The organism is Microvirga sp., from assembly GCF_014699075.1.
Classification (GTDB): Bacteria; Pseudomonadota; Alphaproteobacteria; order Rhizobiales; family Beijerinckiaceae; genus Microvirga.
In genome coordinates this window covers 56,103-113,773 of sequence record NZ_JACXAB010000004.1, presented here as the reverse complement: position 1 = coordinate 113,773, position 57,671 = coordinate 56,103, and the positions used below count along the sequence as shown (strand labels likewise).

Annotated in this window: 49 protein-coding genes and 2 pseudogenes (2 of these 51 cut by a window edge); 30 read left to right on the top strand and 21 right to left on the bottom strand. The window is 62.9% G+C overall.

Translation table 11 applies throughout. The features are described from left to right. The 4 genes and pseudogenes from IC232_RS33060 to IC232_RS08205 all read left to right on the top strand — a co-directional run. On the top strand, positions 1 to 1,805 hold the 3' portion of the coding sequence (locus IC232_RS33060; RefSeq protein ID WP_190844446.1) for a Mu transposase C-terminal domain-containing protein. 373 nt of this gene lie to the left of the window's left edge; 1,805 of the gene's 2,178 nt are visible here — the last part of the coding sequence; the start codon falls outside the window, past its left edge; the stop codon is at positions 1,803 to 1,805. Between the two features lie 17 nt (positions 1,806 to 1,822). Continuing rightward, on the top strand, positions 1,823 to 2,938 hold the full coding sequence (locus tag IC232_RS08210) for an AAA family ATPase (RefSeq protein WP_190844445.1): 1,116 nt from the start codon (positions 1,823 to 1,825) through the stop codon (positions 2,936 to 2,938). After that, positions 2,935 to 3,333 (top strand): annotated as a pseudogene (locus tag IC232_RS33230) (TniQ family protein); the annotation flags it as partial. The gene IC232_RS08210 and the pseudogene IC232_RS33230, both read left to right, overlap by 4 nt. Before the next feature lie 102 nt (positions 3,334 to 3,435). Continuing rightward, positions 3,436 to 4,575 (top strand): hypothetical protein, encoded by a 1,140-nt coding sequence (locus IC232_RS08205; RefSeq protein WP_246812104.1) that lies wholly within the window; start codon positions 3,436 to 3,438, stop codon positions 4,573 to 4,575. 40 nt (positions 4,576 to 4,615) lie between these two features. On the opposite strand, the pseudogene IC232_RS08200 reads toward IC232_RS08205, so the two are convergent. The 7 genes and pseudogenes from IC232_RS08200 to IC232_RS08170 all read right to left on the bottom strand — a co-directional run. After that, positions 4,616 to 4,813: pseudogene (locus IC232_RS08200) on the bottom strand (transposase); the annotation flags it as partial. Between the two features lie 794 nt (positions 4,814 to 5,607). Beyond that, positions 5,608 to 6,012 carry a DUF6527 family protein gene (locus tag IC232_RS08195; RefSeq protein ID WP_190844443.1) on the bottom strand — a complete coding sequence of 135 codons (405 nt, stop codon included), beginning with the start codon at positions 6,010 to 6,012 and terminating at the stop codon, positions 5,608 to 5,610. After that, complete coding sequence (locus tag IC232_RS08190) at positions 6,009 to 7,184, bottom strand: ThiF family adenylyltransferase (RefSeq protein ID WP_190844442.1); 1,176 nt, start codon at positions 7,182 to 7,184, stop codon at positions 6,009 to 6,011. The genes IC232_RS08195 and IC232_RS08190 overlap by 4 nt, the downstream gene beginning before the upstream one ends. Before the next feature lie 858 nt (positions 7,185 to 8,042). Continuing rightward, positions 8,043 to 8,396 carry a transposase gene (locus IC232_RS33225; protein WP_409564899.1) on the bottom strand — a complete coding sequence of 118 codons (354 nt, stop codon included), beginning with the start codon at positions 8,394 to 8,396 and terminating at the stop codon, positions 8,043 to 8,045. Positions 8,397 to 8,484: 88 nt separating this feature from the next. Beyond that, positions 8,485 to 9,786, bottom strand: coding sequence for a hypothetical protein (locus IC232_RS08180; RefSeq protein ID WP_190844441.1), 1,302 nt, complete (start codon positions 9,784 to 9,786; stop codon positions 8,485 to 8,487). 11 nt (positions 9,787 to 9,797) lie between these two features. After that, positions 9,798 to 9,974: a hypothetical protein gene (locus tag IC232_RS08175; protein WP_190844440.1), complete on the bottom strand. Its 177-nt coding sequence runs from the start codon at positions 9,972 to 9,974 to the stop codon at positions 9,798 to 9,800. A gap of 359 nt (positions 9,975 to 10,333) precedes the next feature. Beyond that, positions 10,334 to 12,193, bottom strand: coding sequence for a S1C family serine protease (locus IC232_RS08170; protein WP_190844439.1), 1,860 nt, complete (start codon positions 12,191 to 12,193; stop codon positions 10,334 to 10,336). Positions 12,194 to 12,625: 432 nt separating this feature from the next. On the opposite strand from IC232_RS08170, the gene IC232_RS08165 reads away from it, so the two are divergent. Then, on the top strand, positions 12,626 to 12,868 hold the full coding sequence (locus IC232_RS08165) for a hypothetical protein (protein ID WP_190844438.1): 243 nt from the start codon (positions 12,626 to 12,628) through the stop codon (positions 12,866 to 12,868). A gap of 122 nt (positions 12,869 to 12,990) precedes the next feature. After that, entirely contained in the window at positions 12,991 to 13,302 is a 312-nt protein-coding gene (locus IC232_RS08160; RefSeq protein WP_190844437.1) for a hypothetical protein, read from the top strand. Positions 13,303 to 13,308: 6 nt separating this feature from the next. On the opposite strand, the gene IC232_RS08155 is transcribed toward IC232_RS08160, so the two are convergent. The 4 genes from IC232_RS08155 to IC232_RS08140 form a co-directional block, all read right to left on the bottom strand. Further along, entirely contained in the window at positions 13,309 to 16,206 is a 2,898-nt protein-coding gene (locus IC232_RS08155; RefSeq protein ID WP_246812122.1) for a PAS domain S-box protein, read from the bottom strand. Between the two features lie 49 nt (positions 16,207 to 16,255). Then, entirely contained in the window at positions 16,256 to 16,435 is a 180-nt protein-coding gene (locus IC232_RS08150) for a type II toxin-antitoxin system ParD family antitoxin (protein ID WP_190844435.1), read from the bottom strand. A 121-nt stretch (positions 16,436 to 16,556) separates the two neighbouring features. Further along, positions 16,557 to 17,600, bottom strand: coding sequence for a sensor histidine kinase (locus IC232_RS08145; RefSeq protein ID WP_190844434.1), 1,044 nt, complete (start codon positions 17,598 to 17,600; stop codon positions 16,557 to 16,559). Continuing rightward, on the bottom strand, positions 17,584 to 19,101 hold the full coding sequence (locus IC232_RS08140) for an ATPase domain-containing protein (protein WP_190844433.1): 1,518 nt from the start codon (positions 19,099 to 19,101) through the stop codon (positions 17,584 to 17,586). The genes IC232_RS08145 and IC232_RS08140 overlap by 17 nt, the downstream gene beginning before the upstream one ends. Positions 19,102 to 19,401: 300 nt before the next feature. Between IC232_RS08140 and IC232_RS08135 the strand changes: the two genes are divergently transcribed. The 16 genes from IC232_RS08135 (at position 19,402) to IC232_RS08060 (ending at position 34,409) form a co-directional block, all read left to right on the top strand. Then, entirely contained in the window at positions 19,402 to 20,157 is a 756-nt protein-coding gene (locus tag IC232_RS08135; RefSeq protein WP_312895127.1) for a Crp/Fnr family transcriptional regulator, read from the top strand. 970 nt (positions 20,158 to 21,127) lie between these two features. Then, positions 21,128 to 22,978 (top strand): mechanosensitive ion channel family protein, encoded by a 1,851-nt coding sequence (locus tag IC232_RS08130; RefSeq protein ID WP_190844431.1) that lies wholly within the window; start codon positions 21,128 to 21,130, stop codon positions 22,976 to 22,978. Beyond that, positions 22,975 to 24,234 carry an alpha/beta hydrolase gene (locus IC232_RS08125; RefSeq protein ID WP_409564886.1) on the top strand — a complete coding sequence of 420 codons (1,260 nt, stop codon included), beginning with the start codon at positions 22,975 to 22,977 and terminating at the stop codon, positions 24,232 to 24,234. The genes IC232_RS08130 and IC232_RS08125 overlap by 4 nt, the downstream gene beginning before the upstream one ends. Positions 24,235 to 24,457: 223 nt before the next feature. Continuing rightward, complete coding sequence (locus tag IC232_RS08120; RefSeq protein WP_190844430.1) at positions 24,458 to 24,736, top strand: hypothetical protein; 279 nt, start codon at positions 24,458 to 24,460, stop codon at positions 24,734 to 24,736. A 150-nt stretch (positions 24,737 to 24,886) separates the two neighbouring features. After that, positions 24,887 to 25,351: a hypothetical protein gene (locus tag IC232_RS08115; RefSeq protein WP_190844429.1), complete on the top strand. Its 465-nt coding sequence runs from the start codon at positions 24,887 to 24,889 to the stop codon at positions 25,349 to 25,351. Between the two features lie 16 nt (positions 25,352 to 25,367). Further along, positions 25,368 to 26,120 carry an aquaporin Z gene (gene aqpZ, locus IC232_RS08110; RefSeq protein ID WP_190844428.1) on the top strand — a complete coding sequence of 251 codons (753 nt, stop codon included), beginning with the start codon at positions 25,368 to 25,370 and terminating at the stop codon, positions 26,118 to 26,120. Between the two features lie 11 nt (positions 26,121 to 26,131). Further along, positions 26,132 to 27,112, top strand: a complete 981-nt coding sequence (locus tag IC232_RS08105; RefSeq protein ID WP_190844427.1) for a formylglycine-generating enzyme family protein — start codon at positions 26,132 to 26,134, stop codon at positions 27,110 to 27,112. Continuing rightward, complete coding sequence (locus IC232_RS08100) at positions 27,109 to 27,612, top strand: hypothetical protein (protein WP_190844426.1); 504 nt, start codon at positions 27,109 to 27,111, stop codon at positions 27,610 to 27,612. The genes IC232_RS08105 and IC232_RS08100 overlap by 4 nt, the downstream gene beginning before the upstream one ends. A gap of 6 nt (positions 27,613 to 27,618) precedes the next feature. Further along, the gene (locus IC232_RS08095) at positions 27,619 to 28,095 is read left to right on the top strand and encodes a YidH family protein (RefSeq protein ID WP_246812103.1); all 477 of its coding nucleotides are present in this window, start codon (positions 27,619 to 27,621) and stop codon (positions 28,093 to 28,095) included. A gap of 51 nt (positions 28,096 to 28,146) precedes the next feature. Next, a complete protein-coding gene (locus IC232_RS08090) occupies positions 28,147 to 29,709 on the top strand; it encodes an arylsulfatase (protein ID WP_190844425.1) in 1,563 nt (520 codons plus the stop codon). Positions 29,710 to 29,882: 173 nt separating this feature from the next. Continuing rightward, a complete protein-coding gene (locus IC232_RS08085) occupies positions 29,883 to 30,263 on the top strand; it encodes a DUF1622 domain-containing protein (RefSeq protein WP_190844424.1) in 381 nt (126 codons plus the stop codon). A 1-nt stretch (position 30,264) separates the two neighbouring features. After that, on the top strand, positions 30,265 to 31,299 hold the full coding sequence (locus IC232_RS08080) for an HAD family hydrolase (RefSeq protein ID WP_190844423.1): 1,035 nt from the start codon (positions 30,265 to 30,267) through the stop codon (positions 31,297 to 31,299). Continuing rightward, positions 31,296 to 32,705, top strand: coding sequence for a DUF1254 domain-containing protein (locus tag IC232_RS08075; RefSeq protein ID WP_190844422.1), 1,410 nt, complete (start codon positions 31,296 to 31,298; stop codon positions 32,703 to 32,705). The genes IC232_RS08080 and IC232_RS08075 overlap by 4 nt, the downstream gene beginning before the upstream one ends. A gap of 17 nt (positions 32,706 to 32,722) precedes the next feature. Continuing rightward, positions 32,723 to 33,085, top strand: coding sequence for a DUF3302 domain-containing protein (locus IC232_RS33055; protein ID WP_312895126.1), 363 nt, complete (start codon positions 32,723 to 32,725; stop codon positions 33,083 to 33,085). Between the two features lies 1 nt (position 33,086). Beyond that, the gene (locus tag IC232_RS08065) at positions 33,087 to 33,257 is read left to right on the top strand and encodes a hypothetical protein (protein ID WP_190844421.1); all 171 of its coding nucleotides are present in this window, start codon (positions 33,087 to 33,089) and stop codon (positions 33,255 to 33,257) included. A 15-nt stretch (positions 33,258 to 33,272) separates the two neighbouring features. Further along, positions 33,273 to 34,409 (top strand): HlyD family secretion protein, encoded by a 1,137-nt coding sequence (locus IC232_RS08060; RefSeq protein ID WP_190844420.1) that lies wholly within the window; start codon positions 33,273 to 33,275, stop codon positions 34,407 to 34,409. Positions 34,410 to 34,424: 15 nt separating this feature from the next. Here IC232_RS08060 and IC232_RS08055 read toward each other — a convergent pair whose 3' ends face one another. The 3 genes from IC232_RS08055 to IC232_RS08045 all read right to left on the bottom strand — a co-directional run bounded on the left by IC232_RS08055 (position 34,425) and on the right by IC232_RS08045 (position 38,717). Continuing rightward, positions 34,425 to 35,444, bottom strand: a complete 1,020-nt coding sequence (locus IC232_RS08055; protein ID WP_246812102.1) for a transporter — start codon at positions 35,442 to 35,444, stop codon at positions 34,425 to 34,427. Between the two features lie 126 nt (positions 35,445 to 35,570). Further along, positions 35,571 to 36,203: a response regulator transcription factor gene (locus IC232_RS08050; RefSeq protein WP_190844419.1), complete on the bottom strand. Its 633-nt coding sequence runs from the start codon at positions 36,201 to 36,203 to the stop codon at positions 35,571 to 35,573. A gap of 81 nt (positions 36,204 to 36,284) precedes the next feature. Beyond that, positions 36,285 to 38,717, bottom strand: a complete 2,433-nt coding sequence (locus IC232_RS08045) for a PAS domain-containing protein (protein ID WP_190844418.1) — start codon at positions 38,715 to 38,717, stop codon at positions 36,285 to 36,287. A 338-nt stretch (positions 38,718 to 39,055) separates the two neighbouring features. Here IC232_RS08045 and IC232_RS08040 point away from each other — a divergent pair, with 338 nt between their 5' ends. After that, a complete protein-coding gene (locus IC232_RS08040) occupies positions 39,056 to 40,441 on the top strand; it encodes a transposase (RefSeq protein ID WP_190844417.1) in 1,386 nt (461 codons plus the stop codon). A gap of 766 nt (positions 40,442 to 41,207) precedes the next feature. On the opposite strand, the gene IC232_RS08035 is transcribed toward IC232_RS08040, so the two are convergent. Continuing rightward, positions 41,208 to 41,537 (bottom strand): sensor histidine kinase, encoded by a 330-nt coding sequence (locus tag IC232_RS08035; protein WP_190844416.1) that lies wholly within the window; start codon positions 41,535 to 41,537, stop codon positions 41,208 to 41,210. 562 nt (positions 41,538 to 42,099) lie between these two features. Here IC232_RS08035 and IC232_RS08030 point away from each other — a divergent pair. The 5 genes from IC232_RS08030 (at position 42,100) to IC232_RS08010 (ending at position 47,905) form a co-directional block, all read left to right on the top strand. Continuing rightward, a complete protein-coding gene (locus IC232_RS08030; RefSeq protein WP_190844415.1) occupies positions 42,100 to 44,166 on the top strand; it encodes an alkyl/aryl-sulfatase in 2,067 nt (688 codons plus the stop codon). A gap of 476 nt (positions 44,167 to 44,642) precedes the next feature. After that, positions 44,643 to 45,542: a hypothetical protein gene (locus IC232_RS08025; RefSeq protein WP_190844414.1), complete on the top strand. Its 900-nt coding sequence runs from the start codon at positions 44,643 to 44,645 to the stop codon at positions 45,540 to 45,542. Positions 45,543 to 45,558: 16 nt separating this feature from the next. Then, complete coding sequence (locus tag IC232_RS32280) at positions 45,559 to 46,128, top strand: hypothetical protein (RefSeq protein WP_246812101.1); 570 nt, start codon at positions 45,559 to 45,561, stop codon at positions 46,126 to 46,128. A 34-nt stretch (positions 46,129 to 46,162) separates the two neighbouring features. Next, positions 46,163 to 46,819 (top strand): L,D-transpeptidase, encoded by a 657-nt coding sequence (locus IC232_RS08015; RefSeq protein ID WP_190844413.1) that lies wholly within the window; start codon positions 46,163 to 46,165, stop codon positions 46,817 to 46,819. Between the two features lie 48 nt (positions 46,820 to 46,867). After that, positions 46,868 to 47,905: an amino acid ABC transporter substrate-binding protein gene (locus tag IC232_RS08010; RefSeq protein WP_190844412.1), complete on the top strand. Its 1,038-nt coding sequence runs from the start codon at positions 46,868 to 46,870 to the stop codon at positions 47,903 to 47,905. A 315-nt stretch (positions 47,906 to 48,220) separates the two neighbouring features. Here the strand turns inward: IC232_RS08010 and IC232_RS08005 are convergent, their stop codons facing one another. The 6 genes from IC232_RS08005 to IC232_RS07980 all read right to left on the bottom strand — a co-directional run bounded on the left by IC232_RS08005 (position 48,221) and on the right by IC232_RS07980 (position 55,020). Continuing rightward, positions 48,221 to 50,017, bottom strand: coding sequence for an adenylate/guanylate cyclase domain-containing protein (locus tag IC232_RS08005; RefSeq protein WP_190844411.1), 1,797 nt, complete (start codon positions 50,015 to 50,017; stop codon positions 48,221 to 48,223). A 139-nt stretch (positions 50,018 to 50,156) separates the two neighbouring features. Continuing rightward, on the bottom strand, positions 50,157 to 51,392 hold the full coding sequence (locus IC232_RS08000; protein WP_190844410.1) for an HlyD family secretion protein: 1,236 nt from the start codon (positions 51,390 to 51,392) through the stop codon (positions 50,157 to 50,159). Then, the gene (locus IC232_RS07995) at positions 51,385 to 51,855 is read right to left on the bottom strand and encodes a hypothetical protein (protein WP_190844409.1); all 471 of its coding nucleotides are present in this window, start codon (positions 51,853 to 51,855) and stop codon (positions 51,385 to 51,387) included. The genes IC232_RS08000 and IC232_RS07995 overlap by 8 nt, the downstream gene beginning before the upstream one ends. 152 nt (positions 51,856 to 52,007) lie before the next feature. Then, entirely contained in the window at positions 52,008 to 52,196 is a 189-nt protein-coding gene (locus IC232_RS07990; protein ID WP_190844408.1) for a hypothetical protein, read from the bottom strand. 312 nt (positions 52,197 to 52,508) lie between these two features. After that, positions 52,509 to 53,141: a response regulator gene (locus IC232_RS07985; protein WP_190844407.1), complete on the bottom strand. Its 633-nt coding sequence runs from the start codon at positions 53,139 to 53,141 to the stop codon at positions 52,509 to 52,511. A 133-nt stretch (positions 53,142 to 53,274) separates the two neighbouring features. Next, positions 53,275 to 55,020: a histidine kinase gene (locus tag IC232_RS07980; RefSeq protein WP_190844406.1), complete on the bottom strand. Its 1,746-nt coding sequence runs from the start codon at positions 55,018 to 55,020 to the stop codon at positions 53,275 to 53,277. Positions 55,021 to 55,369: 349 nt separating this feature from the next. Here IC232_RS07980 and IC232_RS07975 point away from each other — a divergent pair, with 349 nt between their 5' ends. Beyond that, positions 55,370 to 56,293 (top strand): formylglycine-generating enzyme family protein, encoded by a 924-nt coding sequence (locus IC232_RS07975; RefSeq protein ID WP_190844695.1) that lies wholly within the window; start codon positions 55,370 to 55,372, stop codon positions 56,291 to 56,293. Beyond that, a protein-coding gene (locus IC232_RS07970; RefSeq protein WP_190844405.1) for an arylsulfatase crosses the window boundary here: on the top strand, positions 56,290 to 57,671 show its 5' portion. Its footprint extends 328 nt past the window's final position; only the first 1,382 of its 1,710 coding nucleotides appear in the window; the start codon lies at positions 56,290 to 56,292; its stop codon lies off the right edge, out of view. Before IC232_RS07975 ends, IC232_RS07970 begins: the two co-directional genes overlap by 4 nt.

Below are 57,671 nucleotides of genomic sequence, written 5' to 3'. Positions count from 1 at the left end.
AAGGAGATCCAGGTAACCTGATTGATTGTCCCAGCTTTCGCCAAGGTCGGTCCTGGTACTTGAGGTGGCTGGCCGCTGGATTCGATATCAGAGCTCTCGTTTCCGATACACCTGCCAGGGGAAACCGAGCGGAGCGATACGAGCCTTGGGTAATTGAGGAGATCAACAATGCGATTGATGAAGTCTACGCTACACGGCTGAAGGGTAGTGTTCGGCAAACCCTACTTCGAGCACGGTCCCGCATTCGTTGCCGTGCGAACGCTGAACATCGACAGCTACCGAGGAAAGCTAAGAACGTCATCGGGCGCAAGATTGTCGAGAACACACTGGCTAAGCGCGAAGAGTGGGAACTACTCGTAAAACGGGAAGGAAGGCATGAGGCCGATCGGTTATTGCGCTTAAAAGGCGCAGGTCCTCCAGGCGATTACCCTTTGGCCGAGGTTGAGGCCGATCACACGCAACTTGACGTCATTGTAGCGGAGAATGGAGTTGTTCTCGGGAAACCGTATTTTACTGTCCTTATTGATCGCTACTCGCGGATGATCATCGGCTTCACGATCTCATTCGCCGCTCCTTCATGGGTTTCAGTAATGGAGGCACTTCGCCATGCCGTCTTGCCGAAAGAGCAGGAACTTCGGAAGTGGGCTGAGTACGGACAGGCACCCTTTGTGTTTGACTGGCCGTGTTTCGGAGCGCCCGATTGCCTTGCTATTGATCAAGGGCCGGAATTTCTCTCTGCATCGATGACAGCTACAGCAAGCTGCTTGAACATGAGGATCCTGCAACTGCCAAGGGCTAGCGGAGACAAAAAGGGAAAAGTTGAGAGCAATTTCAAACGTATAAACAAGGAGCTCTTCCATTTGTTGGATGGCACAACGCTATCCAACCCTCAAATGCGCAAGCGATACGATTCACAGAAGGAAGCGAAATTTTCAATTAGTGATGTTCGCTATCTGACTACTCGTTGGGTTGTTGATCACCACAACAGGGAGAAGCACCCTGGCACTGGAGAAATACCTGCGGAACGGTGGCGCGAAGGGATGGACGAAGTTGGTGAGAAACCTGCGCCGCCGTCGGAACTCATCGCACCTCTAGTCGGTAAAGTTGTTCCCCGTAAACTTCGCGACGACGGAGTACGCTACAATAAACTCCGCTGGAACTCCAATGCGTTCCGAGCATTGCGGAACCGAATCGGCTTCTCATGTGATGTTCTCATTCGAATTGACCCGCTTGATCTGGGGACGGCCTACATTCTCGACCCCGACGACCACACGTGGGTCGAAGGTCAGCTAATGGCGGAGAGTTCAATCGAGTTGCTAACGTTGCGCCAATACGAGCACCTTAGAAAAATCCTTGATGATGCTCAGGTTGTCGATGACGATTACGAGTTGAAACTAGCCCAGGGATTGCAACGGATATGGGATTTTGTAGACAGTGTCCGGAAAAGACATGGTGTTGTTCCGAAGCACATTGCCGCCTTTATAACGGAAGGGTCGCGTCCCGTTGAGCATATCCACAGCGATCGGATCGACCCGGACGCGAGTTCCTTGCCAATCAGCTCGCATGAGATTGATGCCCCTTCTACTTCACCGCCTCCGGATCCGAATGGTCCCTACCGCGATGTCATAATACATCCGACTAATCCTTACCCGCCGCGTGACGGTGATGGCTATTATCCCGGCGAGATCCGCCCCGGTCGGTCCGACAGCGAGAACACAGGCAATAAGCCAACACACACGGATAGGAACACCGGTTCGCCTACTGAAGTTCCAGCGACATATCCCGGACGTCATCGAAACCACTAAGCGATGTGAGGTGCGCCATGACTTCGAAGCTTGAAAATGGCAATACTGAAAACGGAACGGATTGGAGCAGTAGCAATTCAAATGATCGCCTCTCGAATATTGGGCGCTTCATAGCTATGACGCCCTCGCTCACTAAGTCGATGGAATTTATCCGAAGTATCATGAGTGGCTACCGTACTGCGCCCGAGGGTGAAATAGCGTTCTTAGTCGGAGAGACACGAGCTGGTAAAACAACAGCCGTGAACGAGATTATCGAGGAAGTTGCGGACAAATTGGATGGCAAAGTTGTTGCGCAAAATCTCGGAGATTGCCGCGAGACTGAGGCGATCGTCTCGGTGATCGTAGAAACACCTATCGGACTCGAACGCCCAATTGTGAAGATTTATGTGCCGAAAGGCCCCCCTACTTTTAATCTCCTCCTTAATGATGTTCTCGTAGCTTTCAATGTTCGTCTTCCGCGAACAGCTACGTTCGTCGAGCGCCAGCTTGCGCTGGGCCGCCAGTTATATGGACAGGCGACACGCCTCATTGTATTCGACGATACTCATCACATCTGCGAACAGGGCAAGACAGCTGCCGCTTACGACGCAGCTGATGTTTTTAAAGTGTTGGCAAAAACTGGTCGTGTGCAGGTGTTGTGTGTCGGACTTGAACATACAACCGAGATCAAAGATGCCAACAGTCAGGTGGAATGGCTGGGCGGCGAAGTGTACCATGTTCGACCACTTGAGATTACATCGGATCCGCTGGCCGCACTCGGTCGCTTTTGTACCACGTTGAACAAAGAGTTACCCTTCGACAAAGGTTCATCCCTAGATACGCCAAATGTCTTCGTTCCATTGGGAATTTTTTGCGACGGATTTGAAGGTAGAATTGCAATTGTCGTTCGATTAACTACCCGCTATGCGATCGAGAAAGGCTACCAGAGCCTTACTGTCGAGGTGTTCGCAGAATATTTGCGCGATAGATTGAATGTTTCAGATGCTGAAAATCCGTTTTTGATGTCCTGCGTAGACAGTGAAGAGGTGCGTACAAATCTTGTTCTTGCTCGGAGAAACCGGATAGACAAAGCCGAGAAGCGGCAGTCAAAAGGTCTTGAAACTCGCAGAGCATTTGGAGCGCGTGGCAAATGAAACACTTCAGCAGTTCAATGTGGATGCCACCACGCTGGACTCCCGATTTGTATTCCGACGAGCCTCCACATGGCCTTTTGTTGAGGCTCTCTGACATAAATGGGGTCGCGCGTATGGCTATGATGCGAACGATGACGGGAGTCTCGTGTCGACGCGTTCGTTTCGGACAGGAACTCCCGGCACTCGCTGACATCGCTCACTGCGATCTTGAACTTCTTGAGCAGGCTGCTTACCGTCGCATGCGCGGAGAAGCCATTTTGATCCGCGGTCATGAACTGAGACTGAACCGTGATGTACTCATAGCTTCACGCCGCGTCTGCCCAGAATGCTTAGCCGTGTCACTTCATCATAGATTTTGGTGGGATTTGACCTTCCTCGAAGCGTGTCCATGGCACGGGCGGCGGCTCGTTTCCCTGTGTAGCTGCGGCGGGAAACTGTCTTGGGAAGATGGGTTACTTACGAAATGCCGCGTCTGCACAGATGGATCGGTTTTCACTGTGTCACGAGAAACCGCCTCACCGGAGATTCTCGCGCTGGATCGGTGGATCGTCGCTCAGTTCGGGCTTTTACAAGGCGTTGGGACCCCACCTGAATTGCAGAATCTTCCGCTGACTCAAGCCATCGACATGATCGAGCGTATCGCTGCACTTGACCTGCATGGATATGCCGATCGTTGGGTGGAGATCGATGACCTAAGTATTGAGCGGGCGGCCGCACGCGCCCATGGATTTAGAGTGATCCTGGAGCATCGGATTGGAGATGCACTCGATAGAACTTACGAGGGCTTCCTCTCGACAGGCGGTCCAAGGCCGGCAAGCATGTTAACTGCTTATGGATGGTTCTACCGGTGGCTATCTTGGCGTGGTGGGGAGAACTTCTCTCCTGCCCTTGCGCAGATTGTATTGGACAATGCTCTACAAAAGTTTCAGGTGCCGAGAGACGTGTTTCCCAAACTACCCAGGAAACGCCCTAGCGTAACGCTGACGGAGGCGGCAAGAGAATGCCGGATGAGACCTGGAACACTCCGAAAGATTCTGAAACTGCAGGATGGAATTCGCCCGGAAAAGCGCAAAGGTAGTCCGGTCAAGGTCAACAATGAAACGTTAGCTGCGATTGTAGCGGATCTTGAGTCTTCGATAAGACTTGAGGGGTTACCTCAGGTCTTGGGTGTTGGAATCGCCATGGTGAGAAAGCTTATCAGGGCGAGAATTTTGCCGATATGGGTGCCAGGGGGCGTAATGGGGGAGAAGAGCCTTTATTTGTTACGACGGACGGACGTCGAGGAATGGCTGGAGAGATTGGCTGGCGTTTCTGGTACTGTTTCGCGGATTGATAAGGAGCAAATCTCAATCGCTGACGCACCCAAGGCGCTCCACGTGAAAGTTGTTGCGCTCGTAACCGCCTTGATGGAACAGAGGATCCAGTGCAGTGGACGTCTTGCTGAAGCACCTGGTTTGGCTGGTATCCTCGTCCGAGTTGCCGATGTTCGGCCGCTTGCCTCGTCGAGTGCTAGAAAAAACCCCTACGGTAAAAGAGGGCCATACAAGAAACGCCTTAAGCAGACCTCTACTTCTAATGAAATCAGAAGAAGCACAGCAGTACCAGAATCAACCAAAAACGATCTCCCACAGCGCTAGGAGATAATACTAACATCCAATCCATAACTGGCCCCACTCCGGTGAGCGCCCCCTGAACAGCAAGCTTGCGCCAGCGGAAGAGCTGGTTGGGCGCCACCCCATGCCGGAGGGCGACCAGACTGACTGTGGCGTCGGATTCGTAGGTCTCCTGGACGATGGACAGCTTCTCGGAGGCCGTCCAGCGGCGACGGCGTTGCGGTACGTCAAGAACCTCTAACTTCGAGCAAGAACCAGTCATAGACCTAACTCTACTCCTATCTCCTAGCGAGGTGGGAGATCGTGTTCGGTCTATTCGGGGGCTACTTCAGAACTACGAGTTGAAAGTCCTCGGTACACGCATCGCACGGGAACACCCCTAGAGATTGTGCGCTGGCACTGGCCCAAGCTCCGATTCCATGTAGCTCAAAAGCATGCTGTATGTCGTACGGCAGCGATTTGAGCTACAGGTTCGCCTCTGCGACTATTAATTAGACGACATTCTCCCTCGATATGGGAGCTTAGACATTCTGCATAGCTCGCTAATTTCTTCGGGCAAAGGGCGAATATGGGCGCCACATCAGCTAGCTAATGAGGGCGCTCACAATCACCTATAGCGCGCCTCAAATGATGCCAAAGCCCGCCTCACCTCTTGAGGCGGGCTTCTTCGCGATTAATCCGGAACGTTACCTTCATCCTTGCGGCTTGCATTGGAAACGTCACAACCAACGAACAGCATTGCAAGAGCCGGGTGGCACCTCTTCATGCCAGCTGGTGTTCGAAGCCGACCATGCCGCAATGCCTCAGATGCGCCGGGAACGGCTATTCGGGCGCGTGTTCTGGAATGACGGCAATGGGGCCGTGAGCTGACTGACGGCTTTGACTCGTCGACTGAGGAAAGCGGACAAGTATGTTCAACTCCCTGGAGAGCCTACTTTCTATTGCGAGTTGACATCTATCGTTTCGATCTGCGGTGAGATAGGCATAGAAGATATCCGACCGCAGTCGGTTGAATATCGACGGTGAAGAAAATTCTTAATGTGAGCCCTCTGACGCCTATACTAGCCCAACCCAGCGTTGGAACGTTTTCCACAGCCGAACCCACCACCGCGAATTGCGGGCAGCCTCGCGGTAATGCGCTTCCCGCCTGCGATGATCTGACTTCAGTGCTGCGACTGTCTGCGCAGCGCTCATGGCGGGTGCCCAATCGACCTGCCCTTCTGTGATCAGATAGTGGGAGCGGCACGGCAGTTGTCCGCTGCCGATCGAAGGGCGGATGGTCGGCCGTCCGTTCCGCTCGGTCAGGGTCCATCCGGCCGGGCCGAGGGAAACTGGCACCTTGCTGCCGCAGCCACACGCGCAAAGGTGCACCGCGACCTTGTACTCGTCGGACGCGTAGACGACGCCGGGTTCCAATGCCTGCGGGACATAATGGACCTTCTCGAGGCGGAAATCACTCATTCGGTCGGTTCCACGAACAGCTTGAGCAGCGCGGTATTCATCAGCAGATGATACGCTGGCTGCGCCTGTGCGTAAAATCCGCAATGCTGCTTGAAGCGCAGCATGGCGAGGCTCGCATTGAGTGCGTTCAGCTCCGCGATTTGGATGTTGGTGCGGTACTCGTCACCGGGTGGATCGGTGAGAGGGATCAGCATCTTGCTGCGGACCTTCTCTGCTTCGCCGGGCAGCAGCACATTGGTGCGGACCATGCCAGCGAGGGCGCCGTTGATACGGACAAGCCCCATACCGACATCTACGAAGGGTATGCTCAGACGGATAAGCAGGTCGAAGATGTCAGCGCGCGCGCTGCCGCTGTCGATGCAGACGAAGGCGAAGGTCACTCCGGCGAAATCAGCGTCGCAGGTGCCATCGATCGCCTTGGCCTCGAGCTTAAGGCCCTTGCGAAATGTTTCGTAGCGCCTCTGGTAGACCTCGGCCTTCGGCTTGCCGAGCTCGTCCTGCAGCAACTGTCCCGGGGAACGGAAGGCGTTGTGGACGTGGAACGGCTTCGGGTCAAAGCCTCGGATCCCGTCGACGTTCGTCTTGACGAGGTAATCCAAGACATAGGCGCCGGTGCCCCCTAGTCCGATGACGGCGACGTCCTGGCCATTGAATTTTGCCGACAGGTCTCCGATCAGTGCACGACTGGTCAGCGTATCGCGGAAATGGAAGACGCTCTCCGGGCCGGCATCGTCGTCGACGTTGAAGGTGAAAGGGTTCGCTTCCGAAAAACGGTGGCGCGCAGGCCCGGACAGGATCGTTAGGTAGTGTTCAATCTTAACGAAGAAATCCGGAAGGCCGTGCGGCGGCTTGTTGGAGAAGGACCGCTCGACGACGACGTCGGTTTTCGCCAGCGGGACGCTCGCCGTGCCGCTGCCCAAAGACGGGATGGGCTTGCCATTCAGGCCATAGGGCACGCCACCCGCAAAGAACACCTGGTGGTCATTCGGCGCGACGCGGGTGCCATCGATATCCTTCATGGTGGTGACGATCGCGCCCCACCGCAGGTCGCCCGCGGCATCTAGGTAGGGGATGTCGCGGACCACGAGGTAGTTGCTGTCGAGCCGGAGCGCGTAGCCCCGGTCGAGCAACTTCTGGATGTCAGGATTACGACTCGCTAGTTGGAATAACATGGAAGTCGATGCCCTCCTTGGCCTTCACCGAGCCGCCGGGGGCTAGGGTGCCCTCTTTTGGCCTCTCGCCACGGGTGTAGGTCACTGTGGCCCACACGATATAATTGCCCAAAGCAGCTATATCTCGGCCCGATTTGCTTAACAGGTCGGCCCTGTACTCAAATAGGATGCACTGCTCCGCTGTGCCCGACTGACGCAACTGCTCGGCCCGATCGAAAAATCGGGCCGATTTCCAATGACATGGCTTTTCACTAATCTGCCGCTGCACTCGACGAGGATTGCGCGCCTCTGATGTCGGCAGGTAGATGAGGATCACGGCGGCGAGAACTGTGTTTCACAATTCTCGTGCGCACAGACCGCACGTTTCGATGTGGGCGGCCGCTTGCACTTTACGCGGCTGCATTTCCGACACAAGAACTGGTGCCTGAAAGTCTTGAACTCCTCCCAGCGCGCCTTCTCATCCCAAGCAAGATCTCACTGAACGGTGCGCAACACCTACGGCACGAACTAGGTGTGGGTTAGATCGGCGTGGACGCCCTTGAGCTTAGTCACGCCTTCGGTCGCAACATCGCTGTCGGTGTTGAACAGGACGTAGGTGTCCTTGCCTGAGTGCTCGGAGCGGACCTGCCAAGCCGTCGGGAACGGCGTCTTCTCGCTGACGAGCTTGAAGGTCTGGTCACCTTTGGCCCTCCGGCAGCAGACTATCTCCGTGAAGGCCGCGCCGCATCAAACGTGTTGCGACTACTTCGCATCATCTCCTCAAGAAACCATAAGGTCCCAACGATCCGGCCTCTCAAGTACAGGCTGTAGTTTGACTCGATTAGCGCCCCTCAGGCACGAATTACTCTCAAATTTGACTCACCGACGTCTCACAGCCGCCGACAGTACTTTCTCGCCCTTGCACGACGACCTGTAGCCGCTCAATGTGGCGGACCGCGACGGTACCTGAGTTGCGTCGAGAGATTTCAATTTCGGTCGGTAATCCGTCGACCGCCTGCTGATGGGCTGCGGGTCTACTGGATCCTGCCTTGGGCCGCCGCGACATCGTCGAAACTGATCGTACACGCTCTGCCAGGGCGGATACTCGTGCGGCAACAACCGCCAGGGTTCGCAACCGCGCAGAATGTAGAGGATGGCATTCAGGACCAGCCGCAGGTCATGCTTGCGAGGACGCCCACGGCGTGTCGTGGAGGCAAGGAGCGGCGCCCGGATCGTTCACTCCGCATCGCTCAGGTTGCAGTCATAGAAGGAGGCTGTCATGCCCCTTCAGATGGGCTCAACCCGATTTTCCAGACACCCTCTAATCCGCTCCGTGGCTTCGCGCGAGCTCTCGGACCTCCTTCTCCCGGCAGTCCCGGATGGCCTCCATGGGGCTCAGCCCGCCGAGAGCGTCGTCCGGCCGGACGAGCCATTCCAGCCGCATCCACGGCGATCGGATCGGCATCACGGCGAGGATCTCGCGCAGGATCAGGACCGTCATAGAGTCCCGCATCATGCAGGCCGGGACCACCAGGCGCCCGTCCATCTCGACGGCGATCCAGGTGCCCTCCTCGACGGAGCGGCGCAGGTGATCGACCGAGACGCCGAGCCACTCCGCCGCCAGCTCCTCCTCGAGGTAGCCCCCGGCCAGCCGCAGGATCTCGCGCCTAGCGGCCTCGCCTTCCGCGATCAGGACGGCCTCCTCGGGAGGACGAGGGAGCTTCAGCCGCCTGCCGGGAGCGCCCGAGCGGAGTGTCAGGCGCGGCAAGGGCACAGGCTGCCAACCCATATCGCGGAGAGCCTCGCCGAACGTCTGATCCTTCTTGGCATCCTCGCCCTCGGCGGCCAGATCTGTCACGACGGCATCCCGCGGAGTGACGCCCATGGCTCCCGTCGCTCGGACCTGCCGAAGCGCCTCCTGGAACTGCTCGTCATCATCCGCGGCTCCGCTGATCTTCTCGATGGAGCGGACGCGATCAGGGTCGGTGCTCTGACCTTTCAGGCTACCGGACACGCAACGCCATGACTCCTGGGTCTCGTGCTTGACGGCCTCGCCTTCGGCGATCTCGGACAGTTCCTCGGTCGAGGCGGCCAAGGCCTCCAACGCACTGAGCCGATCCCTCAGGGCCAGGACATCTCCCCGGCGGAACAGGCCGTCGGGAAGGCGCGGCAGCTCGTCGATCATCACCCTGTGGGCAAGGGTGGCGTACCCGCCGAGCAGGGCCGCAGCCTCCTCGTGCGTAAGCGTCTCGTCGTCGGTCATGGCGGCTCCGCTGATCTCTTCGATGGTCCGGACGCGATTGGGATCCCTGCCCTTCCCCTTTAGACTGCCGTACAGCGCCCGCCAGTCGGAGGTGATCAGGTCCCCCCTCACCTCGCCGTACACAGGGATCGGGACGCCGTCCACGAGCTCATACCGGCTCGGCTGAGTCCTCACCCATTCCTGAAACTCGGCCTCGCTCATCGGCACTCGGGGAGTCGGGGCCATCCCAGCCTCTGTTTCGTCACAGAACTTGGGAACGGGATAGCCATCCACAAGCTCCCATTTCTCCTCCTGGGTCGCGGCCCACTCCAGAAACTCGTCAGCGGTCATGGGGAGGCGCGGCATCTTCCGATCACCCATAGGCAGTCTCCTCAGGAGTGCGTCGTCTCGGCCTCGAGCGGCCGGCCGAGACGATACCACCTAGCCATGGAACGGGCACGCCCGCGATCCTCGGCCATCACCCAAAGGTCCGAGGTTCGGATCAGCCTGCCCTTGCCGGCGAGGGTCGGGTGCCCATTTGCGCTGCCGACGAGGACGGGGATGGGCATGTAGTGTTCCATCCATCCGTCGAGGATCGTGGCATCGGCGGCGAGGGCGGAAGGATCGGTGTAGCTCGCACGATTTAATTGCCCAAGGCAGCGCCATATCGCGGCCCTTTCCCCAAACCGGGCTGTTTCAGACCGGTTTGGGGACGATTCCATCAATTCCCGACATCCCGGCCAAGGAATACCGCCTTCGGACCGTCGTTCATTTGCAGACCATCATTGACCTGATGAACAGTGCCGCCGAGGACCTCTTGCGCTGCATAACCAGTCGGAGGTCACGAGGGTTTTCGTGTTGCCCCAAACCTCGGTCGGCTCGGCGGCCGAATGTGTTCGCCTCCGAGAGTGATTGATGGGCTAGCCCCTCAGTCACATCTGACAAACACGCTGATGCTGCTGGCGACATCGGCAAGATCGGGCGGCGAGAGGCGTAACGCACTAGAGGCAGCCGGCACCTCAACCCGGGTGCTCTCCAGGAACGTGGTCAGCGCCCCTGCCTTGATGGCGAAGTTCACATTCTGGGGGACATCCCCAATGGCAACCACCGTTTTGAGGGCATTGAGCTTGGATGTCACCACGCCGACGACATTGCCGTTCTCGTCCAGCAGCGGCCCACCGCTGTTCCCCGGCTGAACCGGAGTTGAGATCTGGAGAAAGCGGCTATCGTCCCCGATGCCCGCCAGTGCGGTCACATTGCCCAGCGTGAAGTTGCCGGAGCTCGCCAGGACGCTGTTGAGCGGGAAACCGAAGGCCGCGACGGCTTCCCCGAGACGAACGCCCGCTCGGACAGTCGCGAACTTGTCCGTCGATTGGTCAGACTTCAGCAGTGCCAGGTCGTTGGTCGTGTCACGGGCCAGAATCCTAGCCGGAAGGGGCGAGCCGTTGGAAGGCTTGACCTGGACGGAAGTGCAACCCTCAATCACGTGGTTGTTCGTGACGACATGTCCCTCCCGGGTGACGAAGAAGCCTGTCCCAGAGGACGCACGCTTCTCCTCCTTGGGAGCCGGGCTCGGCACGACAAGGGTCGGTCGCGCGACCACGACACTTTCCGGCCGAGGAACCGGTGCACTCCTCGGGATATATCCCTCCTCCTCGAGGTGCTTGCGCAAGGCCACCGGAAACTCGATGGTCCGCTCCCTCCCGTCCGGACAGGACCCACCCACCTTTGCCACCGTGCATTCGATCAGGGGCCAATCGGTGCCTCTATCGTACAGGGGCAGCATCCGGTTCCAGGCATCATCGAACTCGCCCACGACTGCTTTTGTGGCCACCCAGGCTGCCAGGAACCCATTCGAGCGCCACAGGCTCGGCTCCCGGCTGGCGAGATACTCCATCCGGTAGAGTTCCTGGCGCATGTAGGTTCGGAAGGTCGGATGCGCCGTCACATCGACAAGCCGGTCACCGGAGAGCTTCGAAATGCTCTCGGGCGCCCAGGATCCTGCATACGGCGCGAAGGTGTAGAAGAAGGTCTGGTCCACGCTCAGCAGTTCGGCTGCGCCATCGCCATCAATGTCATCGAAGGTGTAGCCGCCGTCCCCGTCGATGGTCTTGCCTGGGACAACGCGCCACTCGGTTCCGACCTTCGTGGCGATCTTGGTGACAGTGCAGCAATGCGCGCCACCCCAGAAGGACGAAAAGACCACCTGCGGCTCTGCGCTGGTGGGGTCGAGGCGCACGACGGCAACCTCGGCGTTCGGCACCTCGTTCGAGCTTTCCTCAAGGCGCGCCGTAAAGGCGAGACGGCCGTTCGCAGACCCGGACAGGACGGGAAAGCGCCCGCTCTCCTTCCCCCTTGCAAGGCTTGAGACGGTGAGAACCAGTTCGCCGGAGCGCAGATTGACCTGTTTCGAGCCGTCGTACTTTGCCTGGATGAGAGGCTTGAAGGTCGAGGGCTTCCAGACCTCGGCAACGTATCCATGTCCTCGGGTGATGATGGTATCGCTGCGGATTTCGCCCGTGCGGACCAGCGCTTCCTTGTAGGCCCGCGGGTTCGGGATCCGCTCGGGACCGGCGACGATGGCGTACCATCCGTTCGTCGCCTGCATGACCCTGACGGTCGGAAAGCGCCAGCGATAGGCATGGGCAACGCCGATGGCTTCATCGAGGCTCTGCCGGCTGGCCAAAGCAACCCAGCGAGCGTCACCCGAGAGCGTGAAGGAATCCGCTAAGGCCGATGAACCGAACGCACAAATCGCAACGCTAGCGGCAATGGAAACAATACGCATGACAACCCCCGACAGCCGCCACTCAGCCCAACCCACTGCTGACCTGTCAACTCAGAACAACTGCGGAGACGACCTTGCCTACTTGAATCCGACGAGTCGCTGTCCCGCAGACGTTCCGCGTCACTAATCGATGGTGTTCTCGCGCGGGATTACGGGTACGAAACTATCCGTGATGTCTTTGTCCCTAGTCATAGAGCTCGTGCGAGCAGCGCGCCACACGGATCAGGCGCCGCATTTCTCGAAATTCGGAATACTAGGATTCGCGCCAAGCTGGCCACGTTTCGTGGCAATGGATCACGTCTGGCTGTCTCCCGCCCGGGCAACGATCGTGAGCGTTTCCCCGCATTCCACAGCTCAAGAACAAATAAAGAACATTCCGCTGGAGGTCGGAGCATCGGATCAGTAACGTCGCGACTCTCAAGGGAGGTGACGATGACTGACCAGGTTCAGGTCGCGAGCGATACGGACCAGTTGGAGGCTGATGTAACGGCCGTGATCGAGGCCTGCGGTGGCGATCCACGAACCGCCATCAAAGCCCTTCTCGTCGAGCAGCACATCCAGGAGCAACGGATCGAACGTCTCGCTGCGGCCCTGTCGTTCGGGTACGTCCGCGGGCGAACGGGGGTGACGCCGACCCGGGGTGGCTCCAGCCACCGTGAAACCTCCCGATCATGATGATCGCGTGACTTGCTACCGCTATCGGCTGAAGCAAATGAAGAACGGTGAGGCGATCCATGCAACATGGTCATTCGAGAAAATCCCGGTGTCTCATGACACCGGAAGTCGCGGAGAGGCTCTTGGAGTCCCTGCGGCCGACGCGGCATCTCCTCACGCGAACCCTGGCCGACATCCCGATCGGTGGCGAGGAGTACCGACAGATCGATCGGGTTGTTCGAGAGATCGACGGGCTCGCCGAGATCCTGATCGGCGATGTGACTCACTATCATCAGAAGGGGCATTCCATACCAGTGCCCAACAAGGGACATACCGTTCAGGCAATCGGCAGTTGCCCAAAGTCCGGTATTCGCCGCATCACGGACGCTCGGTGTACTTCCGAGATGTGCCACAACCAGACCTACAGCCTTGCCAAGATCATTCCGTCCAGATGAGCAAGGCTAGCCTGAGCCGCTCCTGCGGGTCACCCTGCGGAGCACCCGCGAGACGTCCTCAACAGCATAGGGCTTGTGCAGCAACTCGAAGCCGTGCCGTCCCTCCTCTGCCAGCACATGGCTGTAGCCGGAGGTCAGTACCACCGGAAGTGCTGGATATCGCTGCCGGATCTCCCGCCCAAGCTCGATCCCGCTCATCCCGGGCATCACCACGTCCGAGAAAACCACGTCAAAGCGGGTGTGGTTATTCTCGAGCAGATCGAGAGCCTCGGTGGCATTGGCGGCCCAAGCCGTCTCGTACCCGAGATCCTGCAAGAGCTGCGTCGCGAACTGCCCCACCTCAAGGTTATCCTCGACCACGAGCACACGGCAACCCCGGCCATCTTCCTGCTGCGCACCTGTCCGGGCATAGACGGCAGTCTCGTCAGCGCCAGCCTCGCGCTCAACCTTCGGCAGGTAGAGGGTGAAGGTTGTGCCTTTCCCGAGCCCGCTCTCGACGGCGACATCGCCACCCGACTGCTTGGCGAAACCATAGACTTGGCTCAGGCCCAGACCCGTGCCCTTGCCGACTTCTTTCGTCGTGAAGAATGGCTCGAAAATATGGCTCAGCCTGTCGGTAGGAATGCCGGATCCAGTGTCGCTGATGGATACTGCCACGAACTTCCCGGGAGCGCCCGCGTGCCCGCGTATCGACGGCATATGGGCAAGGGCATCAACATGCACCGTCAGAGTGCCTTCCCCGTCCATGGCGTCCCGGGCGTTCACCGCCATGTTGACGAGCGCTGTCTCAAACTGGACGACGTCGGCCTCGACGAAGCAGCGCTCGCAAGAGATATCCGTGATGATCTTAATGCGGCTTCCCACGATGGTGCGCAGCATGTCCGTGACTGCCTGGATCCGTTCGGGCACGTCGAACACCTCGGGCTTGAGCGCCTGCCTGCGGGCGAAAGCCAGCAATTGTCCGGTCAGCTTGGCGGCGCGATCCACCGTGTCAGTGATGGCGTCGATGTAGCGGCGTCGTCGCTCCTCGGGCAGGTCGGGCCGGCGCAGGAACTCGACAGACGAGCGGATGATGGTGAGCAGGTTGTTGAAATCGTGCGCCACCCCGCCCGTGAGCTGGCCTACCGCCTCCAGCTTCTGCGACTGACGCAGCGCCTCCTGGGCTTCGAGAAGCAGTTGCTCTCGCGCCCTGTAGTCCGCGAGGTCGCGGCCGACGGCAATGAAGTTCTGGCCGTCCGGCTCGGGCGAGACGGTCCAGCCGATCGGCTTCCACTCCCCGCTTGACGTCAGGATCCGGTTCTCGAAACGCGTTGGCTGCTTGGTCTCCCCCATCGACAGTAGTGCAGCCACGGTCACCCCGACGTCGTCGGGGTGGATGATGTCGGCATAGGGGTTGGTGAGCAACTCCTGCTCCGACCATCCCAGCACCCTCGTCCAGGCAGGGTTCACCGCGCTCATCCGGCCCTCGTAATCCGCGCGGGCGAGCATGTCCTCCGTCAGGGTCCAGAGGTGATTGCGCTCGGCCGTGCGCGCGGCGACGCGCTCCTCAAGCGTCGCATTCAGGTCGCGAAGGCGTTCCTCGCTCTCGCGCAGGGCTTCCTCCATGAGCTTGCGGTCGTGGATGTCGACGGACGCGCCGAACCAGCGAACGATCTCGCCGGTGCCCGGATCGCAGTACGGTTCGCCACGGACGAGAAACCAGCGGTATTCCCCCGCCGCAGAACGGATGCGATGCTCGACGGAGAAGGTGCCGCCTGTCCGTCTGGCCTCGTTGAACGCGGCCATCGTTGCCATGCCGTCATCCGGGTGAACGTAGTGCGCCGCCACATCGGCTGCCGTTGTCGGCTCATATGTCACGCCGGTATAGCTGCTCCATTGGCGGTTGAAGAACTGGGTCCGTCCCTCCCCATCCGTGATCCAAACGATCTGCGGGACGGCATCGGCCATCAGCCGGAACTGCGCCTCGCTCTCGCGCAGATGTTCCTCAGCGCGTGCCCGCTCCACCGCCGACCAGGTCCGCGAAGCCGCGTCCTCAATGAGCGCGACCTCCTCGGACGACCACTGGTGGGCATCGCGGAAGTTAACGTAGAGCGACGCCGTGAAGCGGCCGTCCCGGACCAGCGGCACCGACACGAACGCATCGGTCTCGATGGCGGCCCAGGTCGCATGGGTTTGCCTCGGGTCGGCCGCGATGCTGTCGCAAACTTCGGTCTGCCCGCTCCGTTGGCGCGCGATGCTATCCGGTCCGAAGCTGCTGAGCGCGAAGGTCCCGATGAGAGGCTCGACCCCATCGGCATAGCACGTCTCGCACACGATGGTCTCGCCGTCCGCCTGCACCTCGCTGTAGCCCGTCCGGTTTGCTCTCAAGTACAGCCCAAGTGCCTCGACCGCCGCCGCCATAATGGCGCGGGGATCTGTGAGGTCGCCGAGAGCCTCCTCGAGCTTGATGCGGAAGGACTGGCGCCGTTCGGCAAGAACCTGCCCCGTTGTCTCGGCGACGGCGCAGAACATGCCAGCCACCTGGCCGCTCTCGTCTCGGACGGGCGAGTAGGAGAAGGTGAACCAGGCCTCCTCATCGAAGCCCTTGCGCTTCACGAGAAGCGGCAGGTTTTCCCGATAGCTCGCCTCACCGGCCAGCGCCGCGTCGATCAGCGGGGAAATGTCCGGCCAGATCTCTGCCCAGATGTCGTGGAAGCGCTCGCCAAGGGCCGCGGGGTGCTTGGCTCCAAGGATCTCGGCATAGGCGCCATTGTAGAGGAAGCCGAGCTCCGGTCCCCAGGCCACGAACATCGGGAACTTGGAGGTAAGCAGCAGGCTGGTCACCGTACGCAGGGCCTGTGGCCAGGTCTCCGGCGCTCCGAGAGGCGATGTCGACCAGTCGTGCCCGCGCATCAGCGCGCCCATGGTCCCGCCATCGACAAGGAAGCCGCGATCGGCTGCGGGCACTGGCCTATCATCCATCGATGCGGTCCGCTCCGGAAACTGCCGTCTTGCGCCGGCCACACTGTTCCTGCCGCTGGAGGAGACGCAGGCAGGCCCGAACGACCTCGCTGGCATTCTGGTACTGACCCGAGGCGACTTGGCCGCGGATGAACGCATTCAGTTCAGCGGTCGGAGAGAGGTTGCGGGACATGGGAAGGGATCCGGTGACGGGGTGGATCTAACTGCTAACTCGTGACAATCAAGGGACATCCGCCGGCTGCACCGACCGCTCAGAGGTCTGTTCAATTCGGTGATTTGGGCTGCCGCATTGATCAATACTCCGGCACAAGCCGCTCTTCGATCAGCGGAATATCCATGTGGCACGACAGTCCCTCAGGGTCATAGGCGATGCTGATCGTTGCATGACATTGGTGTGTCAGCACCCGATGCAGCAGCGTCGAGCCAAAGCCCCTTCGCCGCGGCTGTTCGACTGGCGGACCGCCCCGCTCCACCCACTCTATGGCAAGCCGGCGCCCTGCTGCCAGATCCCTGACTGTCCAAGCCACAGAGATCTGCCCGCCTGGAGCCGAGAGTGCCCCATGCTTGGCCGCATTCGTGGTCAGCTCGTGCACGGCCATGCCGATCGGCACGGCCAGATCGGCTGAAAGCTCCACGGGCGGGCCCTCAAGGCTGATCCGTTGTTGCGCGCCATCGTCATAATGAGCCAGCTCGTTCCTGAACATCTCGATCAGCGGCGCCGTCTGCCAATAATCCTCGGTCAGGAGGTTGTGTGTGTTGGCCAAAGCGACAATCCGGTCCGCGAACGAGCGGTAGAACTCCTCAACGGAGTGCGTGGAACGGGCTGTCGCCCCGAGGAGACCCTGAACAGTTGCCAGTGTGTTCTTGACCCGATGGTGCAGTTCGCGAATGAGCAGGGCCTGACGCTCGTGTGTCCGCTGCCGCTCCTTGAGATGCGCCTCCACCTCCCGTTGCCGCAGTCTGGCGCGGAGTGCGGAGCGAACAGCGTTTGCGAGAACGGCCGGATGGAACGGGCGCTCGAGAACCGTGACGTTTCCCAGCAACGCGGTGAGGTGTTCGACGGGTGAGCCACCGCGATGGGTGAGCAGGAGGAAAGGAAAGTCGGACCAGGGCGGCTGCCGCTCAATCCATTCCGCGAGCTCGCGGCGATCGGCACTGAGTAGCGCTTCCTCCGTGATCACCGCGCAGGCTGACACATCCAACATTGCGACAAGCGCCTCAAGGTTGGGGCAGGTTGTCACCACTATCCCGACCTCTTCAAGGATCCCCGATGCGACTGCGCCATCTCGTCCATGCGGAGCAAGGATCAGCACGGACACGTCAGCGGCCTGCGTCATTGTCGGTCTCACGCTCCTCAAGAAGCGAGGCGCGTTGGCCCTCGAACGTCGGTACGCCTGTCAACACACCCCGGAACTGCTCCAGCGGCGGGCCAACGCGCAATCCCTGGCTGTCGATCCGAAACTCGCGGATCGTGTCCTCATGTGAGCCTGTGCGCCGCTTCACCACCGACAGCGCTCGCCGGATGCGGCCGTTCGCCTCGAAGAAGCGAAGCAGCACGACCGCGTCACTCAAGTAGGTCAAGTCGATCGGCGAGACCATCTGGCCGACCATCCCGTGTTGCGCCAGGATCAGGATCGTCACCACGCCCTGCTGATTGAGGTAGGTGAGAAGCTCATGCATCTGGAGCACAATGAAGGGCTGCTCCGGCATGGCATTCAGGTAGCCGGTCAGGCTGTCGATCACGACAACCCTTGCTCCATCCCGTTCGACAGCCTCCCGGACCCTCCCGGTGAATTCGCCTGGCGAGACATTGGCCGGATCGATCTGCTCAATGTGAAGCCGTCCGGCTTCAACGTGAGGTGCTAGGTCGAAGCCGACACCCTTGGCTCTTTGCAGAAGAATACCGATGGTCTCGTCGAAGCTGATCATGAGGGCAGGCTCACCACGCTCCAGGGCGGCCCAGAGATAGCCGAGCGCCAATGTGGACTTGCCCGCTCCCGACGGACCGATGACGAGCGTACTGGTGCCACGGCTCAGACCTCCACCAAGGATGGTGTCGAGTTCACGGATGCCGCTGGGGATCGCGTCAAAGGCAAAATCCCTGTGATGATCGGCGGCCACCAGACGGGGAAAGATCCGCAGGCCACCGCGCTGAATGATCAGATCATGGTAGCCGCCCCGGAAGGCGGTGCCGCGCATCTTCGTGACGCTGAGTCGGCGCCGCTCAGCGCCATAGGCCGGAACAACCTGCTCAAGGCGGATGACAGCGTGGCTGATCGAGTGCAGGTTGAGGTCGTCCTGGTCAGAGGTCAGGTCGTCGAGCATGAGGACGGTTGCGTCATTCAGCAGGAAGTAGCTTTTCAACGCCAGCACCTGCCGGCGGTAGCGCAGCGAGCCCTGGGACAGAAGCCGGATCTCCGAGAGCGAGTCGAATACGACCCGCCGGGGCTTCACTCGCTCGATCTCCGCCAGCGCCATCTGCACCGTCTCGCCGAGTTCCAGATCGGAGGAGTAGACCAGGCTTTGCTGCTGCTTCGGATCGAGGCTCAGTTCCGGCGGGACAAGCTCGAAGATCTCGATGCCCTCAAGGGACCAGCCATGGCGCGAGGCGACGGACAGAAGCTCTCGTTTGCTCTCAGAGAGGGTAATGTAGAGGCAGGTCTCACCCGCCGCGACCCCGGCGAGCAGAAACTGCATTCCTAGTGTCGTCTTGCCGGAGCCAGGCCGCCCTTCGATGAGATGAGCGCGATTGGCGGCATAGCCGCCGGCCAGAATGTCATCGAGCCCCGGAACCCCTGTAGGGATAGGTGCAGCATCGGAAGGCGACAGAAGCGTCATGGACAGTCTCAACAGATAAGCGGTTTCGATTGGATCGACGGTCGAACCCCCATGCTGCGCTTCAAATCCAGATCCGTTTCACAGCCGGGTATGGTCGTCATTTAGGGGGCGCTTGCGTGTCCTTGTAGACAGGAGCTTTCGACCTGTCTGTCCACATGTGCACATATGGCTCAGGTTATGTTCACAATTGAACGTAAGCCGCTCTGGCGCGTTGGACGTGCCGAAGCACTGGAGAAAAGACGCCTAATGCACCCTCCAATGATCCCCTCACGCCTCAGGGAGAGAATTGCCAGCAACAACTTGCTGAGCGCTCTCAAGCCGGAAGACCTCGCCATCGTGGCGCCGTCGCTCCAGGAATGGGAGGGCGAAGCCGGAGCCAAGCTGTACCAACCGGGGGACGAGGTCAGGTTCGTCTACTTCCCTTGCGGACCAAGCCTGGTGTCCTTCGTGGTGGAGCTTGAGGATGGTCTGACCGTTGAGACGGCCCTGATCGGACGCGAGGGGGCGGTTGGCGGGATTGTGAGCCAGGGTCGCCTGCCGGCCTTTGCCCGCTCCGAGATCCAGTTCCCAGGCCCCTTCCTGCGCCTTTCGACTGCGGATCTCGAGGAGTTTGAGACCCGATCCGCGAGCCTGCGCCATCTGTTTGCCCGTTACGCGGATTGCATGCTGGCCCAGGTGTTCCAGTCGGTAGCGTGCAACGCGGTCCATACGATCGAGCAGCGGACAGTGAAATGGCTGCTGGCCGCCATCGATCGGACGGGCGATCATGACATTCCCCTGACCCAGGAGCAGTTGGCCAGCATGATGGGGGTTGGCCGAAGCTACGTCAGCCGGGTCATCCAGTCCCTGAAGGGACGGCATCTGCTGGAGACCCGCAGGGGTGGGGTTCGGGTCCGCGATCTGGATGCCCTCGATGCCTTGTCGTGCGGCTGCAACAACGCCTTGCGCCGCCATTTCGATCAGGTGCTGGCGGGCGTCTATCCAACCATTGAGGAGAGTTCATCTCAGAAGGAAGAGGCAGGCAGTAGGCGCCCTGGGTCCCGGATGAAGGCTTAATAGCCACGTGAGCTGTCGCCGAAGACTGTACGGACGGGGGCCGAAGGTGCTTCCCTCAGGCGCACTGTTCATTCCCAAGCCTTACAGGCCAGCCGATTTAGTTGCCGCGGTGCGGACGGTGCTGCCGTCCGGCCAGACCGAGACACCTGCCGAGGCTCCGGTCCCAGTTCTTCCCTCAGCCGTCAAGATCAGCCAACCTCACACGGGCATAGGTGCTGCGGGCGGCTTGGCACAGCCCCTTCCTGAGCCCGAAGAATAGACCTCGACCGAACGCGGCGTTTCGCAGAGAGGGACTTGCGGAACCGTGGCAGACGTAAACTGTGTCGGAACAGCTAGAGTCAGCTCTGGGTCAGGTTCTGCCGATTCCCTACCCTTCAGGAATTTCTGCTGTTCGCCGCTATTGCAGACGTTTGCACTACTTCCGAGAAGTGCCAGAAGGCGACGTTTACGGCTTCTATTTACCTGTTCCATCGTGTCTGCCCTCTCAGAAGACAGCGTACTCGGCCCATGAAACAGGACCCGTACCGGTAGGTTGAGCCCCGTCGTTCCAACACCGCCTGGTTCTGTGCTGCACCCAGAGGGAGGTGGATGGCGCCCGGAGCGAGCCCGACTGCACCCGCTGGGGTGTCGCGGTGCCCGTACATCAGCAGAATCCTCCCTCCACCCAAGGGTTTCTCCGGATTGTGACACTATCTGCCTGATGGCAGGCTGACTCGGCAGCCTCCAAAGTCTCCCTTGGACCCACCCGCAGAGGGCTGCCTCCTGGAGCCGTCGAAAGGCGGCTCCCTTTTCCTCTCGGCACGACGGACGCACGCGCTATCAATCCATTCTACTGACCCAGTAGGTGGCAATAGTCCTTTGACCCTGAACGGTCAGGGGATTTCCGTGCTCCAACTCAGGTGAAACCCCACTAGGCGCAAGCCTGGCAATGGTGGACATTGCAGGTGACCGTTGAAAGAGAGGGTGAACCTTGAGCGAGGTCACCGAGGGAACAGGCGCTATCCTGGACCGCCTCGACAGAATCGGCCTGGCGCTGGAGACCGGCCTTCGGGACAGGCTCCATCACATCCGAAACGTGGGGACCGAGTGGGATGCCCTGCTCCAGGGACTGGCCGCCGATGGACACGCGCCCGGGTTCTACGTCCTGCTCGTTCTCGCGACTACGTTGGTGACGCTTGCAACCTTTCATAGCATCCGATGGCTCCTTTCCCGGCTTGCCTACTGGCCCAAGCGCTCACCGTCCGCTGCCGACCTCGCCGCCGCACTTCTGACACTGGCAGCCGTTCTTCTCATCCTTCGGGCCGGCATCGGGGATGGCATCGTGCGCCAAGTCGCGCGGGTATGGTGCTACGCGACCGTTCTCGCCGTGCTCGTCAAGCTCCTCCTCGCGCGACTGATCCGGAACGCTCCCGACACCGTTTCCGCGCTCGAGGGTCACCGTGCCGCCTTCGCCAGGCTCCTGATCATCGGGTCTGTCTGGGGCCTCTTCGGTCTGGCTGCGATAGCGACCCTTAGGGCCTGGAATGCCGGCCCAGGCACACGAGACATCTTCGGCACGTTTCTCATCAGCACCCCGTTGACGACTCTCCTGGTCCTCACCTATTGGCGGCATCACGAGACCATCGTCCATGCCGTCGCAGGGCGGGAGCCCTCGTCTTCCTCGCGCAGGCGCCTTGCCAAAACGTGGCCCGCACTCGCAATTCTCGCGTTGATCGGCACCTTCCTCGCCCTTCAGATCGCCGCGACGCTCGGCCGCCCCTTGCCCGGACTGGCAATGCTCGGCTCTCTCCTCCTGGTGCTTCTATCTCCCCACGTCGACAGCACGATCGCGGCATGGGTGCAGCGCAAGGACGAGGTCCAGACAGGATCCATCGTCCCGGGCGCTCTGCGCCGGATGACGCGGTTCACCTTCGCGATCCTTGTGATCGGTTTGCTCGTCTACCTCTGGGCACTACCTGCGCTCACCGCGCTCAGTTTCGACATCACCCTTATCCGCGCCAAGGCGGTCGAGATCGTCCTCGTGATCCTCGTCGGAGCGCTTCTCTGGAACGTGACCGCTGCCGCCACAAGCCGTCTGGCTCACACCGAGCCAGGCACGTCCGCCACCGAGGCCGATGAGGAGATCCAGGCTCCCCTAAGCCGCCTCGAAACCCTGCTCCCGCTTCTGGATGGAACGGCGAAGGCCACTATCCTCGTCCTGTCGCTCCTGACCGTTCTCGTCATCCTCGACGTGAACGTCTGGCCGCTGATCACGGGCCTGAGCGTGTTCGGCCTTGCCATCGGCTTCGGCTCGCAAACGCTGGTGAAGGACATCGTGTCGGGCCTGTTCTTCCTGATCGACGATTCCTTCCGCATGGGCGAGTACATCGAGACCTCCGGCGCCAAGGGAACCGTCGAGAAGATCTCGATCCGCTCCGTCAGCCTCCGTCACCCCCGGGGTGCCGTCGCGACGATTCCCTACGGGCAGATCGGCAAGATCCAGAACTTCTCCCGCGACTGGGTGATCGAGAAGCTGGTGTTCCGTGTCGCCTTCGACACCGATGTCGAGAAAGTGCGCAAGCTCTTCAAGAAGATCGGGCAGGAGATTGCCGACAACCCGGATCTCAACGCGGATCTGCTGGAGCCCTTCAAGAGCCAGGGCATCGCCTCCGTGGAGGATGGTACACTCTTGATCCGTGGCAAGTTCAAGGCCAAAGCAGGAAGGCAGTTCGCGCTCCGCAAGGCGGTGCTCTCCGCCGTGCAGGCCGCGTTCCGCGACAACGGGATCCGGGCTGTTCCCAAACCAATGTCAATCTCGGACGAACCAGCGGGGGCACAGTGATCAAGGACAGCACCCAGAAGAACGTGGGCAGGATGATCCGCAACCGTCGACTGGCTTGCTGTATGATCCTCATGCCGCTGCTGACAGCCTGCGCGAGCCCACGTGGCACGCTGCTCCCCGTGGCCAACACGGTCCCAGGCGCGAGCACGGTCGACATGCTGGTGGCCACGACCCGCATGCGAGCGACGGACCCGCAGGACTTCTTCTCGGGCGACCGTGGGCCCGAGTTGTCGTTCGCCGAGTTCACCGTGTCGATTCCGCCGGAAGTCAACCGGAAGGAGGGCGAGGTCCAGTGGCCGCGCAGCGTCCCCGGCAACCCGGCGACCGACTTCGTCACCCTCAAGGCTGACGTGATCGAGCGCCCGCAGGCGCTCGCCTGGTTCCGCCGCACGGTGAGGCAGGTGCCGAAGCGGCGCGTGCTGGTGTTCGTCCACGGCTTCAACAACCGCTTCGACGATGCCGTCTTCCGCTTCGCGCAGATCGTGCACGATGCGGGCACGCCCGTCGTGCCCGTGCTGTTCACCTGGCCATCCCGCGGCAGCGTACTGGCGTACGGCTACGACCGCGAGAGCAACACCTACTCCCGCAATGCGCTGGAAAGCACACTGCGCACGCTTGCCCGCGATCCCGAGGTCCGCGAGATCTCCGTGCTGGCCCATTCCATGGGCAATTGGGTCACGCTTGAGTCGCTGCGCCAGATGGCGATCCGCGATGGCAGGATCGCACCAAAGATCAGGAACGTGCTGCTCGCGGCGCCGGATGTGGATGTGGACCTCTTCCGCGGGGCCGTTACCGACATGGGGCAGGCGCGGCCCTCCTTCACCCTCTTCGTGTCGCAGGACGACCGGGCCCTTGCCTTGTCGAGCCGCCTCTGGGGCGATGCCGTGCGGCTCGGGGCAATCGATCCCGAACAGGAGCCCTATCGTAGCCAGATGGAACAGGCCGGGATCACCGTGCTCAATCTCTCCAAGCTGCGTTCCGGCGATCCGTTGAACCACAGCAAGTTCGCAGAAAGCCCCGAAGTCGTGCGGATCATCGGACGGGAACTCGCCGAAGGCCAGACGCTGACGGATTCGCGTGTTGGCGTCGGCGACAGGATCATTCAGGTCACGGCGGGCGCGGCGGCAGCGGTGGGTACGGCCGCGGGGCTCGCCGTGTCAGCTCCCGTTGCCGTCGTCGATCCGCGCACCCGCGAGAACTTTCAAGGGCACGTCGAGAGCCTAGGGCAGGCCGTGTCGGGAACCTTGTCCCAGTAGCCTCAAGGTCTGCGGACCGGTGCTCACGCCCTAGGGTTTGCCGATGGCCTGCTCGACGATTAGGTCTTCCGCGCTCCGAAGTCAGGGGAACGCCTGATCGTGGGAGGACGCGACTGGTGATAGACTTGCCGCGGGTTCCGGTGGACCGAGGACCAACCGGCAGGAGCAAGGCCATGGGACGGTAGCCGCACTTGTCTGCCAGTCCGCCCTCGACGAGGCCCTGATGGATCTCGAAAAGGCGCGGCTGGCGCTCGCGGAGGCCAGGAACAGGCTGATGGCCATCCGCGAGACGCTCGACCATGCGCTCGACGAAGCTTACAGGCGGCAGTCCTTCGCGCCGCTCGGTGACCTCTTCCGTGAAGAGGAAACCACACTGGCGGCATGCGAGAACCTGGTGGACAGGCTCGCCCGTGCCGAGGAGCGCTGGTGCCTCCTGCGGGCGGCTCTGGCCCAGGAGATTGCCATGATGGCGGCACCCGTCCTACCCCGGCGCTTGAACTGACCGCCTGACGGTTCAGTATTTTCCTGCCAGCATCTCAGGTGTTCCCCCAATATCGATCCGCAACGGACATTCTAAGCTGTCCGCCATGGGAGTTGGTCACGGTCTGAGCCACGAAAGCGCTCCGGTCTGCCTCCCGAACGGAGGACCGTCATGAAACGGATTGCGCTGACCGCTGCCGTTGTCCTTGTCCTGTCGCCCCTGTTTCTGCCCACCGCGAATGCCGCGTCCCTGCCCGGCATCGACAAACTCAGAATGGCCATCGAAGGCTCGATTGACTGGGCTCAGATCCGTCGCGGTGGCGCCGTGCGCCAGGGCTTCGTAGCGCGCGGTCCTCGCGGCGGCGTGGTTGCCGGACGCCGGACGGCCATCGCCCGTCCCGGGTACCGCCCCGTCCGTCCCCTGCCGAGACCCGTTGTCGTCGCCCCAGGCTGGCGCCGTCCTGCTGCATACTGGTGGCGCCCCGGGGCAGCCGTCGCCGCCGGGGCGGCGGTGGGCTTCGTGACCGCAGCCGCCGCCACAGCCTACGTCAACAGCCGCCCGCCAGCCCCCGGCTACTGCTGGTACTACACCAACCCGCAACGGACCCAGGGCTTCTGGGACGTCTGCCCGCGCTGACACACAGGAGGACATCATGGATCTCCGCAACAGCCAGAACATCCACAGATGCGTCGCCGAGGGCATCGGCACCTTCTGGCTCACCTTTGCGGGCTGCGGCAGCGCGGTGATCGCAGCGGCGTTTCCTGAGGTCGGCATTGGCCTGCTCGGCGTCTCGCTCGCCTTCGGGCTGAGCGTGCTGACCATGGCCTACGCCATCGGCCACATCTCCGGCTGCCACCTCAACCCGGCGGTGACGGTCGGCTTGGCGGCGGGCGGACGCTTTCCCAAGCAGGACATCGTGCCCTACGTCGTGTCGCAGGTGATCGGCGCAATCGTCGCAGCGGCTGCCCTCTATGCTATCGCCGTCGGGTCACCGACGTTCGACCTTGCCAAGGGCTTTGCAGCCAACGGCTATGGCGCGCACTCGCCAGGCCAGTACAGCATGATGTCCGGCTTCGTGGCGGAGGTCGTGCTCACCATGATGTTCCTGTTCATCATCATGGGGGCCACTCACGGCAAGGCGCCGTTGGGCTTCGCGCCCATCGCCATCGGCCTTGGCCTCACGCTGATCCACCTCGTCGGCATCCCGATCACCAACACCTCCGTCAACCCGGCCCGCAGCACCGGACCGGCACTGTTCGCGGGCGGCTGGGCACTGGCGCAGCTCTGGATGTTCTGGGTCGCCCCCCTGATCGGCGGTGCACTCGGCGGCATCCTCTACCGCTGGCTCAGCGAGGAGCCCTCGGAACAGGTCACCGGCGTCTCGCCGCCGGCACCGGCCGAATGAGGAAAATGGCGATGACGCTCCTCGACGCCAGACCAAGCTCGAAACGGGCCGAGCAGCCGTATACCGGCATGGCGTGGATCCAGGGCGGCACGTTCCGCATGGGCTCGGACAAGCACTACCCCGAGGAGGCTCCCGTCCACCGGGTTACCGTCGATGGCTTCTGGATCGATCGGACGCCGGTCACCAACCAGGACTTCCGACGTTTCGTCGACGCGACCGGCCATGTCACCGTAGCGGAGCGCAAGCCCGATCCGAAGGATTATCCCGGCGCCTTGCCGGAAATGCTCAAGGCGGGATCCCTCGTCTTCAGCCCACCGGATTATCCGGTCTCCCTAAGCGACTGGAGCCAATGGTGGGCCTTCACCTTCGGCGCAACTTGGCGCCGACCCTACGGGCCTAAATCCTCGATCAAGGGGCTCGACGACCATCCGGTGGTGCATGTCGCCTACGAGGATGCCGCAGCCTATGCGGCTTGGGCGGGTAAGGACCTGCCGACCGAAGCCGAGTGGGAGTTTGCCGCCCGCGGCGGGCTCGACAGCGCCGCGTATGCCTGGGGCGACGAGTTCACGCCGGGCGGGCGGCACATGGCCAACATCTGGCAAGGTGCGTTCCCGTTCCAGAACAAGCGCGAGGACGGCTACGAGCGCACCTCGCCGGTCACCGCTTTCCCGCCCAACGGCTATGGCCTTCACGACATGATCGGCAACGTCTGGGAATGGACTTCGGACTGGTACGCCCCGAAGCATCCCAATGACGCGTCTAAGGCCTGCTGCATTCCGGAGAACCCGCGCGGCGGCCGCGAGGCCGACAGCTACGATCCGCGCCAGCCGCAAGTCCGTATTCCGCGCAAGGTGCTCAAGGGCGGCTCGCACCTATGCGCGCCGAACTACTGCCGCCGCTACCGGCCTGCCGCCCGGCATGCGCAGCCCGTCGACACATCGTCGAGCCACATCGGCTTCCGGTGCGTGTCGCGACGAGGGTCGAACACATGAGCCCCCAGGCTGCACCCCGAGGTGCCCGCATCATGGCCTGGCTCGTGGTCACCATTACGGCTGCCTTGGTCGTGCTGGGCCTCGGCTGGTACGGCTTCTCGGTCGAGGTACATCAGCGCATTTGGCGCGACATCGCCGAGCGCCCAAGCGGGCCGATGTCATTCCGCTTCCTGCTCCAGCCAACGATGGCCTTCATCGCCGCACTGCATGACGGGATCCAGGACGCCAAGGTCCATCGAGTGCCGTACCTACGGGCCATCCTTCGCGACTCCATTGAGCGTGGCGACCGCCTTCGTGAGGGTCTCTTCGCGACGGCTCGCATCATCCTTCTCGGGATCGGCATGGATGCGATCTACCAGTGGCGAGCGATTGGAAACTTTTATCCTGGAGAAGCTCTGCTCATCACTTTCCTGCTCGCCGTGCTGCCGTACCTCCTGCTCCGCGGACCGATCAGTCTGATCGCCCGCCGCTTCGTCCACTCCTCTAATGGCGCGAGGTGACGCGTCATGGCTCCCACGGCAGGAAAGCCGCCCGTCACTGCGCAGTCGGACTCGGATCTGATCTCGGTCGAGCTGTCGTCCCGGCGCACGGGCATGTCGTTTCAGCGCACGCGGATGAGCGCCGACCGCACCCTGATGTCGGTGGTTCGCACATCGTTGTCCCTGATCAGCTTCGGCTTCACGATCTACCAGGTGTTCGACAAGCTGCGGGAAGCGGGCACCATCACCCATGCGGCAGCGCCCCGCAATTTCGGCGTGGCGCTGGTGCTGCTCGGGATCACGATGCTCGTTATCGGCATCGTCTACCACGTGCAGTTCATGGTCGGCCTGCGCCATGAGCGCGAAGCGATGAAGGCTGCCGGCCTCGTGCATGGCGAAAGCCATTTTCCCGTCTCGCTCACGCTGATCGTCGCCGTCGTCCTGCTCGTCATCGGCGTCGCGGCCATCGTGAGCATGATCTTCCAAGTCGGGCCATTCGGTTGAGGAGGCGCCGGCCCGTCCACTTGATCCGCCTTCACGTTTAGGGAGCCATCTATGGCACAGCAGCCTAAGAAGCAAAACGGCAAGCCCAATATCCTCGTCATCTGGGGCGACGACATCGGCATCTCGAACCTGAGCTGCTACTCACAGGGGCTGATGGGCTACCGCACGCCCAACATCGACCGCCTCGCCAAGGAAGGCATGCTCTTCACCGACAGCTATGGCGAGCAGTCGTGCACCGCAGGACGCTCGTCCTTCATCACCGGCCAGAGTGTCTATCGCACTGGACTATCCAAGGTCGGCATGCCCGGCGCGCCGCAGGGGATGATGGATACGATCGTCACCATCCCAGCCCTCCTCAAGAACCAGGGCTATGCGACCGGCCAGTTCGGCAAGAATCACCTCGGCGACCTGAACCGGCACCTGCCGACGATGCACGGCTTCGACGAGTTCTTCGGCAACCTCTATCACCTGAACGCCGAAGAAGACCCGGAGATGGAGAGCTACCCGACCGAAGAGGACATTCCCGGCTTCAGGGCGAGATTCGGCCCGCGCGGCGTCATCCATTCATGGGCAGCCGAGGAGGACGATCCGACCGAGGACCCGAGGTGGGGGCGTGTCGGCAAGCAGAGGATCGAGGACACGGGCCCCCTCACCAGAAAGCGCATGGAAACCTGCGACGAGGAGTTTGTCGGGGCGGCGGTGGACTTCATGAAGCGTGCCAACGCCGACGGCAAGCCGTTCTTCGTGTGGCTCAACACGACCCACATGCACTTCATCACGCACCCCAAGCCGGAGAGCAAAGGCAAGGCAGGCCGCTGGCAGTCGGACTATCACGACACCATGGTCGACCACGACGAACTCGTGGGACGCGTGCTCGACTTCCTCGATGAGCTCGGCATCGCCGACGACACGTTCGTGATGTACTCGACAGACAATGGACCGCATCGCAATTCGTGGCCCGACGCCGGCACGACGCCGTTCCGCTCCGAGAAGAACACCAACTGGGAGGGCGCCTTCCGTGTCCCGATGGTGGTGCGCTGGCCTGGGCACATCGAGGCAGGCTCGATCTCCAACGGCATCGTGCAGCACCACGACTGGCTGCCGACCTTTCTCGCGATGGCGGGCGAGGAGGATGTGGTCGACAAGCTCAAGAAGGGCCATCAGGCGATAGGCAGAACCTACAAGAACCACATCGACGGCTACAACCTTCTGCCATACCTGACAGGCCAGCAGAAGAAGAGCCCGCGCCAGATCTACTTCTACTTCAGCGACGATGGGGACGTGCTCGCCATACGCTACGACAATTGGAAGGTGGTGTTCATGGAGCAGCGGCTCCAGGGCACGCTGGGACTCTGGGCCGAGCCTTTCGTGCGGCTCCGGTTTCCAAAGATCTTCAACCTCAGGACCGATCCCTACGAGTTCGCCGACGTCACCTCGAACGCCTACTGGGACTGGGTCATGCACAACGGCTTCCTGATGTTCGCCGCGCAGGCGGCTGCGGGCAAGTTCCTGGGGACCTTCAAGGAGTTCCCACCCGCTCAGCATGCCGGCAGCTTCAACCTCGACGACGCGATGGCAAAGATGAGCGAAGCCGCGAGTGGCGCGCACCACTGAGACGGTCCGGGCGGCGGGCGATGGCTCGCCGCCCGATTGAAACCCGCAGGCGACCGGAGGATTGCGGTATGGACCAAGATTTTCTTTCATCCTGGGACGAGGGACCGGCCAAACAGGCGATCCTCGACCTCGCGTCGCAACGGTGTGCATCATGAGAGCTGCCGGAGGTGCCAATGAAGGAATGGCTGGTCACCGTCACGGAATACGCCGTTCTCCTCGTCGACACACTGGCGTTCGTCATCGTCCTGTTTGGCACTCTGGAGGCATTCATTGCTGGCCTTCGCCTCATGTTGGCGGGAACGGAGAACAGTATCGAGCGGCGCGAGGTCTGGCTGCGCTACGCCCGGGTGCTGGTCGCTGGCCTGACCTTCCAGCTTGCGGCCGACATCATCGAGACCTCGATCACCACAGGCTGGGAATCAGTTGCACGGCTCGGCGCCATCGCGGTGATCCGCACCTTCCTCAATTTCTTCCTGGAACGGGATCTGACGGAGATCCGCGAGCGACAGCACGAACGCAACAGGGAGCGGGTGCAGGAAACGAAAGGAGCATAGGATGAACCGCCGCCACCTGCTCTCTCTTCTCGGAGCTGGCCTGCTGGCCCTCTGGCTGCCTCTCGCGTCTGTTCAGGCGCAAGCACCGGCGTCCGACCCGCTGCCGTCCTGGAACGACACGGCTCCCAAGCAGGCGATCATTGATTTCGTGGCGCGCGTGACCCGCGAGGGCGAACCCGACTTTGTGCCCGTCGAGGAGCGTATCGCCACCTTCGACAACGACGGCACCCTTTGGGCCGAGCAGCCGATCTACTTCCAGTTCGCCTTTGCGTTGGACGAGGTTCGGCGGCTCGGGCCGCAGCGCCCAGAATGGAGGGACAAGGAGCTATTTCGTTCCGTCATCGTAGGAGACCTGAGAGCCCTCCTGACGGCAGGCGAGAAAGATCTGCAAGAGATCGTGACCGTCACGCACACAGGCATGACGACGGCCGAATTCACGAAGGCTGTGAAGGACTGGCTCGCGACGGCGCGCCACCCCACGAAGAACCGTCCTTACACCGACCTTGTCTACCAACCGCAGATCGAGCTACTCAGGTACCTGCGCGCAAACGGGTTTAAGACATTCATCGTCTCGGGCGGCGGCGTCGAGTTCATGCGCGTCTTCGCCGAGCGGGTCTACGGCATCCCGCCCGAGCAGGTGGTGGGCTCGTCCGCCGTGACGAAGTTCGAGATCGGCGCCGACGGCAAGCCGGTGCTCCTGAAGGAGCCGGAGGTCGAGTTCGTCGACGATGGCCCCGGCAAGCCGGTCGGCATCAACCGCTTCATCGGACGCCGTCCGATCCTCGCCTTCGGCAACTCGGACGGCGACCTTCAGATGCTGCAATGGACGGCGGCAGGAGATGGTGCGCGCTTCATGGGCATCGTCCATCACACGGATGCAGAACGTGAGTGGGCCTATGACCGCCAGTCCCATATCGGAAGGCTCGACAAGGCATGGGACGAGGCGCAGTCCAAAGGCTGGACCGTGGTCGACATGAAGCGGGATTGGCGCATCATCTTCCCTGAACCAAGCGAACAACCGGGGGACCGGCTATGAAGAGAGCAATCGTTGCAGCAATGACGTCCCTGGCGCTGGCGGCACCCGCATCTGCCCAGAGCTTCTCTCCGCAGGAGCTGGAGCAGCGCGCCATTCATCGCCGCGCGATCGAGGCGGTGATCTGGGGCATGCCGGCGGTCAACTATGACCTGATGTTCCAGGCTGCCCTCAAAGCGGGCGCGAAGGAGAACCAGGTTGTCTACTGGTCGAACTTCCTGGATTGGAAAAACCAGACGCTCACACCCAATCCCAGCACGATCTACCTCATGCCCTTCCTCAACATGAAGGCCACCGGCCCGATGGTGGTGGAGATCCCGCCTGCCCAGGGAGGGTCGATCACCGGCACGATTTTCGATGCTTGGCAGGTCGCGCTGGAGGATGTCGGTCCGGCGGGCGCGGATAAGGGCAAGGGCGGCAAGTACCTCATCCTTCCTCCGGGCTACGGGGGAACGGTGCCCGATGGCTACATCGTGCTCCGATCAGGCACCAACATGGCCGGGGCGTTGCTGCGTTCGAATGTCAGCAGCGGCTCCGCGGCCGACATCGCGAATGCGGTGGCCTATGGCAAGCAGATCAAGCTCTACCCGCTGTCCAGCACGGTCAATTCACCTCCGACAGCTTTCGTCGATGCCATTAGTGTCGAGTTCGACAGCACGATTCCCTACGACACGCGCTTCTTCGAGTCTCTCAACCGCTTCGTGCAAAGGGAGCCCTGGTTGGAGCGGGACAGGGCCATGATCGACCAGCTCAAGTCGGTCGGCATCGAGCAGGGCAAGCCGTTCAATCCAACCGCCGAGACGCGCAAGCTCCTGGAGCAGGCGGCCCAAGAGGCTCACGCCGTACTTGATCAGGGTTACGAGGCCCTGTTCTCGCCTTACTACCCGAACGGGCAGTGGGCGCTGCCGCTTGCGCACGACCTGACCGAAGGACTGTCGGACAACTTCGCCAAGGCTGGGGTGTATCCCATCGACGCCCGCGGCGTCTTCTTCTCGATGGCCTTCTCTAGCGTCAAGCACCTGGGAACGGGCCAGTTCTACTTGGTGGCGCTCCGCGACAGGACCGGCCAACCGTTCGATGGAGGCCAAACCTATCGCCTGACAGTGCCTGCGAATGTGCCGGCCGAGCTCTACTGGTCGGCCACCGTCTACGACCGCGCCACGCACGCCCTAATCCGGGACCAGAAATGGCCCTCCCGGGGTTCCACGACCCCAGGCCTGCAAGTGAATGCGGACGGATCGGTCGATCTCTTCTTCGGGCCGAAGCCACCCGCCGGCAAGGAGGCGAACTGGGTCCCCACCCAAGCCGGCCGCGGCTGGGAGGTCATGATGCGCTTCTACGGGCCGCAGAAACCGCTCTTCGACAAGACCTGGCGCCTGCCGGATGTCGAACAAACCGCGGCCGAGTGATCGAGGAGAACCCAACCATGGGCTTCCAGATGCAGGGCAGCGGAGACTGGCTTTACTGGCTGTGCTTCGTCATCGTTATCGCGTTGGTGGTCGCCGGGATCTGGGCGGTCTACTCGTTGGGCGGACTGCCGGGCCGGATCGCCCGCTCCCGGGGCCATCCGCAGGCCGCTGCGATCAGTGTCTGCGGCTGGCTCGGCCTGATTACCTTCGTGCTGTGGCCCGTCGCGCTGGTGTGGGCCTATACCTCGCCCCGGGGTGGCCAAGCCGCCGCGACGAGCGAGGATCTCGATGCCTTGCTGGCCGACCTGCGCCGGACGTCGGAACGGGTCGCCGCCATCGAAGCCGGGCTCGGCTCCACCTCCCCGAGAAGGATCGCCTGACATGGTCCCCGCCATCATCAGCTCCGTGGTCATCCTCTATCTCTACTGGCGGCACAAGAACGAGACGAAGCCGCGCAGCGAAGAGCACGCGACCGTCTCGGCGGTCCGCAGCGAGCTCGCCAACCTGAACGCCCGACTCGACACGCTCCAGAAGCGCGTCGCTGCCCGTTAGCCAACGAGGCCCACCATGCAATGGCCGATCTTCATCATCTACACCGCCCTGGTCTGGCTTGTGTTCGCGAAGCTGCGCCTGCTGCCGTTCACGCTGCCGGTGGCGCTGTTCTTCGCCTCGGCCGGGCCGATCATCATCTTTCTCGCCCTCGTGGCGATGAACTTCTACCACCCCGGCACCTCGGACGTGCGCATCTTCCAGAGGGTGGTCCAGATTACTCCGCGGACCTCGGCTCCCGGCCGGGTGGCGGAGATCGCGGTCAAGCCTGACATCCGGTTGTCAAGGGGTGAGACCCTGTTCCGGATCGACCCGACGCCGTTCGAGTACGACGTCCGACGGCTGGAGGCAGCATTGGCCGCGGCCGAGCAGAACGTGGGCCAGCTCAAGGCCTCGCTTGACCAAGCCAGGGCGGCCCGCGCCCGGGCCGAGGCGCAGGTCGCCCTGGCGCAGCAGACGTTCGACCGGCAGACTGAGCTTCTCCAAAGCCGGACCGTGGCGCAGGCCGCCGTCGACACCGCCACCCGCAACCTCGAAGCCGCCCGCCAAGGGGAGGCGGAGGCCAAGGCTGCGGAGGACCGGGCCCGGCTCGCCTACGAGTCGAACATCGGCAACGTGAACACCTCGGTGGCACAGGCGCAGCAGCAGCTCGCCGCCGCCCGCACCAATCTTGCGGAGACCAACGTCACCGCGCCCTGCGACGGGTATGTGACCAACGTGAACATCCTGCCCGGCTCCATTGTCGGCCCGTCAGCAGCGGTCATGCCCTTCGTCTGCGACCAGGACGCCGACATGAAGGGCAAGGTGGTTGCTACCTTCGACCAGGCGTCGTTTCTTGCGGTGCAGCCGGGCGAGTATGCCGAAGTCATCTTCTCCATGTACCCGGGCCAGATCTTCACCGGCAAGGTCGAAAGCATCGCCGACATCACGAGCGGCGGAACGCTCACTCCATCGGGCGCTCTGCCTGACGTGAGCGCACGGGCCGCTCCGCGCTTCGGCGCCATCATCAAGCTCGACGACCCGGATCTCCGCCTGCCGGCAGGCGCGCAGGGCACGGGCGCTGTCTATACAGGCAAGGTTCAGTTCGCCGGCATGCTTCGGATGGGTGTCGTACGGACCAATACGATCCTGAACTACGTCGCATGGGGAACGTGATGGCGCGATTCGATCCTAGTAGCGGGCGCGGATCGGCTGTGGCGAAGCCGGCGGCGTGTGCCCGCCGAGCGGGAACGCCACCGTGAACAGGCCGATGGTGCCCTGGGGACGATTTTCGACATCCACCTCGCGCAGCACCTTCACCCGCGCTGAGACAGGCGTGCCCGCCACCGTAAAGTTGTAGCCCGCCGTGGCGCCGACCGCCGCCGCCCGTCCCTTGAAGGGCCCGATGCGGTTGCCCTCGCCGCGGTCGCTTGAGATCTGGTCGTAGTAGCCGGCGAGAAGCCCGACGGAGAATTCCTTGGTGAGGTTCTTGCTGATCGAGATATCGGCGTGGAAGGCGTTGCCGCTGTCGTAGTCGGTGTCCGGGTTCTCGCCGTTGAACTCCAACCCGACGGCGCCGGAGATGTCGAGTCCAAGCTCCGGATCGAGCCAGGTGGCCGCGGCGAAGACGTCGCCGATCAAGCGGTTGAAGGCGAGGTTGGAGAGCTCGCCCTCCTCGTAGCCGCCGGCAGGGATGCTCACGCTGGCGCCAACCGACCAATGAAAGTTACCCGCGTCCCAGCCGATGAGGCCGGTCACCACCGGATCGCCGACCACGAACGAGGCGTCACGCTGGCTGAAAGCGAAGGTGCGGCCCAGCCGCGGCGCCTCGATCAGGACGCCCGCACTCACTCGCGGCACGCCCAGCGGCAGGCTGGCGCCGATCGCCATGCGCCCGCCCAGGGCCTCCAGGGGGAAGACCCAGGTTGCCGTCAGGAAGTCCGCCCGGATCTCGACCTCCACGTCGGCCAGCACGGCGCCGCCGATCTGGATGCGGCGGCCACCGCTGAGTTCGCCTGAATAGGCCAGGAAGTCGTTGCTGAAGTAGAAGCCGGGCGGCGGGACGATGCCTGCCCCAGGGCCTCTCAGGCCGGGAAGATACAGGCTGGCGCCACCTTCCGTGGCATGTGCTGGTTCGATGGCGAGACTGCCCGTGAGGGCGGCGAATCCCAATCCCGCCGTAAGGTTCCGGAGCCTTTCGAGGTGCGCCATTGCCATTTCCCTTTTCACCGCAGGATCCTGCGGCTTTAGGCAGGACGCAATCCCGCCGCGGACCCGATAAACCCTGAGTTTCACAAAGGAAAACCCCGAGCCGGGCGCTGGGGCTGTCTGGCAGCCCTACGGCTCGACCAGCTTGTTGCGGATGGCGTATCGCACCAGGGTTGCGGTCGAGTTGACATTGACCTTGCGCATCGCCGCAGCGCGGTGGCTCTCCACGGTCTTCAGGTTGAGGCCGAGGATCAGTGCCACCTGCTTGTTGCTGTGCCCCTCTGCGATGAGTTGGACGACGCTTCGTTCCCGGGTCGTCAGCGCCCCTTCCGGCGCATGCCCCTTCGACAGGAAGGATTTCAGCAGCGTCTCGGAGACGCGGCCCGTGAAGAACGGCTTGTGAGCCGCAAGCGACTCGACTGCTGCGATGAGGAACTTGCGCGCATCGGACTTGAGCAGGTAGCCGCGAGCGCCAGCCTCGAGCAGTTCCCGCACGAGGGGTTCGCTCTCGTGCATGGTGAAGATGAGCACCTCCGTGTTCGGATGGAAGGCACGGATCTCGCGTGTGGCGTCGACCCCGTTCATCAAGGGGAGCTGGTAGTCGAGAATGGCCAAGTCCGGGTGGGTCTCGGCAGCGAGCTGCACGGCCTGTCGGCCGTCCTCCGCCTCGGCGACCACCTCCCATCCCGGCTGGCTGCTCAGGATCGTTGCCACGCCGGAGCGGACCACGTCGTGGTCATCGGCGATAAGGATACGCACCATCGTCCTGGCCCCTCCACCGCAGTCTCCCGTTATAGCGCAAAAGCTCGGCCGCAGAACCTGGGGGAAACCCTGAAACGCACGTCAGGAAACCCTCATCAGGCCACTTTCCAGCGCCATACCGCGCCACTCCCGCGGCACGGCAGCCCGCACGACGGTCCCGCGGCGGTTGCTGCGGATCCTGAGAGTGCCGCCGAATTGGCTGAGGCGGATCCGCATGCCCGGGATGCCCACACCAAGTGCCGCCTTCGTGCCCATGGGTTCGCTTCGCCGCGGTCGCATTCCGTGACCGTTGTCCCCGATGCACAGGATCACATCGCCTGGCGTCAGGCGCAGGGAGATCACGGCCCGCGAGGCACCGGCATGCCGATGTACGTTGGCCAAGCCCTCCTGCACGATGCGGAACAGCGCGCGTTGGAGTTCAGGAGGAAGTGTCTCCACACCGACATCGATCTGCACCGAGACATGCAGGCCCGTGCGGTCCGAGAATCCATCGACGAACGCCCGGATCGTTCCGGCCACCCCATCCGTATCCAGTCCCGGCGGATGGAGCAGGTAGGTGAAGACGCGCAGCTCTTTCAGCGCCTCTTCGAGCGAGCGATCCAGTTCGTCGATGATGCGCTTTCCGGCCGGCGGCAGCCCGAGCGCCTCGACCTGCATCAGGCTCAAGCCAGCGGCGACGAGATGCTGGGCGGTGGAGTCGTGGAGTTCCGCCGCGATGCGGCGGCGCTCCTCATCCTGGAGGACAAGCAGGCGCTCCGAGAGCTCGCCGACCTCGGCGCGCGCGGCGATGATGTCGGTGATGTCCTCGTGAGCCACCACGATGCGGGCATCGCTCCCGGCCATGAACAGGGCTGCCCGAAGCTGGAACCAGCGAAGGCGGTCGTGTGACGGGCATGGGTAGAGTGCCTGGAAATCCGTCCGTTGGCCTGCGACCAATGCCTCCATCCCGCGGAAGATCCGCTCCTCAACCATACCCGCATGCCGGGCGGCGCCGCAGACGTCGAGGTAGTTGGTCCCAATGCCATGCGAGGGAGAGGAGTATCCGTTGTCGTGGGCGAAACGATGCCATGCCTCGTTAACCGAGATGATGACGCCTCGCTCATCCAGAACCGCCACATGTGCGGACAGCGCGTCGAGCGAAGCTTGCAGGAATTCCCGCTCCCTCAGCGCGGCGCGGTGTGCCTCGTGGCGTTCCGTGACATCGCTGAAGAAAATGGTGGCACCCTCGGGCGAGGGATACACGCGGTAATCGATGTAGCGCCCGGGATGGTAGATTGAGGCCAGCACGCCGCGGAACTCGCGCCTGCCCCCGATCGCCTGCGCCAGGGCGGCGTCGATGGCCGGATCGCGTCCGACGATATCGAAATAGGAGCGCCCGACGATGCTCCCCTCCTTCAGTTTCCACCAGCGCAGGGCGGCCGCGTTCACGTCGGTGATGCGATAGTCTCGGTCGAGGGTGAAGTAGCAATCGCTGATGCTCTCGAGGATGTCGCTCATGCGCGCATTGGCGGTCGCCAGTTCGCTTCTGGTCATAGCGGCATCGCGGCGGAGACGATCGACCGGGCCGCCGGTGCGTATCAGCAGCGAGGCCGACGCCCCGCCGACCAGGAGCAGCACGGCGCCGGCGAGCGCGATCCGGTAGGCGGCGTGCGTGACGGGCGCATTCACCAGCGTGGAAGGAGCAACCGAAACCGCCGTGTATCCCGAGATCTCGGACCGATGGAAAGCGACCCAGATCCCGCTGGACGGTCCCTCTGTCTCGAAGTGGCCGTTGCGTGCAGGACTGGACAGCCGATCAACCATATCTCGGGTCAGGCTCGGCGACGCGGTGCCTGGATCTTGATCGCGCCTCGACAGCACCTGGAGCTTCGAGTCCAGGATGACCATAGTCCAGCCTTCCGGAGATCTCGCATCACGCACAGCCTCGATCAGGTGATCCTCAGGAACGGTGAGGGTCAGGATCCGCTCGGGATAGGATCCTGAGGCATCAAGTCTCAGGCTGATCGCAATGACCTCCTGCCCATCGAGCGCAGCAGGGTAGCGTTCCGACATCACGAGGCCACGTTGCCCCAACAGATCCAGTCTCTCCCGCCTGATCGGTAGGTTGCCGATTGCGGGCAGCGTTCCACCGTAGGGAACACCCGTGTTGAGGAGTTGGCGTTGCGGGGTCCAGAGAACGAAGCGGGCCCCGCTCGGCCGGGGGGTTGCCACAAGCTGCCGGTAGAAGGGTCCAAGATCCTCCTGCTCGACCAGGGGCGAGCGCGACAGACCCCTGAGGGTATTGCCAAGCGCCTCGGCCTCGCGATCCAGCACGTTCACGGTTGCCACCGCAGCCGACAGCCCACGGTGCTCCAGCGTATGCCGCTCGTGAACCGCATGCCAGAGCAGGACGCCGGCGGCGATCAGGAACGACAGCACCACCGTAACCGCAACCGTGAAGATCACCCAGCCCCGGACGCCGGGCGAGCGAGACAAGTTGCGGCCGAGAAGCCTGATGGATTTTGCGTCGTCCATGGGACGCCTTCCACACATGCCCGATGTCGCACCGGGTTTGGTCCGGGCCTCGGATCCGAGGGAGGCTAACACAGGTTAGAACCTGAATGAACTCTCAGGGGTGTCCGGCGTGTCCTATGTCGCGGCACGTGGATATCCAGCGGGAGTGCCTGCTCGTCGAAGGGCCGCTTCGGGTCAAACTGAGTAGTAGCGGATCTTGGTGCGAAGGTCCGCTCATCCCAGCAGTGCGGAAGTACGGCTAAGGTCAGCCCTGTGCCGATACTGTTGATTTAGTCGGGCATTGATAGAGCCGTGCTGGCGTGATTCCATTCTCCTGTCGCTTTGCGGAGGGCAGGACGATGATGGGCATGCAAGTGGCTCCGGCGCGGCTCTTCTATGACTTCTGCCTCGACGATCACGTTCCCGCCGATCACCTGCTGCGCCGCATTGACCGCTTTCTTGACCTGGAGAGCGTCCGCACGACTCTGAAGCCGTTCTACAGCACCATCGGGCGCCCCTCTGTTGACCCCGAGCTGATGATGCGCATGCTGATCGTTGGCTACTGCATGGGCCTGCGCTCGGAGCGACGCCTGTGCGAGGAGGTCCACCTCAACCTGGCCTACCGCTGGTTCTGCCGCTTGGGCCTGGACGGCAAGGTGCCGGATCATTCCATCTTCTCACGCAATCGCCACGGCCGCTTCCGCCAGAGCGACATCCTGCGCCATCTGTTCGAGACGGTGGTCGAGCGCTGCCTGGCGGAGGGTCTGGTCGGGGGTGAAGGGTTCGCAGTCGATGCCAGCCTGATCGCGGCTGACGCCAACAAGCAGCGCTCCATCCCGGGCGACGAGTGGCGAGCGAAGGACCATGGTGCCGATGCTCATCGAGCGGTCAAAGAGTATCTCGCCACTCTCGATGAGGCTGCCTGGGGCGCGGCCACCGACGTTGAGCCGAAGTTCGTCTCGCCTTCCGATCCGGCAGCCCAGTGGACCGGCGCCATGCGGGGCCCGGCCTTCTTTGCCTATGCCACGAACTACCTGATCGATACCGATCACGCGATCATCCTCGACGTGGAGGCGACGCGTGCTATCCGGCAGGCGGAGGTCGGGGCTGCCCGCACGATGCTCGACCGCACGGCCGAGCGCTTCGGCCTCAAGCCGCAGCATCTGGCAGCCGATAGCGCCTATGGATCGGCTGACGACCTTGCTTGGCTGGTGAAGGAGAAGCAGATCGCGCCGCATATCCCGGTCATCGACAAGGCCGACCGGACCGACGGCACGTTCTCACGATCCGACTTCGCCTATGATCGAGAGCAGGATCTCTACATCTGCCCGGGTGGCAAACATCTGGTGCAGTACCGCCGCAACTTCACCAACCGACGCTCAGGCGTCACCAAAGACGGCATCAAGTTCTACCGGGCCAAGCAATCCGACTGCCAGAGCTGTGACCTGAAGGCGCGCTGCTGTCCCAACACGCCCCGGCGCCGCATCCCACGCAGCCTGGTTGAGGACGCGCGCGATGTGGCCCGTGCTCTGGCCGGCACGCCGGCCTTCGAGCGCTCCCGTCATCATCGCAAGAAGATCGAGATGCTGTTTGCCCACCTCAAACGCATCTTGAAGCTGGCTCGTCTGAGGCTACGCGGGCCAAGTGGGGCCAGAGACGAGTTCCTGCTGGCAGCCACGGCTCAGAACCTGAGACGGCTCGCCAAGTTGCGGCCCATGCCCATCCTCGCCCGGGAAGGAGCATGACGATGTGCGTTCATCCAGCCCAAGTCTGGCTTCAGAGCCGGAACGACAAGGCGAGCACAGCCATCCCGCAGCTCTGAAAAAGCTCGGTGCAGACCGTCATCGCTCCATCTGCCCGACTAAATCAACAAAATCTGCCAAGAGCGGCCCTTTGAATATGTTGGGAATGGCGCCGGCTCATCAACTGACAGCCTGTCAATCAGCCTCGTCAGGGCTGACCGATGGCGTCGGGGAAGCGCGCTGGTCATGACAGCCCTTCGAGCCAATTCCCCGGTGGCGTAACCCTCCATAGCCATGGTCATCGCCGGACGCCGGCGGTAGTCAGGTCCGGTCACCTTCGTGGAGGAATTCGATGCGCCTGCTGTCCGTCCTGTTGATGTCCGTGGCGGTGTCAGCGTGCGTCTCGTCAGGCGAGCAGCAGGCCCGGCCCGTGCCGCCCGCGAACCTGGGGTCGACGCAATCGATACCATCCGCCTCCCCGGCGCCAACATCCGCACCCACGTACACGAGACGCGTGACCTACCGCGACGGCAGATACACCCTGCCCGACGGCACGACTGTGGCTGCGGAGCCGGGTGGCGGTTTCACGCTGGCAACTGGGGAGGTCGTGCGACCTGACGGGACGGGTGGAATCATCCTCCCGAATGGGGCACGGTGCGTCTCGGACGGCAACCGTGGTTACCTCTGTCCCTGACCTTCGTTAAGCCTGTCCGCCCGGCAAGCTCGTTGGTCCCGTCGTTGCCCCGATCGCATGTGGCGCTCGGCGTCCTCAGGCGACCTCGACGCCGTTTGGCCATTCGGCGGTTAGGGGCGCACTCACGTTGCATCCGACCCCGCCGGGCTCGTAGGTGATGTGGACCTCACCCGCGAGTTCGAATGCCAGACTGCGTTCGATCAGCCGCCACCCGAAACCCGTTAGGGCTGGCGGCGACACCGGAGGGCCGCCACGCTCCTGCCAGCGCAAGGCTAGCTGCGGCGGATCACTCGGTGTGACAGTCCACGTGATCGCCACCCGCCTCGCTGGCACGGAGAGCGCACCATACTTGGTGGTGTTCGTCGTCACTTCATGCCGAGCCAGGGTCAGTGCCTCGGCGACCACATCTGGGGTGCTGTATCCGTTTCGGCTGTTGGGCTGCGCAAAATCAGGGTTTGCCTCCACCAGCTTCCGGGTAAACCCCTATTGCGGCCAGACGTCAGTTGACAAGACAATAAGCCAATCTCCATGACCGGCCCGGAGCACGTCCCATGTCGGAAAAGATCGCAGAACCTAGGCCTCCGGACCCTGCGAGAGTTCTGTCAACAGAACAACTGCTATGGATCCCGGGTGTGCCATCAGGCCTCCATCCGCAGCAAGTCGACGGCTCCGCGAGCCATCTTGGCTTCCGATGGGTCCCACGGGCGGCCTTGAAGTCCTCAGAGGGCTGTCCACAAGACGAACCGGATCTTCAGGCAAATGTACACCATTAGGTCCTGTACCCGCTGCGACCGGACCCACCGCAGCGAGGGCGGCGACGCCGGATCGTCCGGCAGCAGTTCATCATAGGCGAGGCGTCGGCTGCATTACCAGAGTGCGGTCGCCAGCTACAATCAGGATGCTCACGTAAATCGAACATGTGATCCGACCGAATACCTCATTAAGCCGAACCGACAGGGAGCTGACAATGAACGGATCGTCGCGAGTTTCAACATTTGTTCTAGGCGCACTCGTCGCCGGCGGACTCGGAGGCACCTCGGCTGCTCAGGAGCCAAAGCACTATCATTCCAATGGGAAGATGCCTTCGCAATTCACCATCGAGGCGCAGCAACAGCAGCGGCGGGTACTGCCCTTGGCCGACAAGCAGGACTTCGAGGAAGCGAAGCGCGGCTTTATCGCTGCGCCGCCCTACCGAAAGATCATGAATGACAAGGGAGGTGTAGCCTGGAATATGGACAACTGGGACTTCCTCCTCGGCGGGAAGGACTTCGACAGCATCCATCCTTCGCTGCAACGTCAGGCGTTGCTCAACATGGAATACGGCTTGTTCGAAGTCGTGCCAGGCATCTACCAAGTACGTGGGTTCGACCTCGCGAACATCTCGTTCATCAGGGGCAACACCGGCTGGATCGTGATCGATCCGCTGACAGTCAAAGAGACATCGCGTGCTGCACTTAAATTCATCAACGAGAAGCTAGGCGAACGACCCGTTGTGGCGGTGATCGTCTCTCACTCTCACGCTGACCATTTCGGCGGCATTCGAGGCGTCGTCGATGACGCTGCACTCGCCGCCGGGAAGGTGCAGATCATCGCTCCGAAGGGCTTCATCGCCGAGTCAATCGCCGAAAATCTCTACGCCGGCAATGCGATGACCCGTCGCAAGAGCTACACCTACGGCGACCTTGTGCCGCCGAGCCCCTACGGTCAGGTCGATGCATCCATCGGCAAGGCGGCCGCCAGCGGTGAGGTCGGTATCCTGCCCCCGACAAAAAGCATCGACCAGCCGTTCGAGGAAATGACCATCGACGGCGTGCGAATGGTTTTTCAGAACACCCCAGGCACCGAAGCACCTGCGGAAATGAATACCTGGTTCCCCGACCTCAAGGCATTCTGGGCCGCGGAGAACATCGTCGGAGGTCTGCACAACGTGCTCACGCTGCGCGGAGCACCGGTGCGCGATGCACTGGCGTGGTCGCAATACATCAATGTTGCGCTCTACCGGTTCGGCGATCAGGCCGATGTGATGTTTGCGTCACATAGCTGGCCACGTTGGGGGAAACAACGGATTGCAGAGGTGATGCGCGGACAGCGCGACATGTATGCGCACTTGAACAATCAGGTCTTGCATCTCGCGAACACTGGCGTGACGATCAGCCAAGTCCACAATGTCTACGAGCCGCCCAAAGGTTTGCAGGAACAATGGTATGCCCGTGGCTACCACGGTTCCTACCTGCACAACAGCCGCGCCGTCATTCAGCGCTACCTCGGCTTCTGGGACTTAAACCCAGCAACGCTCGTCCCGCTATCGCCGGAGGACTCCGCACCTCTCTATGTTGAAATGATGGGCGGTGCCGAAAAGGTGATGGCGAAGGGTCGTGACCTCTACAACCAGGGCAGATACCACCTTGCAACAGAAGTTCTCAACAAGTTGGTCTACGCGGAACCGCGCAATCAAGAGGCAAAAAATCTCCTCGCAGACACCTACGAGCAGATGGGATATCAGTTCGAGAGCCCGAGCCTCCGTAACAGCTTTCTCTCTGGAGCCAAGGAGCTGCGTGATGGTGTGGTCGCCGTGACGGCAGCGAAAGCGGGCAGTCCGGACTTTGTGCGCGGCACCAGCACCGAACTGTTCCTCAACTATCTCGGGATCCAGATGGACAGCCGTAAGGCCGAAGGCATGAAGTTCAAGATCAATATCTCGACGCCTGATAACGGCGAGAAGTTCGTGGTCGAGCTGAGCAACGCGACTCTGACAACAATCGCCGGGTATCAAGCGAGCGATGCCGACCTAACGCTCACGATTGATCGCGGTGAGCTGGAGGACGTGATGATCGGCGCGGCCAAGCTGGCTGACAAAGTCGCTGCCGGCAAGGCCAAAATGGAAGGCAACCCGCAAGTGCTGACGCAACTCGCCTCGACGATGACGACGTTCGACAACTGGTTCGAGGTTTTGCCAGGCACAAAGAAAGGGTCTGCCATGTCGCAGAAGCCCGAACTTCTTCAGGACGACGCAACCTACTACGCAGGACCGTAGAAGGCTTAACGGATCGGCCGTGTCCGGCCGCGTCGACCGTCCCGCCTAGGACGGCCACGACGGTGATGAAAAGCCCCTCTGGTGAGGTGAGGAGGAAGCTGAAGAGGCATTCCTTAGCCCTCTGGCCCAATGTCGGCACGGCGTCGCCGGACAATGCTTCGGCTTCTCGGAAGGGATGATCGATGATGAACGGCCCTCTCTCGTCGCAAGATCCTGGTTCGCTCGTGGGCCAGGAAGGCAGTGACCGTCGTGGCCGTCCCGGGGCCTGCGTGCTGCTGGCGTTTGTGGCGTTGCCCTCGGCTTGGTCGCGACTCAGGGTTTGCCGACATTGCTGTGGGTCACGACACCTCTAAGGCAGTATTCGATGATCATCTTGGTTCTGCATGCTGCTGTCGACTGCCGACTTGACCTTGGGTGCAGCCTCGGCTGCTATGCGACGGCCGGGGGATACTGGATCAGCAATTTCAGGGGGAGTGATGGGATACCTTCCACAGTGGCTGACGCACGGCGTCATGATTCCGGTTGGCCTCCTTGCTGTGAGCGCAGGCAACTCACTCGCCGCGGACCTGGGGCAAACGCCTCCGGCTCCCGTGATCGAAACGGCCGTTCAGCCGGCCTGGACCTTCCGTTTTACGCCCTATGGCTGGCTCACCGCATGGAATGGCACCCAGACCGTTCGTGGGCGCTCCGTGAAGGTCGACGCCAGCTTCATTGACATTGTCGAGAAGAGCGACACCCTCGTCGCCCTGATGGGAGACTTCGAGGCCCGCTTCGGCCGCTTCGCGCTGCTGAGCGACGTGGTCTGGAGCAAGGTCGGCGCGGAGCGCAGCAATATCCGCAGCCGCACACTGGCACCCGGCGTGACGGGAACGCTCGCCACCTCCCTCGGCTTGGATGTGGAGATGGTCATCGCCGAGGTCGGCGTCGCCTACGAGGTCGCCCGCTCGGGTCCGCTGGCCTTCGACATCCTCGGCGGTGTCCGGTATTGGTATCAGGAGGCGGATCTTTCACTTGCTGTCGCGGCTGCGGTCGACATTGGCGACCTCCAGGTGGCAGGTGCCCGGGCGTTCGCCCGCTCCGGTTCCGTCGATTGGCTTGATCCCATCGTCGGGGCACGGGTGCGCTACACCGTGGCACCGGGGCATGAGCTGCTCCTGCGTGCCGACATCGGCGGCTTCGGCGTCGGAAGCGACTTCTCCTGGCAGGCCATCGGTGCCTACGGGTTCGAACTCGGCACCTACCAAGGCATCACGTTCTCGGGCGTGATCGGCTATCGCGCCCTCTCGGTGGATTACGCCCAGGGCGAGGGCCGGCGGCGCTACGAGTTCGACATGATCCAACACGGTCCGGTGCTTGGTCTGAGCATGCGGTTCTGACGCGGGAGACCCGGGAATGCAGATCGTACAAGAGGGTGATGGGAAAACCGGGTGCCCTTCCGCTCCGCAGGACTGGCAGCCCTCGCACTTGGAACGGGCGTCGCTTGGCGTGTCTTGGCCGCGCTCGCCCGTTCGGCGGCTGTCCGTCGCCGTACTGGCCCTTGCCGTCGGCGGATGCGTTTCTATAGGCGACGAGACCCCCGCCGGCGGCGGCGGAGCGATCGGCCCCGCCGCGTTCGAGCGGGAGCGCCTGGTCGGACGGTGGGGCGTGGCGTCATTCCACGATGAGAAGGACCGACGGCGCACCGAGGCCGAGGCGAGGGCTCAATGCAGCCAGGCCTACGCGATCTCGAAGGGGCCGACGGACGGGGTGATGATGCATGTCGCCGACGACCCGAAGCGCTACGAGCTGCGGCTCAAGGGCGACGCCGGCGGCCGGACGTATCTCGGCTTCGAAGCGCCCCCGGGCCATCCGCAGGATCGTGAGGTCCTCTCCTCGGCCGACAACCTGATGACCATGCGCTTCGTCGATCCGGACGCGAACCGGCGCTACGGCACCTTCGTGTATGTGCGCTGCCGTGCCTGACGATCAAAATCCCTCATCCGTCCCGGAGAATGTCATGATTCTTCAGAGCCTATCGGCAGCATCGGGACCGGCAAGGACGCCGGCACGGCTTTCCGCCCTGGCGTGTTGCTGGCTCGTGATGTGCTTCCCCGCCCCCGCAGCAGCGCAGGCACGTTCGCTGGCCGCCGCGCAGGAAACCCTCGACGTGGGCGACCAGCCGGGCCGCATCTCGACCGAGGAGGCGGTGATCCGCGATGGACCGTTCGCGCGTCAGGTCGTGTTCTTCCGCTCGAACGAGGCGCCGGGAACGCTCGTCATCCACACCTCGGAGCGGTTCGTCTATCTCGTGCAGGGCAACAACCGCGCCCTTCGCTATGGCATCGGGGTTGGGCGCGAGGGCTTCCAGTGGTCGGGGCTCGTGCAGGTCAGCCGCAAGGCCGAGTGGCCGGACTGGCGTCCGCCGCCCGAGATGCTCACCCGGCAGCCCTACCTTCCGCGTTTCATGGCCGGCGGTCCGGGCAATCCGATGGGCGCCCGCGCGCTCTATCTCGGCTCGACGGTGTTCCGCATCCACGGCACCAACCAGCCCGAGACCATCGGCCACGCGATCTCGTCCGGATGCTTCCGCCTCGCCAACGGCGACATCATCGATCTCTATGCCCGCGTGCCGCTCGGCACCAAGGTGGTCGTGCGGCACGGTGCGAGCCTCTGACCCATTCGCGATATCGGATCCGTCCATCGCTCACGGAGATCACGTCTCATGTGGAACGTCGCCAAGGCCTTCGTACCTCCCGCCACAGCGGGCGTTGCTGCTGCGCTTCTGCTCGCCTCTGCCTTGCCCAGCGCCGCGGGAACGCTCGAAATGGTGCGTCAGCGCGGCAACGTACAATGCGGTGTCAGCGAGGGCCTTTACGGCTTCTCCGAGCGGAACGGGCAAGGTGAGTGGTCGGGCTTCGACGTCGACTTCTGCCGCGCGGTGGCGGCTGCGGTCCTGAACGATCCGACGAAGGTGACTTTCGTGCCTCTCTCGGCCGGCGAGCGGTTCGAGGCCTTGCGTGCAGGACGCATCGATCTCCTGTCCCGGAATTCGACCTGGACCCTGGAACGGGAGGCCGGCCTCGGACTTGCCTTCGCGGGAGTGACCTACCACGATGGTCAGGGCTTCATGGTCATGCGTGACCTCAACGTCACGTCCGCCCTCGAACTCGACCGAGCCAAAATCTGCGTCGAGGCGGGAACGACGAGCCAACTCAACGTCGCCGACTTCTTCTCCGCCAATTCCATGACGTTCGAGGAGCGCGCCTTCCCAACTGCCGCGGCTGCCCTCGAGGCGTTCCGATCGGGACAGTGCAACGTCCTGACCCGCGATCAGTCTGCCCTTTACGCGGAGCGCCTCAAGCTCCCGCAGCCGGCCGATGCCGTTGTCTTGCCCGATGTCATTTCCAAGGAGCCGCTGGGTCCGGTCGCGCGGGCGGACGATTTCGGGTGGTTGAACGTGGTGAAGTGGGTGAACTTCGCCCTCGTCAACGCCGAGGAACTCGGGATCACGTCAGGAAACGCGAGCGAGGCGGCGAGCTCCCGTAAGCCGGATGTGCGCCGCTTCGCAGGTGCCGAGGGCGGTTTGGGCAAGCTGCTTGGACTCGAGGACGACTGGGCGCTCCGCGCGGTCCGTGCTCGTGGGAACTACGCCGAGATCTACGAGCGCAATGTCGGTGTCGAATCGCGCCTTGGCATCCCGCGCGGCCTGAATCAACTCTGGACCATGGGGGGCATCCTCTATGCCCCTCCGCTTCGATGAAGCGCAATAGGCGAAGGCGACTGGTGAATACTGTCGCTGTCCCGAGTTGCGTCCGCAAGAGTGGCGAGTGTCCGGATTGGATCAGCCCAAGGAAGGCGTGCGTTCAGGAACATCCGATTGTCGCTGTACGCAGATAGTTGGACTGCTTCAGCCCTGTCCCGTTACAACCGTTCATCCACGCTGCACCCGAGCCTGTCTGCAAATCAACGCTGCGACAAATTCGCTAACGAAGGAGACCCAAGCTCTGGGGCGAACGGACGGGATGCGGCCGCATCTCCGCCAGGGGCTAGGTTTTCCGATAAGCTGACCTGGTGCTCACGTGAGCCGATAGATCGCCATGGCTCCCTCTCGGTTGCGCACCTCCCGTCGGTCCCAGAACACGGCCTGTTCGGGTTCGGGCAGGCAAGTGTAGACACCTTCAGTTATCAACGTGATCACGTCGCTGTCGTCGTGGACGTCCTTGCCGACCTGCTCCAGGCGCTGCGCGATGTTCACCACATCCCCGACAAGTGTGTAGTTCATCCGGCTGGGAGCGCCGATGTTGCCCACGAGAACAGGGCCCGTGCTGATCCCGATCCGCACCCGGACAAGGGCGAGGCCGCCCGCCAAGCGAGCCTTGTTGTCGGCCTGCACTTTCGAGGCGATCGCCCGTGCGGCCCGGCAGGCCCGCTCCACGTGATCGGGCTGCTCCTCGGGTGCGCCCCAGAAGGCCATCAGGCTGTCGCCGATGTACTTGTCAATCGTTCCGCCCTCGGCCTCGACACAGGCGCCCACCAGGGCAAAGTGTTTGTTCAGGAAGCTCGCCGTCTCGGCAGGCGACAGGCGAGAGGCCATTCGCGTGAAGCCGCTCAGATCCGTGAACATGACGGTGACATCCCGCTCGTAAGCCCGGGCGAGATCGTCATGCCCCTGAGCGATGAGGCGGTGAACCAAGCGCTTGGGCAGGTAGAGCTCAAACCAGCGCAGCGCCGCAACCATGGCATTCAGCGCCTGGCCCGCCGCATCGAGTTCCCGGATCCGGCTGTGTGGAAGAACGGGAACCTTGTCGAAGTCGAGCGTCCGGACGGCTTCCGTCACGCGAACGAAGTCGCGGATCGGGCGCGCGACCCGCCGCCCGACACCGATGGCGCTGAGCACGGAGGTGAGCAGGAGCCCTGATCCGATCAGGACCATCATCCGCAGGCGCTCCGCCTCCTGCCCGACGTCCGAACCGGGCATGGCCGCGCCGATGATCCAGGGCTTCTCGCCGAGCCTTGGGACCTCCCGGTACATGTAGATGAAGTAGTCGTCCGGGAAGGGAACGATATGCCCCTGGTCCGCCGACCTCAGCGGCAGGTTCATCGATCGGCGATCAGTCGACCAGATCGCTTGCAGCACCCTGTCGTCGACCTCGGCGAGGAGCGGCAACGGGCGCTCGCGTGTACCGGGCTGGGATCGGTCGGCCAATGCCGGGTGAGCCAGCACCTCGTCGTGACCGTGGAGAATGAACGCCTTCTGCCCAAGCGAGGAGATCTCGGCGACGTATCGCGAGAGTTCGGTGACCACGATGGCCGGGACAAGGATCCCGATGACATCACCGCCGCGATGCACGGGCACGAGATAGGGAATGATCGTCTGCTGGAATGGACTGCTCCAGACAGGCTCTCCCCAGCCGGCCACCTTGCCAGCTCGAAAGTCCTCCATGACCTTGATGATCTCGGGCCGGCCGGACCAGTCCTCCGTGAGGAAGCTGCCATCCCGTCGCTCCACCCGTGCGACCTCCAGACTGGAGCGGATGAAGCCGATCCCGGTGACCTGCGGTGTTGCGGCAAGGGCCGACCTGAGGGCCGTTTCAAGCGCCCTGGTGTCCGCTACATCGAGCTGCCCGTTCTCGATTGAGTTCTTCAGATACTCCGCCTGGGCCACCACTGGCCCAAGATGCTGCCGGATGCGCTGCTCGATGGAGGACAGGATCAGGCTAGCCTTGTCGGCCAGAAGCTCGCCGGTGTTCCGGCCCGCCCCTCCAAGGCTCACGATGAGAACGGAGCCGACGGCCAGAAGCATCAAGCCCCCGAAACTGATTGCCAGAACCGCGCTGAGAGAAAAGAGGCGTGGAGAGATGCGCTTTCGCATGCAGATCTCGAATGACAGGACTGATGATGAAAACGCTCCTACTGCATGAGCCACCCGTAGCTGACTACCATCGATTGGCCGGTGAGCGCGCTCGAGGGGAACATCGCCAGGAATAGGGCCGCTCCGGATCGCGAAGGCGTCAGTGCCCGCTGAACACGAGGGTCTGGATCGGCAGCACCAGCGCCTGGATGCGCAGGATCATCGCATGCACGATGCCGACCGCATCCACCGCGTGAAGGACCAGGCCCCTGGTGGCGCCGACCTGGCCGGAGTCGATCAGATCGTGGTTGCTAGTATAGGCGTTGGCGATGCAGGAACTGCCAGGCGTCACGCCGTCCAGCCCACCCTCGTAGAGCGGCTCAAGGAAAACCAGAATGGTGCCCGGCCGCACCACTTGCTGCGGGTCGAGCAGTTGCTCGCCGCCCCGGAACTGCCCGGCGGCGATGAAGTCCTGCACCTGCGTCACGACCATGGGGATGACGGTCCAGGGCTTCGAGATGCAGGTGACCTCCGCCACCATGCCGACCTTCATGACCTGCGCCTCGATCTGCCCGAAGCCCGCCTGGATGGCCTTGCGCCCGGCGCCTTCCGGAATCAGGATCCCGGCCGGGCGCATGAACGGATTAACGATGTCGCCCACCCGCAGCGTGAACTGCTCCACCCGCCCATTCACGCCCGCGCGGACGATGGTCTTCCGAAGTTCCACCTCGGCCTGAGCCAATGCGGCTTCGGCACTGGCCTTCTGGGCCGGCAGGAGGGTGGAGATCTGCGCCTCGGCAGCGCTCTTTGCGGCGGTGGCGGCATCGATCCCGCCTTGGCGTCCCTGCACAACAACCTGGAGCCGCTCGATGTCACGGACCGCGACGGCACCTGGGTTGCGCCGATAGATCTCCTGCTTCGTCTGGAGTTCGTCCACCGCCTGCTGATGGTCGCTCCGGGCCTCCTGGATCTTTCCCTCCGCCGCCAGAACATCGGTCTTGGCCGCCACCAGAGCAGCATCGACCTCGGCGATCTTGCGCCGGGCCGCCTCCGCCGCCGCTTCCTGGGTCGCGCTGTCGAGCCGGAAGATCGGCGAGCCTTGCTTCACCTCACCGCTTACGCCATCGACATAGACCTCGGCGACGCGGCCGTTGGTTTCCGGCAGGATCGGAACTGTCCGGTAGTACAAGGTGGCGCTGGTCGTGGAGGGATGATTGTAGAAGATGACCGTGATCAGCCCCACCGTGAGCATCAGGCAGGCAACGATGCCCCACCGCAGCTCGAACCAGACCGAGTAGAGCGTGATCTCCTTACCAGGCCGCTTTCCCTGGCGGTAGCGGCGATAGAGATAATCCGGCAGGATCGTGAGCACCGAGCATAGTAGCAGTTCAAGCATCGGTCCGCTCCTTCGGCATGCGGGAGAGAGTGATGATCTTCGGCACTTCGGCCGTGCCTTCGTCCGAGGCATGGTCGGTCACAGTTCCGTCGGGCTCGCCGTCGGCGCCCTTGCCGGGTGGGATGTCGGCGATCTTCTCCAGCGATCCGGCGATCCGGCGCAGCGGCCACCCGAAATCGGGGATGTCGATCAAGGCGAGCAGCAGGCCGGCAACCCAGAAGGCGTGGATATGCGTGAACAGGGCCAGCAGGCCCAGCACAGCGACGATCTCGAACTGGAGCTTGTGGCCTTTATGGGCGATCCGCTCGGGGAGCGTGTGCAGACGGAGGAACAGGAGGCCGACGGCCATCACGGCGACGATCAGGACCACGGCCATGGCCACCATGAACACGTCCGTCTCGCCAGGGCCGACGATGAACGCCGGCAGATGATGGGGGGCGGCGGGATTGAGCGATGGGTTCATCCTGGATCTCCTCTCGAAGACATGTCCCGGTTCTTCATGGCCTGCTCCGCCGCGCTCAGCGGTTTGACGGGTTGCAGATCCTCATGGGCGATGGTGGGTCGTCGTGGTAATGGCTTTCCCTTCGGGCCGAACCAGGATCGGGCGAGATCGCATCACGGAGAGCGCTGTCGGCGCGGCTTCGTCGACGCGGCGCCCTGAGCCATCTCAAGGCAGGTCAGCATGTCGACGTAGCTGGGCGAGCCGCCGATCTGGGCTTCCCCCGCGCACCTTTCGCGGTGGGCTGCGGCCGCACTGCCCCACATCGTGTTGAGCTCGCGCTCGGCGTCCGTCTCGTCCCGCATGCAGCCCTCGTACGGGGGGCATCCTCCGCAAGCAGGCGCGGCGCGGCCCGACAGGTCGCCTCGATGTCGAGCCGCGGAACCTGTTGGGCCGCGGCGGGGCTGAGACAAGCTCTTGGGACCAGCAACGCGATCCCTAAACAGTATGCTCTCATGGCAACCTCCTCTGCGAGTGGTGGTGGTTCAGGGCGGTGCATGGCAGCAGGAGACCATCGGCACACCACCATGATCTTCGACGTCCAGTGGTCCGTACCTCGCCCACCGACCTGTCAGTCCGGCCGGTAATCAAAGGCATGCTGCAATCAATGACCACGATCAGCACTCCACCAGCTTGTTGCGGATCGCGTAGCGGATCAGCGCCGCTGTCGTGTCGAGGTTGAGCTTGCCCATGGCCGCAGCGCGATGGGTCTCGACCGTCTTGGTGCTGATGCTGAGGATGTCCGCGATCTGCTTGTTGGTCCTGCCCTCGGCGATGAGCTGCACCACGGCCTTCTCGCGGGAGCTGAGCGCCGACTGGTCTGCAATGCCCTTCGACAGGTAGGTTTCAAGCAAGGCCTCGGAGACCTTGCCCGTGAAGAACGGCTTATGAGCGGCCAGGCTCTCCACTGCCGAGATCAGGAACTGCCTGGCGTCGGACTTGAGCAGGAACCCCCGGGCACCTGCTTCGAGAACGTCGCGGACCAGGCTGTCGGTGTCGTGCATGGTGAAAATGAGGACTTCCACGCCCGGAACACGCCCCCGGATCTGCCGGGTGGCCTCGATACCGTTCACCAGCGGCAGGCTGTAGTCGAGCACCACGACATCCGGCCGGGTGGCCAGGGCTTGGTCGATGGCCTCCTTGCCGTCCCGAGCCTCGCCGACCACCTCCCAGCCTTCATGCCCTTCCAGGATCGCCCGGACGCCGGAGCGGACCACATCGTGGTCATCAGCGATCAGGATGCGCGTCATGGCGAGCCTCTCTTCCGCGGCCCGGTGCCAGCGGTCGTTCCGGTCAGCCCGAGTCTTAGGGTAGGATACACCTCCCGGCCGCCTCGCTCACCTGCGCAAAACCCTGAAACTATGAGGGGCAGACCCTGAAACTTCAGGAGCGGACCTCGCCATCCGCCTCGGTCGGGTCCGACAGCCACTGCATCCGCAGACGCCCAGCCCGTGGCAGCGCCCGTCCAGCCCTTGTGACCGGGACCAGCGCGACGACGCAGGTGCCGCTCCGGCCGGAGCGGATCATCAGATCGCCGCCAAACTGCTCCAAGCGGGCCCGCATGCCCACAACGCCGACGCCGAGCCGTATCGGTCCATCCGGCCGGACCGCACCTGCCATCCCATGACCATTGTCGCGGATACGAACGATCAGGCGACCGGACATGATCCGAGCGTTGACCGACACGTGCGAGGCGCCGGCGTGTCGATGCACGTTGGTGAGCGCCTCCTGCACCACGCGCAGGATCGCCCGCTGGAGGTCCAGCGGCAGCTCGTCGACCTCTTCCGGGATGCGGATCCGGGCGACGAGGCCCGCCCGCCCCGCGAAGCCTTCGGCAAAATCCCGCAACGTGGCCTGAAGACCGTCCTTCGCCAGGTTTGGTGGATGCAGCAGGTAGGTAAAGATGCGCAGTTCCCTCAGCGCCTCACCGAGTTGTCTCTCGATCTCCGCGAACGCCGAGCGGGATGCCGGAGTCGCCACGACTGCTCCCTCAAGGCCTGATAGCCCGAGGTTCGCCGCCACCAAGTGCTGCGCCGTCGAATCGTGCAGCTCGCGGGCGATGCGTTGCCGCTCCTCCTCCTGGAGGGCGAGCAACTGGCCCGACAGTTCGTTGACCTGTCTCTTTGCGCCGGCGACCTGATCCGACAGTGTCCGGAGCGGCTGCTCCACCTGGCGAGCGGTGAACAGGGCCGCCGCTCCCCCGGCCAGAAGCAGGAAAGCCGCCATCCCCGCCATCTGCCGCAGGACGCCAGTGACCGGTGCATTGACGAGGGAGAGCGGGACCGCGACCACGGTCGTCCAGTTCGTTGCCCCGGAACTTCGGTATGCGACCAGGACCGGAACTCCGCGCTCGTCTACGTCCTCGATGAAGCCTTCGACCGTCTCGCTCCCGTTGGCGGCGAGCCGTGCCGCGAGGGCGCCCGGCATGGGAATCCGCGATGACGTCTCGGCCCCTCTCGTGGTCACGATCGGCTGGAGCTTGCGGTCGTAGAGGCCTCGCGTCGACCCTTCGGCAACGTCTTGGCCACCCAGGATGGCTCCGAGGCGGTCCTGCGACAGGACGGTGGTGATGAAGCCTTTCATCGTGCCGTCGTCGTGGTTGATCCGCAGGCTGAGCGCGATGATTGTCGTCCCGGGCTTCACGAGGCTCGCCATCCGGCCCGACACCGTCCACCCGCGCTCCCGCACCCGGTTGATGGCCTCCGGATAGGTCGGGAAATCCCGGTGCCGGGGCAGCGCCGCCCCGAATGGCCGGAGGGTGTTGGCGACCTGCCCGTCCAGATCCTGAAGGATCAGCCAAGAGCCGTCAGGGATCGGCGTCGCCTTGAGCTGGTCGTAGAAGGCCTTGGCGTCGCCGGACTTCAGGGCCGGCGACGAGGACAAGCCCTTCAGCAGGGAATTGCCGGCCGCCACCTCCTGGTCGAACCCGAAGGACAGCGCAATCGCCGTCTCCAGGACGCGCTCCCGGATGTGCTGGCGCTCATGCAGGGCGTTCGTGAGCAGCAGCGCCGCCGCGACGACGCAGGTGACCAGGATGACGGTTGCGAAGGTCAGGACGACCCGGCCCCGCAGACGGGACGGCAGGCCCGGAAGCGAGCGCGCAACCATCGGAACGGTGCCATCACTCATGACGGCGACCTCCGGCCGCGAGGGCAACGCAACGGGAGCGAGGCCGCGACGGGATCCTCGCTCCGACAACATAGGTTAAACCCTGAGCCGGTGCGATGTCGACCGGGATCGCCATGAACCCGCGAGCCAAGCACCCGACCGACGCCATTCGGGCTGGGTTCCAGCCACCGCTGTGGGTGGGCGGACCAAATCAGGGTCTGCCTCCATCAGTTTCAGGATAGACCCTGATAGCCGGTGGCCGGGCGTTGCACGATACTGCGGCCATGCGAGGACGGGAGCATCGCCCATGCCGCAGGCCACACTCCACCATCGTCATAGCCACGGGAAAACAGACCCTTCGTACGCCGACATGATCCGCGTCCCCGGCGGCACGTTCCGGATGGGCTCGGACCGGCACTATCCCGAGGAGGCGCCAGTCCACCGCGTCACGATTGACGGGTTCCGGATCGACCCGACGCCGGTCACCAACCGCCAGTTCCGCGACTTCGTCCGGGCCACCGGGCATGTCACCTTTGCCGAGAAGCGCCCCGATCCCAAGGATTATCCCGGCGCCCTGCCCCACATGCTGTACGCGGGCTCGCTCGTCTTCACGCCGCCGGATCATCCGGTCGATCTCCGGAATTGGGGACAGTGGTGGACCCTGCTCAAGGGCGCCGACTGGCGTCACCCCTACGGTCCGAAGAGCAATATCCACGGCCTCGACAACCATCCCGTCGTGCACGTGACGTACGCGGACGCGCTCGCCTACGCATGTTGGGCCGGCAAGGACCTGCCGACCGAGGCCGAGTGGGAGGTCGCCGCCCGCGGCGGTCTCGATAGTGCCGAGTTCGCCTGGGGCGACGCATTCACGCCGGACGGGCGCCAGATGGCCAACACTTGGCAGGGCGCCTTCCCGTTCCAGAACTTGGCGCAGGACGGCTTCGAGCGCACCTCGCCCGTCACTGCCTTTCCGCCCAACGGCTACGGCCTCTACGACATGATCGGCAACGTCTGGGAATGGACGAGCGACTTCTACACGCCAAAGCACCCGGCCGATGCCGTGAAGGCCTGCTGCATTCCCGAGAACCCGCGCGGTGGTCATGAGGGCCAGAGCTTTGACCCCTGCCAATCTGAGACGAGGATCCCGCGCCGGGTGCTGAAGGGCGGCTCGCATCTCTGCGCGCCCAATTACTGCCGCCGCTACCGTCCGGCAGCGCGTCACCCGCAGCCGGTCGACACCTCGACAAGCCATGTCGGCTTTCGCTGCATCATCAGAGAGAGGAAGATCCCATGACCAGTGATCGTGCGTCCTCACAAATGCCCGGCGGACGTTTCCGCCTCCGGCGCATGCGGGCCAAGGCTGCCCTGTTCGGGGCCACGGCCCTGGTCTCGGCGGGCATGGCTGTCCCGGCCGTCGCCCAGGCCCCGCAGCAGAAGCCCAACATCGTTCTGATCGTTTCCGACGACACGGGTTACGGCGATCTCGGCCCCTACGGCGGCGGTCCCGGACGCGGCATGCCGACGCCCAACATCGATCGGCTCTCAAACGAGGGCATGACCTTCTTCTCGTTCTACGCCCAGCCGAGCTGCACGCCGGGCCGGGCCGCAATGCAGACAGGGCGGATCCCGAACCGCAGCGGCATGACCACCGTGGCGTTCCAGGGCCAGGGCGGCGGCCTGCCGGCGGCCGAGTGGACCCTGGGCTCGGTTCTCAAGCAGGCAGGCTACCGGACGTTCTTCACCGGCAAGTGGCATCTGGGCGAGGCCGACTATGCCCTGCCGAACGCCCAGGGCTACGACGAGATGAAGTATTGCGGCCTCTACCACCTCAACGCTTACACCTACGCCGATCCGACCTGGTTCCCGGACATGCCCCCGGAGCTGCGGGCGACGTTCCAACGGGTGACGAAGGGCGCACTGTCGGGCAATGCCGGGCAGCCGGCACGCGAGGAGTTCAAGGTCAACGGCCAGTACGTCAACACGCCCGTGATCAACGGCAAGGAGGGCGTCGTCGGGATCCCGTTCTTCGACGAGTACGTTGAGAAGGCCTCGCTCGATTACCTCGACCGGGCCACGCAGTCGCGAGACCCGTTCTTCATGAGCATCAACTTCATGAAGGTGCACCAGCCCAACATGCCGGCGCCGGAGTTCGAGCACAAGTCGCTGTCCAAGAGCAAGTACGCCGACTCGGTGGTGGAACTCGATGCCCGCATCGGACGGATCATGGACAAGATCCGCCAGGTCGGCGGCAACAACACGCTCGTCTTCTACACCACCGACAACGGCGCCTGGCAGGACGTGTATCCCGATGCCGGCTACACCCCGTTCCGTGGAACCAAGGGCACCTTGCGCGAGGGTGGCAACCGCGTGCCGGCGATAGCATGGTGGCCTGGCAGGATCGCGCCCGACACGAAGAACCACGAGATCCTCGGCGGTCTCGACCTGATGGCGACCTTTGCGTCCGTCGCGGGCACGAAGCTGCCGGAGAGGGACCGCGAGAACCAGCCGATCATCTTCGACAGCCAGGACATGACGCCGGTGCTGTTCGGGACGGGCCAGTCGCCGCGGAAGTCATGGTTCTACTTCACCGAGAACGAGTTGTCGCCCGGCGCAGTTCGTGTCAACAACTACAAGTTCCTGTTCAACCTGCGTGGCGACGACGGTGCCTCCAC

What these genes read in the sequence shown, in the direction of transcription:
- IC232_RS08095 (WP_246812103.1), top strand. Translation starts at nt 27,619, where the DNA reads ATGGCTCCCACGGCAGGAAAGCCGCCCGTCACTGCGCAGTCGGACTCG.
- IC232_RS08105 (WP_190844427.1), top strand. Translation starts at nt 26,132, where the DNA reads ATGACGCTCCTCGACGCCAGACCAAGCTCGAAACGGGCCGAGCAGCCG.
- IC232_RS08055 (WP_246812102.1), bottom strand. Translation starts at nt 35,444, where the DNA reads ATGGCGCACCTCGAAAGGCTCCGGAACCTTACGGCGGGATTGGGATTC.
- IC232_RS08085 (WP_190844424.1), top strand. Translation starts at nt 29,883, where the DNA reads ATGAAGGAATGGCTGGTCACCGTCACGGAATACGCCGTTCTCCTCGTC.
- IC232_RS08170 (WP_190844439.1), bottom strand. Translation starts at nt 12,193, where the DNA reads ATGCGTATTGTTTCCATTGCCGCTAGCGTTGCGATTTGTGCGTTCGGT.
- IC232_RS08100 (WP_190844426.1), top strand. Translation starts at nt 27,109, where the DNA reads ATGAGCCCCCAGGCTGCACCCCGAGGTGCCCGCATCATGGCCTGGCTC.
- IC232_RS07980 (WP_190844406.1), bottom strand. Translation starts at nt 55,020, where the DNA reads ATGAGTGATGGCACCGTTCCGATGGTTGCGCGCTCGCTTCCGGGCCTG.
- IC232_RS08000 (WP_190844410.1), bottom strand. Translation starts at nt 51,392, where the DNA reads ATGCTTGAACTGCTACTATGCTCGGTGCTCACGATCCTGCCGGATTAT.
- IC232_RS08030 (WP_190844415.1), top strand. Translation starts at nt 42,100, where the DNA reads ATGAACGGATCGTCGCGAGTTTCAACATTTGTTCTAGGCGCACTCGTC.
- aqpZ (WP_190844428.1), top strand. Translation starts at nt 25,368, where the DNA reads ATGGATCTCCGCAACAGCCAGAACATCCACAGATGCGTCGCCGAGGGC.
- IC232_RS08040 (WP_190844417.1), top strand. Translation starts at nt 39,056, where the DNA reads ATGATGGGCATGCAAGTGGCTCCGGCGCGGCTCTTCTATGACTTCTGC.
- IC232_RS08210 (WP_190844445.1), top strand. Translation starts at nt 1,823, where the DNA reads ATGACTTCGAAGCTTGAAAATGGCAATACTGAAAACGGAACGGATTGG.
- IC232_RS32280 (WP_246812101.1), top strand. Translation starts at nt 45,559, where the DNA reads ATGCAGATCGTACAAGAGGGTGATGGGAAAACCGGGTGCCCTTCCGCT.
- IC232_RS08060 (WP_190844420.1), top strand. Translation starts at nt 33,273, where the DNA reads ATGCAATGGCCGATCTTCATCATCTACACCGCCCTGGTCTGGCTTGTG.
- IC232_RS07985 (WP_190844407.1), bottom strand. Translation starts at nt 53,141, where the DNA reads ATGACGCGCATCCTGATCGCTGATGACCACGATGTGGTCCGCTCCGGC.
- IC232_RS07990 (WP_190844408.1), bottom strand. Translation starts at nt 52,196, where the DNA reads ATGCGGGACGAGACGGACGCCGAGCGCGAGCTCAACACGATGTGGGGC.
- IC232_RS08090 (WP_190844425.1), top strand. Translation starts at nt 28,147, where the DNA reads ATGGCACAGCAGCCTAAGAAGCAAAACGGCAAGCCCAATATCCTCGTC.
- IC232_RS08175 (WP_190844440.1), bottom strand. Translation starts at nt 9,974, where the DNA reads ATGCCCATCCCCGTCCTCGTCGGCAGCGCAAATGGGCACCCGACCCTC.
- IC232_RS08145 (WP_190844434.1), bottom strand. Translation starts at nt 17,600, where the DNA reads ATGACGCAGGCCGCTGACGTGTCCGTGCTGATCCTTGCTCCGCATGGA.
- IC232_RS33055 (WP_312895126.1), top strand. Translation starts at nt 32,723, where the DNA reads ATGGGCTTCCAGATGCAGGGCAGCGGAGACTGGCTTTACTGGCTGTGC.
- IC232_RS07995 (WP_190844409.1), bottom strand. Translation starts at nt 51,855, where the DNA reads ATGAACCCATCGCTCAATCCCGCCGCCCCCCATCATCTGCCGGCGTTC.
- IC232_RS08010 (WP_190844412.1), top strand. Translation starts at nt 46,868, where the DNA reads ATGTGGAACGTCGCCAAGGCCTTCGTACCTCCCGCCACAGCGGGCGTT.
- IC232_RS08180 (WP_190844441.1), bottom strand. Translation starts at nt 9,786, where the DNA reads ATGGGTGATCGGAAGATGCCGCGCCTCCCCATGACCGCTGACGAGTTT.
- IC232_RS08075 (WP_190844422.1), top strand. Translation starts at nt 31,296, where the DNA reads ATGAAGAGAGCAATCGTTGCAGCAATGACGTCCCTGGCGCTGGCGGCA.
- IC232_RS08140 (WP_190844433.1), bottom strand. Translation starts at nt 19,101, where the DNA reads ATGACGCTTCTGTCGCCTTCCGATGCTGCACCTATCCCTACAGGGGTT.
- IC232_RS08155 (WP_246812122.1), bottom strand. Translation starts at nt 16,206, where the DNA reads ATGGGCGCGCTGATGCGCGGGCACGACTGGTCGACATCGCCTCTCGGA.
- IC232_RS07975 (WP_190844695.1), top strand. Translation starts at nt 55,370, where the DNA reads ATGATCCGCGTCCCCGGCGGCACGTTCCGGATGGGCTCGGACCGGCAC.
- IC232_RS08115 (WP_190844429.1), top strand. Translation starts at nt 24,887, where the DNA reads ATGAAACGGATTGCGCTGACCGCTGCCGTTGTCCTTGTCCTGTCGCCC.
- IC232_RS08165 (WP_190844438.1), top strand. Translation starts at nt 12,626, where the DNA reads ATGACTGACCAGGTTCAGGTCGCGAGCGATACGGACCAGTTGGAGGCT.
- IC232_RS08195 (WP_190844443.1), bottom strand. Translation starts at nt 6,012, where the DNA reads ATGAGTGATTTCCGCCTCGAGAAGGTCCATTATGTCCCGCAGGCATTG.
- IC232_RS08080 (WP_190844423.1), top strand. Translation starts at nt 30,265, where the DNA reads ATGAACCGCCGCCACCTGCTCTCTCTTCTCGGAGCTGGCCTGCTGGCC.
- IC232_RS08065 (WP_190844421.1), top strand. Translation starts at nt 33,087, where the DNA reads ATGGTCCCCGCCATCATCAGCTCCGTGGTCATCCTCTATCTCTACTGG.
- IC232_RS08190 (WP_190844442.1), bottom strand. Translation starts at nt 7,184, where the DNA reads ATGTTATTCCAACTAGCGAGTCGTAATCCTGACATCCAGAAGTTGCTC.
- IC232_RS08005 (WP_190844411.1), bottom strand. Translation starts at nt 50,017, where the DNA reads ATGCGAAAGCGCATCTCTCCACGCCTCTTTTCTCTCAGCGCGGTTCTG.
- IC232_RS08120 (WP_190844430.1), top strand. Translation starts at nt 24,458, where the DNA reads ATGGATCTCGAAAAGGCGCGGCTGGCGCTCGCGGAGGCCAGGAACAGG.
- IC232_RS08025 (WP_190844414.1), top strand. Translation starts at nt 44,643, where the DNA reads ATGGGATACCTTCCACAGTGGCTGACGCACGGCGTCATGATTCCGGTT.
- IC232_RS08015 (WP_190844413.1), top strand. Translation starts at nt 46,163, where the DNA reads ATGATTCTTCAGAGCCTATCGGCAGCATCGGGACCGGCAAGGACGCCG.
- IC232_RS08050 (WP_190844419.1), bottom strand. Translation starts at nt 36,203, where the DNA reads ATGGTGCGTATCCTTATCGCCGATGACCACGACGTGGTCCGCTCCGGC.
- IC232_RS08150 (WP_190844435.1), bottom strand. Translation starts at nt 16,435, where the DNA reads ATGTCCCGCAACCTCTCTCCGACCGCTGAACTGAATGCGTTCATCCGC.
- IC232_RS08045 (WP_190844418.1), bottom strand. Translation starts at nt 38,717, where the DNA reads ATGGACGACGCAAAATCCATCAGGCTTCTCGGCCGCAACTTGTCTCGC.